General features: G+C 71.4%; 36 protein-coding genes (1 of these 36 running past the window's edge). 21 read left to right on the top strand and 15 right to left on the bottom strand.

Annotation, left to right across the window (positions count from 1 at the left end; translation table 11 throughout):
* Window position 1: 1 nt before the first annotated feature.
* From V7793_RS01005 to V7793_RS00995, 3 genes are read left to right on the top strand one after another with little or no spacing between them, the layout of a single operon-like run.
* The gene (locus V7793_RS01005) at window positions 2-2,998 is read left to right on the top strand and encodes a lantibiotic dehydratase (RefSeq protein ID WP_335580921.1); all 2,997 of its coding nucleotides are present in this window, start codon (window positions 2-4) and stop codon (window positions 2,996-2,998) included.
* On the top strand, window positions 2,995-3,924 hold the full coding sequence (locus V7793_RS01000) for a phytanoyl-CoA dioxygenase family protein (RefSeq protein WP_335580920.1): 930 nt from the start codon (window positions 2,995-2,997) through the stop codon (window positions 3,922-3,924). Before V7793_RS01005 ends, V7793_RS01000 begins: the two co-directional genes overlap by 4 nt.
* Window positions 3,925-3,948: 24 nt before the next feature.
* Window positions 3,949-4,806: a phytanoyl-CoA dioxygenase family protein gene (locus V7793_RS00995; RefSeq protein ID WP_335580919.1), complete on the top strand. Its 858-nt coding sequence runs from the start codon at window positions 3,949-3,951 to the stop codon at window positions 4,804-4,806.
* An 80-nt stretch (window positions 4,807-4,886) separates the two neighbouring features.
* Here V7793_RS00995 and V7793_RS00990 read toward each other — a convergent pair whose 3' ends face one another.
* Window positions 4,887-5,582: an SDR family oxidoreductase gene (locus tag V7793_RS00990; RefSeq protein ID WP_335580918.1), complete on the bottom strand. Its 696-nt coding sequence runs from the start codon at window positions 5,580-5,582 to the stop codon at window positions 4,887-4,889.
* A gap of 135 nt (window positions 5,583-5,717) precedes the next feature.
* On the opposite strand from V7793_RS00990, the gene V7793_RS00985 reads away from it, so the two are divergent.
* Window positions 5,718-6,674, top strand: a complete 957-nt coding sequence (locus V7793_RS00985) for a LysR family transcriptional regulator (RefSeq protein ID WP_335580926.1) — start codon at window positions 5,718-5,720, stop codon at window positions 6,672-6,674.
* Here V7793_RS00985 and V7793_RS00980 read toward each other — a convergent pair.
* The 3 genes from V7793_RS00980 to V7793_RS00970 form a co-directional block, all read right to left on the bottom strand.
* Window positions 6,601-8,184, bottom strand: a complete 1,584-nt coding sequence (locus V7793_RS00980; RefSeq protein ID WP_335580917.1) for a TROVE domain-containing protein — start codon at window positions 8,182-8,184, stop codon at window positions 6,601-6,603. The two genes, V7793_RS00985 and V7793_RS00980, sit on opposite strands and share 74 nt — an antisense overlap.
* Window positions 8,185-8,687: 503 nt before the next feature.
* Window positions 8,688-9,977 carry an MFS transporter gene (locus tag V7793_RS00975; protein ID WP_335580916.1) on the bottom strand — a complete coding sequence of 430 codons (1,290 nt, stop codon included), beginning with the start codon at window positions 9,975-9,977 and terminating at the stop codon, window positions 8,688-8,690.
* On the bottom strand, window positions 9,974-10,579 hold the full coding sequence (locus V7793_RS00970) for an ArsR/SmtB family transcription factor (protein ID WP_335580915.1): 606 nt from the start codon (window positions 10,577-10,579) through the stop codon (window positions 9,974-9,976). The genes V7793_RS00975 and V7793_RS00970 overlap by 4 nt, the downstream gene beginning before the upstream one ends.
* A gap of 246 nt (window positions 10,580-10,825) precedes the next feature.
* On the opposite strand from V7793_RS00970, the gene V7793_RS00965 reads away from it, so the two are divergent.
* Window positions 10,826-11,344 carry a hypothetical protein gene (locus tag V7793_RS00965; RefSeq protein ID WP_335580914.1) on the top strand — a complete coding sequence of 173 codons (519 nt, stop codon included), beginning with the start codon at window positions 10,826-10,828 and terminating at the stop codon, window positions 11,342-11,344.
* Between the two features lie 108 nt (window positions 11,345-11,452).
* Window positions 11,453-12,262 (top strand): hypothetical protein, encoded by an 810-nt coding sequence (locus V7793_RS00960; protein ID WP_335580913.1) that lies wholly within the window; start codon window positions 11,453-11,455, stop codon window positions 12,260-12,262.
* 44 nt (window positions 12,263-12,306) lie between these two features.
* On the opposite strand, the gene V7793_RS00955 is transcribed toward V7793_RS00960, so the two are convergent.
* The 4 genes from V7793_RS00955 to V7793_RS00940 all read right to left on the bottom strand — a co-directional run bounded on the left by V7793_RS00955 (window position 12,307) and on the right by V7793_RS00940 (window position 15,115).
* Window positions 12,307-12,627, bottom strand: a complete 321-nt coding sequence (locus V7793_RS00955) for a hypothetical protein (RefSeq protein WP_335580925.1) — start codon at window positions 12,625-12,627, stop codon at window positions 12,307-12,309.
* Between the two features lie 168 nt (window positions 12,628-12,795).
* Window positions 12,796-13,707, bottom strand: coding sequence for a lysozyme (locus tag V7793_RS00950; RefSeq protein WP_335580912.1), 912 nt, complete (start codon window positions 13,705-13,707; stop codon window positions 12,796-12,798).
* A gap of 238 nt (window positions 13,708-13,945) precedes the next feature.
* Window positions 13,946-14,197: a hypothetical protein gene (locus V7793_RS00945; protein WP_335580911.1), complete on the bottom strand. Its 252-nt coding sequence runs from the start codon at window positions 14,195-14,197 to the stop codon at window positions 13,946-13,948.
* Window positions 14,198-14,299: 102 nt separating this feature from the next.
* Window positions 14,300-15,115, bottom strand: a complete 816-nt coding sequence (locus V7793_RS00940) for a DUF899 domain-containing protein (RefSeq protein WP_335580910.1) — start codon at window positions 15,113-15,115, stop codon at window positions 14,300-14,302.
* A gap of 214 nt (window positions 15,116-15,329) precedes the next feature.
* On the opposite strand from V7793_RS00940, the gene V7793_RS00935 reads away from it, so the two are divergent.
* From V7793_RS00935 to lepB, 6 genes are all read left to right on the top strand, one after another.
* On the top strand, window positions 15,330-15,968 hold the full coding sequence (locus V7793_RS00935; protein ID WP_335580924.1) for a DNA alkylation repair protein: 639 nt from the start codon (window positions 15,330-15,332) through the stop codon (window positions 15,966-15,968).
* A 164-nt stretch (window positions 15,969-16,132) separates the two neighbouring features.
* Window positions 16,133-16,681 carry a hypothetical protein gene (locus V7793_RS00930; protein WP_335580909.1) on the top strand — a complete coding sequence of 183 codons (549 nt, stop codon included), beginning with the start codon at window positions 16,133-16,135 and terminating at the stop codon, window positions 16,679-16,681.
* Between the two features lie 318 nt (window positions 16,682-16,999).
* Window positions 17,000-17,749, top strand: a complete 750-nt coding sequence (locus tag V7793_RS00925; protein ID WP_335580908.1) for a 2OG-Fe(II)-dependent halogenase WelO5 family protein — start codon at window positions 17,000-17,002, stop codon at window positions 17,747-17,749.
* A 2-nt stretch (window positions 17,750-17,751) separates the two neighbouring features.
* Complete coding sequence (locus V7793_RS00920; protein ID WP_335580907.1) at window positions 17,752-18,606, top strand: tRNA-dependent cyclodipeptide synthase; 855 nt, start codon at window positions 17,752-17,754, stop codon at window positions 18,604-18,606.
* 34 nt (window positions 18,607-18,640) lie between these two features.
* On the top strand, window positions 18,641-20,194 hold the full coding sequence (locus V7793_RS00915) for an MFS transporter (protein WP_335580906.1): 1,554 nt from the start codon (window positions 18,641-18,643) through the stop codon (window positions 20,192-20,194).
* 157 nt (window positions 20,195-20,351) lie between these two features.
* Window positions 20,352-21,257: a signal peptidase I gene (gene lepB, locus V7793_RS00910; RefSeq protein ID WP_335580905.1), complete on the top strand. Its 906-nt coding sequence runs from the start codon at window positions 20,352-20,354 to the stop codon at window positions 21,255-21,257.
* Between the two features lie 53 nt (window positions 21,258-21,310).
* Here the strand turns inward: lepB and V7793_RS00905 are convergent, their stop codons facing one another.
* Window positions 21,311-21,922, bottom strand: coding sequence for a GNAT family N-acetyltransferase (locus V7793_RS00905; protein WP_335580904.1), 612 nt, complete (start codon window positions 21,920-21,922; stop codon window positions 21,311-21,313).
* A 111-nt stretch (window positions 21,923-22,033) separates the two neighbouring features.
* The gene (locus V7793_RS00900; protein WP_335580903.1) at window positions 22,034-22,885 is read right to left on the bottom strand and encodes a LysR substrate-binding domain-containing protein; all 852 of its coding nucleotides are present in this window, start codon (window positions 22,883-22,885) and stop codon (window positions 22,034-22,036) included.
* Between the two features lie 82 nt (window positions 22,886-22,967).
* Between V7793_RS00900 and V7793_RS00895 the strand changes: the two genes are divergently transcribed.
* The 3 genes from V7793_RS00895 (at window position 22,968) to V7793_RS00885 (ending at window position 25,353) form a co-directional block, all read left to right on the top strand.
* A complete protein-coding gene (locus tag V7793_RS00895) occupies window positions 22,968-23,867 on the top strand; it encodes an MBL fold metallo-hydrolase (RefSeq protein ID WP_335580902.1) in 900 nt (299 codons plus the stop codon).
* A 293-nt stretch (window positions 23,868-24,160) separates the two neighbouring features.
* Window positions 24,161-24,361, top strand: coding sequence for an SCO3870 family protein (locus tag V7793_RS00890; RefSeq protein ID WP_335580901.1), 201 nt, complete (start codon window positions 24,161-24,163; stop codon window positions 24,359-24,361).
* Between the two features lie 590 nt (window positions 24,362-24,951).
* Entirely contained in the window at window positions 24,952-25,353 is a 402-nt protein-coding gene (locus V7793_RS00885; protein WP_168094439.1) for a hypothetical protein, read from the top strand.
* Between the two features lie 245 nt (window positions 25,354-25,598).
* On the opposite strand, the gene V7793_RS00880 is transcribed toward V7793_RS00885, so the two are convergent.
* On the bottom strand, window positions 25,599-25,940 hold the full coding sequence (locus V7793_RS00880) for a hypothetical protein (protein ID WP_335580900.1): 342 nt from the start codon (window positions 25,938-25,940) through the stop codon (window positions 25,599-25,601).
* A 427-nt stretch (window positions 25,941-26,367) separates the two neighbouring features.
* Between V7793_RS00880 and V7793_RS00875 the strand changes: the two genes are divergently transcribed.
* Window positions 26,368-27,474, top strand: a complete 1,107-nt coding sequence (locus V7793_RS00875; protein WP_335580899.1) for a serine hydrolase domain-containing protein — start codon at window positions 26,368-26,370, stop codon at window positions 27,472-27,474.
* Between the two features lie 124 nt (window positions 27,475-27,598).
* On the opposite strand, the gene V7793_RS00870 is transcribed toward V7793_RS00875, so the two are convergent.
* On the bottom strand, window positions 27,599-28,729 hold the full coding sequence (locus V7793_RS00870) for a TetR family transcriptional regulator (RefSeq protein WP_335580898.1): 1,131 nt from the start codon (window positions 28,727-28,729) through the stop codon (window positions 27,599-27,601).
* 102 nt (window positions 28,730-28,831) lie between these two features.
* On the opposite strand from V7793_RS00870, the gene V7793_RS00865 reads away from it, so the two are divergent.
* From V7793_RS00865 to V7793_RS00845, 5 genes are all read left to right on the top strand, one after another.
* The gene (locus V7793_RS00865; RefSeq protein WP_335580897.1) at window positions 28,832-29,791 is read left to right on the top strand and encodes an ATP-binding cassette domain-containing protein; all 960 of its coding nucleotides are present in this window, start codon (window positions 28,832-28,834) and stop codon (window positions 29,789-29,791) included.
* Window positions 29,788-30,594: an ABC transporter permease gene (locus V7793_RS00860; protein WP_335580896.1), complete on the top strand. Its 807-nt coding sequence runs from the start codon at window positions 29,788-29,790 to the stop codon at window positions 30,592-30,594. The genes V7793_RS00865 and V7793_RS00860 overlap by 4 nt, the downstream gene beginning before the upstream one ends.
* A 53-nt stretch (window positions 30,595-30,647) precedes the next feature.
* The gene (locus V7793_RS00855; RefSeq protein WP_335580895.1) at window positions 30,648-31,274 is read left to right on the top strand and encodes a transcriptional regulator; all 627 of its coding nucleotides are present in this window, start codon (window positions 30,648-30,650) and stop codon (window positions 31,272-31,274) included.
* Window positions 31,271-32,881, top strand: a complete 1,611-nt coding sequence (locus tag V7793_RS00850) for a pyruvate, phosphate dikinase (protein ID WP_335580894.1) — start codon at window positions 31,271-31,273, stop codon at window positions 32,879-32,881. Before V7793_RS00855 ends, V7793_RS00850 begins: the two co-directional genes overlap by 4 nt.
* Before the next feature lie 94 nt (window positions 32,882-32,975).
* Window positions 32,976-33,563 carry a histidine phosphatase family protein gene (locus tag V7793_RS00845; RefSeq protein WP_335580893.1) on the top strand — a complete coding sequence of 196 codons (588 nt, stop codon included), beginning with the start codon at window positions 32,976-32,978 and terminating at the stop codon, window positions 33,561-33,563.
* A 68-nt stretch (window positions 33,564-33,631) separates the two neighbouring features.
* Here V7793_RS00845 and V7793_RS00840 read toward each other — a convergent pair whose 3' ends face one another.
* The 3 genes from V7793_RS00840 to V7793_RS00830 all read right to left on the bottom strand — a co-directional run.
* Window positions 33,632-34,705: a tryptophan dimethylallyltransferase family protein gene (locus V7793_RS00840; protein WP_335580892.1), complete on the bottom strand. Its 1,074-nt coding sequence runs from the start codon at window positions 34,703-34,705 to the stop codon at window positions 33,632-33,634.
* 186 nt (window positions 34,706-34,891) lie between these two features.
* Window positions 34,892-35,110 (bottom strand): MbtH family protein, encoded by a 219-nt coding sequence (locus V7793_RS00835; protein ID WP_335580891.1) that lies wholly within the window; start codon window positions 35,108-35,110, stop codon window positions 34,892-34,894.
* Window positions 35,110-41,860 carry the 3' portion of a non-ribosomal peptide synthase/polyketide synthase gene (locus tag V7793_RS00830; RefSeq protein ID WP_335580890.1) on the bottom strand. 17,276 nt of this gene lie beyond the right edge of the window, so 6,751 of the gene's 24,027 nt are visible here — the last part of the coding sequence; its start codon lies beyond the right edge, outside the window — the gene reads right to left on this strand; its stop codon occupies window positions 35,110-35,112. Before V7793_RS00830 ends, V7793_RS00835 begins: the two co-directional genes overlap by 1 nt.

Here is a 41,860-nt window from a genome sequence, read left to right as displayed (position 1 = left end):
GCTGCTGCGCTACGTCACACGCATGAGCACGCGCCCCACCCCGTTCGGGGCGTTCGCGGGTGTCTCCGTCGGCCGCTTCGCCGACAGCAGCACCGAGCGCTTGGGCTCCACCGCGCTCGCCGCCGTCCGCACCCGCGCCGACTTCGGCTGGCTGCTCGGCGTCATCGAACGGATCGAACAGGACGAGACGCTGCGCGCCGCCCTGCCCGTCCACGTCAACCGCGCCTGCCACGTCGTGGACGACCGGCTCGTCCTGCCGCAGGCCGACGTCTACGGGCGGCGCGACGTCCGGCGGGCCACGGTCCGGGTCTCCCGGCCGGTCGCCGCCGTCCTCGGCCACGCGACGGAACCGATCGCTTTCGGGGACCTGCACGCCAAGCTCGCCGCCGAGTTCCCCCAGGCCGGTCCGCAACGGATCGCCGCCCTCCTCGGCAAGCTCTGGGACAGCCACTTCCTCGTGGGCGCCCTCCGCCCGTCGCCCACCGACCCCGACCCCACCCGCTCCGTGCGCGACGCGGTCGACCGCCTCCCCGGCGGCGCATCGTTCACCGCGGCCCTGGACGACGTCCTCGCCCGCACCGCCGGCCTCGACCGCGCCGCGCCCGCGGACGCCGACGACGCGCTGCGTGCCCTCCACCGCAGCCAGCACGCGCTGTGCACCACCACGCCCGCCGCACAGGCCGACGCACGTCTTGCCACCGTCGGCCGCACCCTGCACCGGGACGTGGCCCGGGCCGCCGCCGACGCCGCGGAGGTCCTGCTGCGCCTGGGCCGGTTCCCGCACGGCCACAACCACCTGTCGGCCTACCGGGACGCCTTCCTGGAGCGGTACGGCATCGGGGCCCGGGTGCCCGTGGAGGAGTTGCTGTCGCCCGAAACCGGGCTCGGGCCACCCGCCACCTACACCGAACCGCGCCCCGTGCGACCCCCCGGTCCCCCGTCCCCCTCCCGTGAACAGGAGCGCGACGACATCCTGCTGCGGGTCGTCAGCGGCGCCCTCAACTCCGGGGAGACGGAGGTCGAGCTGACCGACGACCTGCTCACCCGGCTCACCCGCTGGACACCCGCCGACTCGCCCGCCCCGTCCGCCCTCGACGTGTTCCTCCAACTGCACGCCCGCAGCCGGGAGCACCTCGACCGCGGCGACTGGCGGGCCGTCCTCGGCGTCACCCCGCTGGCCCCGGGCGGCCGCTCCCTCAGCCGCTTCCACGACCTGCTGGACGAGGCCGAACTCTCGGCCCTGCGGGAGCTCTACGAGGCCGAGGCGCGCGCCGAGGGGGCCCTGCCGGTCGAGCTCAGCTACCTGCCCAGCGCGGGCCGGGCGGCGAACGTCGCCCTCCACCCGGTCGTCCGGCCCTATGAGATCGCCGTCAACGTGGCGCCGTCCGTGCCCGCCGACCGCGTGCTGCCGCTGTCCGACCTGACGGTGGGGGTCGAGGGCGGGCGGTTCGTCGTCCGCTCCCGGCGGCTGGGCCGTCGGCTGGCCGTCGGGCAGAGCCACATGCTGACCACCATGCAGGCGCCGAACGTCTGCCGGTTCCTGCTCGAAATCGCGGAGGACGCCCGCCCCCTGCCGTCCGTCTTCCACTGGGGAGGCGTCGGCAAGGCCCCGTTCCTGCCGCGCCTGGTCCGGGACCGGATCGTGCTGAGCCCCGCCCAGTGGAACGTCACCGGCACCACGGTGGTCCCGGAGGGCCCGGGCAGCGCGGACGAGCGCTGGTTCCGCGGCGTCCGGCGCTGGCGCCGGGAGTGGCGCGTGCCGCGCCACGTGTACCTCGTCGAATTCGACAACCGCCTGCTCCTGGACCTGGAACACCCCGCCTTCGTCGCCGAACTGGCCGCCCAGCTGCACCGGGCCCGGGAACAGGGACGGCAAAGGGTCGTCGTCCAGGAGATGCTGCCCGACTTCGATCACCAGTGGCTGCGGGACGAGGCCGGGGCGCCCTACCTCTCCGAGGTCGTCGTCCCGGTGGTGACGACGGGCAGCCTCCGCACCGGAAACGCGCCGACGGAGGCGACGGCCCCCGGCCGGGGCCCGGACCGCCGGTCCGACCGGGTCCTCGCACCGGCGGACCGCCGGTGCCTGCCCGGCGGCGACTGGGCGTACCTCAAGCTCTACGGCACGCCGGAGCAGCTCGAACGCGTGGCGTCCGGCCGTGTCCCCGGCCTCGTCCGGAATCTCCAGGACGATGGCCTGCTGGACCGCTGGTTCTGGATTCGCTACGCCGATCCGGACCACCACCTGCGCCTGCGGCTGCGTGGCGCCGGCCCGGAGGCGGGAGAAGGCGTGCTGACCCGGGCCCTGCGCTGGGCCCGCGAGGCGGCCGGCGCCGAGGGGCTCTCCGCCGTCACGGTCGACACCTACCGGCCGGAGACCGAACGGTACGGCGGTCCGGCCGCGCTCACCGCCATGGAGCGCGCGTTCGGCGCCGACAGCACGGTCTGCGCCGCCGTACTCGGCGACGCGCGGGCCGCGGAACCCGGCTCGGGCCGCCTCATGGAGGCCGCCTTCACCCTGGACCGCTTCTTCGCCCACTGGGGGCTCGACCCCGCCGAACGGCTCTCCCTGGCAGCCGACCTGAGCGAGGGCCACCGCGCGGACGACACCGTCCGCAGCCTCGTCCGCCGGCTCGGCCTGCGGATCGCCGCCGCGGACCGGCCCGCGCCCCCCGAGCCCCGGGACGATGCCCGGCCGCCGGACCTCCTCCGCCCGTACGCCGACCTGCTCCCCGCAGCCGCCGGCACGGTGGACAGGCTGCACCGGGCCGGGGACCTGTGGCGGCCCCCGCGTGAGATCCACGCGAGCCTCGCGCACATGCACGCCAACCGGCTCTTCGGCATCGCCCGCGAATGGGAGAACCGGATGTACACGCTGTGGATGCAGGCGCTGCGCGCGGCGGCCCACCGGAGAGCGGCGGCGGACGAACCGGCAGGGACGGCACGGGACAAGAGGCCGGCCGGGACGGCACGGGACGAGAGGAGTGCGGAAAGCCTGTGATCACCCACCTGCTCGACCGTCCCGAGGACGTCGCACGAGCTGTCGAGGCCTTCCGGGAAGACGGTTACGTCGTGCTCGACGGCCTGTTCACCGAACAGGACGTGGCCTGCTTCCGGAGGCTGCGCGAACGGGCCGTCGCCGACACCCGGTTCACCGACGGCACCGACGACCGGCCGCTCTTCGTCACCAACCTGGTGGAGCGCTATCCCCGGGAGATCTGGCCGGCGGTCAGCCGGCCCCGGCTGGTGCGGTTCGCGGAAGCCGTCATGGGCCCCCGGGTCCAGCTCGACAGCACCGTGCTGTTCGGGGCCCCGGCGATGGAGACCGAACTCCGCGGCCTGCCGGTGCACTGGCACCGCGACCGCTTCGGCTCCTTCCCACAGGGCGGCTACGCCCACCCCCTGCTGATCATCTGCTTCCTCTATCTCCAGCCCATGACGGACGACGCGGGCCCCCTCCGCGTCGTCCCCGGCTCCCACCGCCGCGCCGTGACGATCGCCCCCGACGCGCTGGACCGGCCCCACCCCGAGGAGCGGCTGCTGGCGACCCGGCCGGGCCACCTCGTCGTCATCCACCACAATCTGCTGCACTCCGGCTCGCACAGCGTCCTGGTGGAGGAGCGGCAGTTCCTCGGCATCGGATTCAACACCTCCGCGATGCGCCAGGACGACACCTTCACCGGCCCCAACTGCACCGCCCTCGCCCGCACCGCGCGCCGCACCGGCGACCGGCGGGCCCTGCGCCTGCTGGGCCGCGACGACACCGTCAACCTGCGCCAGAACGCGGGCTTCACCTCACCCGAGGACTCCGTCTGGGCGCGCTGGGCGGACGAGGACGACCACGCGCTGAACCCGGCGGAGGACAAGGCCGTCCGCACCGCCCGGGCCGCGTTGCTCCCCGGCAGCCCCCAAGGACCGGCGGCGTAAGCCGGGAAGGAAGGAAGATCCCCCATGCGACTCTCCCGGGAGCAGGTCGAGCACTACCGCAACTTCGGCTACGTCGTGCTGCCGCGGCTCCTGAACGACGACGAGACCGGACGCCTGACGGAGGAGGTCCGGCGGGCCCACACCGATGCCTTCGCCACCGACGAGCGGACCGACGGGGGCGGGATCCCCGGCCGCTACCTGCCCATGATGACGCCGGACCGGACGCCGCTCAGCCTCTCCCTGCTGGAGGACCCCCGGTTCCTCGGCACGGCCGGGCAACTCGTCGGGAACGTGCTGCCGACCTTCGCGGAAAGCGTCCTCTTCTACCAGGAGGCCCCGCTGCACAAGGACGCGGTCCCCGGGATGTCCGGCATCAAGCTCATCATGTACCTGGAGCACGTGACGGGCGACACCGGTGCGCTTCGGGTGCTGCCCGGCTCCCACCACGCCGGCTACAGCGCCGTACTGGCCGAATGGCACCGCGAGTCCGGTGTCTGGGCGGGTGAGTGGGACGGCAAGCGCCTGCGCCGCCAGCTCGCCGGGCTCCCCCTCCAAGTGCTGGAGACCCGGCCGGGCGACGTCGTGGCCTTCGACTGGCACCTCTGGCACGCGACACTCGGCGGAATCGACCGCCACCAGTGGACGGTCAGCTACGTCAGGGACCCGGAGACCCCGGAGGAGACCGAGCGCTTCCGTCGGCAGATGGCGGCCGTCGACGAATCCGGGCTGGACCTCCCGTACGACCCGGCAAGGTACCCGCGCTACGCACCGGCCTGGCTGACCACGGGCCTCGGGGACGAACGGCACGACCGGACCATCGGACGCATGCGGGAGCTGGGCATGGTCGCAGTGGAGCAGGAGGGGGCACCTTCCGCGCACTGAAGCGGACGACGGGCCAGCTGGTCCTGACTGCACCGGGCGGGCGCCGTCGTACCGGCCGGCCGGGGGATCGGCGCTCGGCACTACCAGGGCACGTCATGCCCCTGGTAGTCGAGGAAGTGGAGGCCAGGTACCCCCCGGCGGCTCTCGATCGTCTCCGCCACCCCGGGAACGCTCTCCTCCACGCCGAGATCGGCGTCCGGTCCACCGAGTCCGGTGCGCACCCAGCCCGGGTCCATGAGCAGCAGTGTCCGCTTGTCCTCGGCGTAGCGGGCGGCGTAGCTGCGCATCAGCTGGTTCAGTGCGGACTTGCTGGCTCGGTACAGGTCCTGCCCACCCTCCGTGTTCAGAGCGATGCTGCCCTGGTCGGAGGACATGACGCCGATGGTCCCGGTCGGCGCGACCAGCGGGCGGAGGGACTCCACGACGCGCATCGGGCTGAGCGCGTTGGTGATCATGACCTCGGTGAACATGTCCGTCGGCACCTCGCCGATCGGGATGTCGCCGCGCGTGATGGCGGCGTTGACGAAGAGCAGGTCGAGGGTGCGCCGCGCCAGTCGGTCGCCCAGGGCCGATATCTGCTCCGGCTCGGTCATCTCCAGCGACTCGACGGTCAGCCGCCCTCCGGAGGCCTCGGCCAGGTCGTGGAGGCCGGTGCGCCGGTTGCCGCGGACCGTGCCGATGACGTCCCAGCCGCGGCGGACGTACTCGGCGGCGAGACCGAGGCCCAGGGTCCGGGAGGCCCCGACGATGAGAGCGGTCTTCCGGGTGTCGGTCATGTGATTCCTATCGTGGGTCAGGGGGTTCAGGACCGTCGGAGTACCGGTGACGATCACTCATGATTCGAGTCTCCGAGTGATCCGGCCGGGCGTCCAATACCCTTCCGACGCGATTGATACCGTCAGGGCATGGATCTGGATTTAGATCTGCGGAAGCTCCGCTATTTCGTCGCGGTGGCCGAGCACCGGCACTTCGGCCGGGCGGCACAGGCGCTGTTCATCGCGCAGCCGGTCCTCAGCCGGCAGATCCGCGCGTTCGAGCAGGAGCTGGGATGCCGGCTCTTCACACGAACCACGCGCAGCGTTGAACTGACCCCCGCCGGGCAGCAGTTGCACGACGAAGCGCGAAGGATCACCACGGTGGTGGCCGCGGCGCTGCGGCGCGTGCACGAGGCCGAGCAGGGCGCGCAGCGGCTCGTCATCGCCTTCTCCCCCGGCCTGCACGTGTCGGAGGCGATCCGGGCGTTCACGGCGAGCCACCCGAAGGTCGGGATCGATGTCTTCCCGCTGCGCTGGTGGGAGCAGGACGCGCCGCTTCGCGACGGCCGGGCGCACGTCGGATACCTCCGGCACCCCTTCGACGACTCGGGGCTGCGCACCGTTCCCATCGGTCACGAGACCAAGGTCGTGTGCCTGCCCGTGACGCATCCACTGGCCGGGCGGCGCACACTCACGTCGGCCGATCTCGACGGTGAGCCGATCCTCGACGTCAGGACGCGGCGGACGTCCTCACTGGAGGAGAAGTTCGAGCTCATCGCCTCCGGGCAGGGCATCGCACTCGTCCCCGTCAGCGTCGCGGGCTCGTACTCGCGGCCTGACCTGGTCCACCTGCCCGTCACCGATGCCCTGCCCGTCGAGACCTGCCTGGCGGTGCCGGAGAGCAACTGCTCAGGCCCCGCACGGGACTTCCTGGACATCGCCACCGCCACCCTGCGCGACGACTCCGGCGACGAGACCGGGGACGCGGGCCCGGCGCGCCCGACGGCAACGGCAGCGGCAGCAGGGACAGCGGCTGCGCTCAGTCCTCCCAGGGCCAGCGTGCGTCCCGGCCGTCTTCCAGCAGCGGCACCATCCGGAATGCCGCGTCGGTGAGCCCGCCGAAGGTGTGCCGGTCGGCGGATCCCGACGGGCCGTGACCGGGCCGGTAGCCGGCCAGGTTCCAGGTGTAGACCGGAATGTGGGCCGGGACCTGCTCGGTCGGGTGGCCCGCGTGGTGGTAGGCGGCCTGTTCGTCGGTGACGATCAGGACGCGGTCGTGACCGCGGTAGTGCCGGCGCACCGCCTCGGTGGTGTCGGTGCCGCCGAGGCTCCCGAAGCGCTCAAGGACCTTGAGGACCGACTCGCCCTGACGGTAGGCCACGGGCGCGCTGGTGGTGCCGAACTCGACGAGATCGGCATCGGCCGCGCGCATCGCCACAGCCGTGCCGAAGATGGCCGCGGCGTCCGCGCGGTTGAGCTGGGAACGGTCGGACAGCGGTGACCACATGGAGCCGGAGCGGTCGACCAGGACCAGGGTCCGGCCGGGCAGCCGGGGCACGTTCTCCAGCGAGTGGCCCAGGGCCCGCTCCAGCGGGTAGGCCCAGCGCAGCGAGGGCGCGTGCTGGTAGGCGGCCAGGTACCGGAAGGGGAACTGCTGGGACCGCGCGACCTCTTCCGGGTCGGCGATCCGCGCCGCCACCTGCTGGGCGACCTCGTCGGACACTCCGGCCTCGTCGAAGTTCCGCAGGTTGCGGACGAGGGCCATCGTGCCCATGGACGGAATGACGGCCTCCCACGCCGCCGCGTCCATCGGGCCCTGCAGCCAGCCGGCCAGCGCTTCCCAGGTCATGCCCGCTGCGGCGAGCCGCTCGGCGCCGCCGGGACCGGTGGCCACAGCCCGCCGCTCCTCCACGGGCACGGCCATCAGTGCCCGGTGCGCGGTCAGGGTGTGGTCCGAGACGGGCGGAGTGGCGGTGTCGGGGTTGTGGCGGCGGTCCAGGGCGTACTGGAACAGCGCGCCCTGCCACGGCTTGTCCGGGTCGGGCGTGGGGTGGACGAGGTTGAGTACGTCGCCGAAGCGGTAACCCCTGGAGGCGGTGTCGTACTTCAGGAGGTTGCGGCCGGTGTACAGGCGCTTGACCGCGTCGGCGATGCCTCGCTTGACGGGCTTCGGGACGGTCCGGCCGTAGGCGGAGGTCCAGTAGGCCAGCATCTCGCCGGGCTCGTCCGCGCGGCGCAGTACGGAGTCGAGGACCTGGCGATTGGTGGGGCCGTCGGTGGCGCCGGCGTCGAGACGTGCCTTGACGTACTCGGCGGCGCCGACCAGGGAGGCGGTGCGCATGCGGCCGTCGCCGCGCAGCCACCGGAGGAGACCGGCGGTCCAGGCCGGATCCTCGACGGCGAGCTTGCGTACGAGCGCCGCGAACCTGTCGTCACGACCGGTTCCGCTCTCATGGTAGGTCTGCTGGGAGACGAAGTTGGCAACCGCGAGCAGGAACAGCTCGGAGCGCGCGTCCCGGGCGTGCCCCTTGCCGCCGAGGTGTGTGCGGGTGCGCCGTCCGGTCGTGGTCACGGGCGAGACGGGCCCGGCCGCCTTGGAAGCACGGGTGTTGAAGCGTGCCATGTGAATTCCCCCGAATTCGTCGGGGAAGCACGGCACGGGGCGTCCGAGATCACGAGGTCGGCGACGGTACAGACAGCTGCTCTTCCTGGCTGAGCTACACCAGCCCGTGGCTGGGGCGGGATTCGAACCCGCGACCGGCTGTTCCAGAAGTAACCGTCACCTGCGCACCGGACGCCCCGGTGCCGCGCCTCCCGAGTTCAAAGTGGCCACGGCATGGGATTCGATCACAACGAAGTAGCCGTGGCCCGCGCACCGGGAGGTGCTGAAGCTTGGCGTCCAGAGTTCAAAGCGGCGGAACCGACAAGGTGCTCTGCCCCTGAGCTACGCCGGCCTGTGTGCCGGCGGCGGGATTCGAACCCGCGCCCTCCCGATGAGGAATCGAAGTAGGTCCCGCCTTCGCACCTGGACACCGATCACTCTAGGAGTACGGACGTCCAAGGCGCCAAGGGTTTTTGGGGCCGGGTGCGCGCTGTCCCCGCAGGCGCATGAACTGGTACCGCCTTTCACACTCTCTGGTAAGTGACGTCCGAGGCACCGACCGCGCCGGACGTCGGCAGGTCCCGGGTCCGCCCTATGGGGGAGAAGAGCAGGAGCAGCCCGGCGAGAGGGACGCCTGCTGTGGTGATCCACATGGCTGCGTGGAGCCCGAGGGCTTCGCCGAGCGTTCCGCCGAGCAGTGCTCCCAGCGGGATGGTTCCGTAGTTGAGGAATGCCGTGGTCGCGGTGAGGCGGCCGAGGAGCTCCGGCGGGCAGTAGCGCTGTTGGAAGCTTGCCTTGATGACGTTGCCTGCCACGACACCGGCGGAGACGCAGAAGCCGCCGGCTATGCAGAGCAGGACTCCGGCTCCGTCCGTGGTCAGTGGGATGAGCAGGGCGCATACGGGCAGCCCCAGTTCGAAGAGCAGCGTCGCACGGGCTGTGCCGACCCGGCCTGCGGTCCTGCGTGCGGCGAGGGCTCCGGCGACGCCCCCTGTACCGGCGGCCGCAATGATCGCGCCGACGGGGCCGGGGTCCAGTCCGACGGTTCGGACCAGGAAGACCACCAGGATCGACTGGTATCCCATGAGGGCCAGGTTGGAGGTGGCTCCGAAGAGCGTCAGGGTGCGGAGCCAGGGGTCATGTGCGACCAGCCGCAGGCCCTCGCCGATGTCACTGACCAGAGTTCCGGAGTGACGAGCGGTTCTGGTGGGGCGCGCCTCGCGATGGCGGATGCCCGACAGGCAGAGGAGGGATACGAGGAACGTCGCGGCGTTGGCGAACATCGCGTTGACCGCACCGGTGAATTGCGCGATCAGGCCGCCCGAGCTGATCCCGGCGATCTGTGCGGCGGCTGCGCTGCCGTGCAGCTTGGCGTTGCCTTCCGGCTGGTCGTCGGGTTCGAGAATGCTGGGGAGGTAGGCGCTGTATGCGGTCTGGAAGAACACTGCGGCCGTGCCCGTCAGGAGGGCGACCGCCAGCAGCAGACCCATGCTCAGCTGTCCGGCCCTAGCGGCGAGCGGGACGCCCGCGAACAGGACGAAGGAGATCGCGGCGGCTGCCAGCATGATCGGCCTGCGTCGGCTCCGGTCCACCCAGGCGCCCACCGGGAGGCCGATGATCAGCCAAGGGATCCAGGTGGCCGCGGTCAGCAGGCCGACCGTGAACGTGTCGGCGTGCAGGTGGGTGACGGCGATCAGCGGCATCGCCACGCCGGTGACGGACGCGCCGAACTTGCCGGCGGTCTCACCGCACCACAGCAGACGGAAGTCCCGGTGACGCCGCAGGAGGCCGCCGCGGCGTATGCGCCCGTTCATGCGATGCCGCGTCTCTTGCGGGGGAAGGACTGCAGCTGCACGACGACGGGGAGCGCGCCGGGCGCCGGTTCGGTATCCGGGGCGGGCGTGTGGCGGGCGATGACGGCCATCAGTTCCGCGTTGAGCGCCGCCAGCTGATCCGGGGTCATCCGCAGATCGCGCCAGTCCGAGACCGTTCCGGCGTCCCGCCACGAGTCGTCCCAGTCCTCGTTGAGGTAGGTCGTCACCCTGCCGAAGTACTGGTGCACCAGCTCGTGCAAGTAGACCGACAGCGCACCACGGCTGCCGGGGTCGTCACGGAAATCGGCGGTGCGCAGCTCGTTCGTGCCGCCGGCCTTTCTCCACCAGCGCTCCCTCTTCGTGCCCCGCCCGGCCTCTTCCTCGATGAAGCCGTGCTCTGCGAGATGGCGCAGATGCCAGCTGACGGTGCCGGTATTCTCCCCGAGCCGCTCGGAGAGCCCGGTGGCGGTGGCGGGGCCGTCCAGACTCAGCAGTTCGAAGATCTGCATCCGCAGTGGATGCGCCAGCCCGCGCAGGCTGCGTGCATCGATGCGGCGTGGGGGCTTGGGGGGTTGCGCTGCGCGCTGGGGTTCATCGGCCATGCCGACATCGTAAGTTGCAGAGGATTCTCTGCATAGAGTTCTCTGCAGAGGAAGCTCTGCAGAGCTCCGGAAGAACAATGCCCGCCGTGACGCGCAGTCTTGACGGTGGGTCAGTCGACCCGGGGTGCCACCCCGGTCCACACTCGAACATATGTCACCTTTCATGATGAAACGATTCCCCTTTGTACAGTCTCTTCTTGGCGCGCCCACGCCCAAATCGGATCAGGCACACACAGAGGAGCAGATATGCGTACATGGAGGACGGCGGTCGCCGCCGCGTCGATGGCGGCCCTGACGTTCATCGGCGGCACCTCACCCGCCGGGGCGAGAGGAGCGGCCGATGACCCGTCCGCCCCGGCCACCGTGCCGGGGGGACGCGACGCCGACAGCGGCAGCGTCGATGCCGGCAAGGCCGGTTCGGATGCCGACGCGTCCTCGGCGATCCGATGTCAGGGCCAGGTGCAGCGCCCGCACAACTCCACCCATGTGCCCGGCACCATCAACGTCGTCGTGACGGTCTCGTGCTCGGCACCGGTGCCGGAGATCACCACCCGCGCGGCCCTGTACAAGAACGGGCAGCTCGTCAATCAGTCGACGTTCAGGACGCAGAGGAACACCCGCAGCGCCCAGAACAACGCGGCCGTGAGGTGCAGCCCCGGCAAGTACCGGGGCTGGATGTACTTCAAGGTCATCTTCCCGCCCGGCTACCGCCCGCCGACCGCCTCCGCCAACGCTCTCGGCCAGGAGGTCGCCCTGAACTGCTGAAGCCGCTGAAGCTGCTTAATCGGCGGAATCGGCCGAACCCACTAACCCGCGGCCGCCGGAAGGGCGGCACCGTGTTGTCAAGTGGCGCCGCCGGGGAAGGATCACGGTGTGCGCCCCACCCCTGCCCGGATCCTGCGTCGGCGAGTGGCACAGCTCGACGCGGCCGCGGACCTGACCGAGGACACGGACGCCCGGCTGCGCCACTTCACCTCCGTCATGACGGCGTGGACCGAGCCTGAAATGACGGCCCTGACGGAGGGACCGGCCATCCTGGCGCCGTCCGAAGTGGAGGAAGCGGACGAGACGGCCGACAGCTGCCTGCTGCTGGGCCGGCTCGCCCGGGACGAGGAGTGCCTCGTCCGGGGGCCGCTCGACCGGGCGCGACAGCACTGGATCGGCACCGGCCCTCACGAGCTGATGCCCCACCGGCGGCCCGCCCCGGACCGGGAGCACTTCACCGCGCCCGGCGGTGATTCCGGTCCGCCCAGCACGAAGCCGTTCCACCTGGGGCTCTACACGTCCACGGCGCGGCGTGACGGGCCGGGCATGTGGCGGATGTTCCTCGACCTGGGATCGAGTCTCCACCCCCGGCCCTGGCAGACCTGGGAGCTACCGGTCGCCGCCCCGGCCGCGGACGTTCTCTGCATCGGCGGCGCCGGCGACTGGGCGGCGTTCGTCGGACGCTATCCGCTGGTCCGCGGCGACGACGTCTACCCCGACTGGGCGAAGATCGCCCGGGACTTCGCCGGGGTGCACATGACCCTGCGCGCGATCGTCGCGGCCCAGGGGTTCCGTATCCCGGTGACGGACGGCCTGGCCGCCGCGCCCTTCTGGGACATCGAATCAGTGCTGTGGCTGCGCTGGTCCTTCTCCACCCCGCGCCTGGTGGAGATCACACCGCCCGACGCCCGGCCGTGACCACTGCGACAGGAGCCGGCTCGGCCTCGCCCCGGCCTCGCGTCCTACGCGGTGCCGGGCCCGTCGAGGAAGCGGAGCAGTACGGCGGCCTCCGCGCGGAGCCGCGCGGCACGGTCCGCATGCGCGGGCGCGGTCAACTGCGCTGCGACTTCAAGTCGCTCGGCGGCCTCGGCGCGTACGACATCGACCATGCCGCGCTCGCTCAGTTCACGCCGCGGCGCTTCGGTGGCGCCGGCACCGACCGGCGAGTGCTCAAGAGCCACGCCGCGGAGCTCGGCTTCGTCCACAGGCACCGCCTCAGCGTTGTCCAGCGCGGCAAGTGTCGCGCGCAGGGCACTCACCGCGGCCTTGTCTCGGGCGCGCATCGCTTCCGGCAGTGCTTGACGCATACGAAGACGTACAGACATACCGATGACCCTATGGACCTATGCCTGGGCCCACAACGCGATATACGTGCAGCCGCTGATGAGTGAAGGGCGGCGGACCTTGGCACGCCGGTGCCGTGGCCCGCCGTCCTTCACCTCGTGGCCCGGTCAGTCGTAGGCGAGCGCCTCGAGCCTGTTGTACGAGCCGTTGAAGCGGTCGTGGTCGCCGACGGTGGGGCCGGTGTTCGTGTGCTGCCAGAAGGTGTAGAAGCCCCAGCCGTTCGGCAGCTCGCCGGAGGAGGAGCCGTAGCGCGGCACCCACAGCGGGTTGTACTTGCCGAATCCGCCGTAGTTGCCGGTGCACTTCTTCCACCACGTCGTAGAGGTGTAGATCACCGCGTCGCGCCCGGTGTGGTCGCGGTAGGCGTCCAGGAAGTCATCGATCCAGTCGATCATCCGGCCCGTGCTCAGGCCGTAGCAGGTGCTGCCGTAGGGGTTGTACTCCATGTCGAGCACGCCCGGCAGCGTCCAGCCGTCGTCCGTCCAGCCGCCGCCGTGGCGGACGAAGTAGTCGGCCTGTGCACCGCCGCTGGAGTTGTTCGGCAGCGCGAAGTGGTACGCACCCCGGATCATGCCCGCGTCGTACGAGCCGTTGTACTGCTGGGCGAAGTGGGGGTTGGTGTAGCTGGTGCCCTCGGTCGCCTTGGCGTAGGCGAATCTGACGCCGCTGTTCCAGAGCTTGGACCAGGCGACGTTGCCGTTGTGGCTGCTGACGTCCACACCGTTGACCGTGGCGCTCACCGCGGCGCTCGCCGAGGGGTCCGCCGGGGGGAGGTCGGGCTCCGAGGGGTCGGGCAGCGAGGAGCCCTTGGCGGCCAGGCCGCGCTCACCCTCGTGAGCGCGGATGGTCGAGCCCATCCAGTCCTGCTCGGGGTGGGTCGGCCGGACGTCGATTCCGGCGTCCGCGGCGGCGGTTCCGGGAAGAGTGACGAGCAAGGTGAGGACGGTCAGCAGGGAGAGGAGGATGGCCGCCGCTGTGGGGGGATGCGGGCGGCCCGGGCCGGAGTGGTGCTCGGGCATGAGGTGCCTCCGAGGCCATGGTGGGGGGAGAGTGCGGGGAATTCAATGGTCACCGCATTGGTATGACCATCCCTTCTTCGACGATGTCCTCGCCCGGAAACTCTCTGCCGGAGTTCGGTCCGGCCACGAGGACCGCCTCCTCCGGCACTCGGGTGCACGTTGTACTGCCACTCTCACATCCGGACGGAGGCCGAACAGTTTCCCTGCGCCATGTGGGTGACGCGGGCGGAGAACGGGCTCAGCAGTTCTCAGTGATCACGTCTTGCAGGGTCGAGAGGGAATTGTTGTCGTCGGCCACCTTGGTGCGGAGGCTCTCCAGAGTCTGCTTGAGGGCCTGGATCTCCTTCTCAGGTGGATCCGGCTGCGCCTGGAGGCTCGCGATCTTGTCTTCGAGCTCACCGATCCGCTCTTCGGTACGGCGGATTTCCTTCTCAAGTTCCTTTGCCAGACGCTTCATCATCTGGCAGGGCGATTCGTCGGCGGGAGACATCTCCATCACTCCTCATCGGTTCAGTCGGAGAAGGCCGGAGAATCGCAGGCTACGTCCGTGCGCAAGGCACGGCACCCTGGTGCCGTCCGACGGAGTTCCGGCTCAGTGGTGGTGGCCGTGCCGGCCGAGGGTTTCCACGGGGGTCGCGCCGGGGCGGGTCCATTGCGGCACGGGGCGGCTGGTCGGGCCCCAGGTGGCGCGGCCGGCGGCGTCCGAGCGCCAGTACCAGCAGGCCTGGCGGCCCTCGGCCGGGTACCCTTCGCGAACGTCGCCGATCACCGGCCAGCCCTCGGGATTGTCCTCCCACGCCTCGCCCCGGCCGTAGGGCGTCATGTCGAGCAGGCCGAGAGACCCGTTGACGCGCTCGTTGCCACGGCCCGTCGTGGAATAGGTGAGGAACACCCGGTCGCCGTCGCGCAGGAAGGAGACGAGGTATCCCATCTCTCCGCCGACCGGTGCCTCCACGTCCCGCACCGAGTACCAGGGCTGGGTGTAACCCATGAACTCGACGTAGGCAGCCACCTCCTCCCACGGGCCCGTGGTCAGGACGGCGAACGAGACACCCCGGGCGTTGAGGTAGACCGCGTCCTTCACATGCCAGGCCGTGGTGGTGCAGCCCTCGCACTGCCCTTGGTGCGGCGCGCCGTCGTACCACATGTGCTGGTAGACCACGAGTTCGTCGCGCCCCTGGAACAGGTCCAGGAACGGGACCGGCCCGCCGGATCCGACGACCTCGACCGTCCCGTCGAGCTCCACCATCGGCAGCCGCCGCCTGGCCGCGGCGATCGCATCGCCCTCATGGGTGTGCGCCTTCTCGCGGACCAGCAGCTCCTCGCGCGCCGCCTGCCAGGTGGCCAGGTCGACGACCGGCGGCTTGCCGGGGAGGTCACTGCTCGCACTGCCGAGCGTGGTCGTCATGGCGTCCTCCGTGGTGTCTCGTGCCAGGCAGCGTCGTACCACGTCCTACGGGACTCACCACGACAGACTCGCGTCCCGGAGCGGAACTCATCACGGCGGATGGTGCACCCGGCCGAGCCGGCGTGTGCGGCAGGAGGGCGGCTCCCGCCGTAGGCTGGATCTCACGCGTGATCGACAGGAGGCTGACGTGGCCGAGACGTCGCTGGCCGAGGTGATGGGCGAGCTGGCCGGGCTCGAGGACCCGAAGACACGCAAGGTGAACGAGAAGCACGGCGACGATCATGGTGTGAACCTCGGCAAGTTGCGCGCGCTCGCGAAGCGGCTCAAGACGCAGCAGGACCTCGCGCGTCGGCTCTGGGAGACGGGTGACACGGCGGCAAGGCTGCTGGCGATCCTGATCTCCCGCCCGAAGGCTTTCGAACGCGACGAGCTGGACGTGATGTTGCGCGAGGCGCGCACGCCCAAGGTGCACGACTGGCTCGTGAACTATGTGGTGAAGAAGAACCCGCACGCGGAGGAGCTGCGCCTGGCCTGGTCCGCCGATCCGGATCCGGTGGTCGCAAGTGCCGGCTGGGCGCTGACCACCGAACGCGTGGCGAAGAATCCCGGGGGCCTCGACCTCGCAGGCCTGCTCGACGTCATCGAGGCGGAGATGAAAGGCGCCCCGGAGCGGCTGCAGTGGGCGATGAACCACTGCCTTGCTCAGATAGGGATCGAGCACGCCGAGCACCGCGCCCGTGCGATCGACATCGGCGAGCGCCTGGAAGTGCTCAAGGACTACCCGACTTCCCCGGGCTGCACGTCTCCGTTCGCGCCCGTCTGGATCACCGAGATGGTGCGCCGGCAGCAGTAGGCAGGGTTCGCGCTCATCGGCGACGGCCACCCGAGCAGGACATCGGGCACCGCAACGCCGCGCCCGGCACTGCCCCGTGGCGCGTTCAGGCCCTCTGGCGTACCTGGGTGCGTCGCCCCACCCTGAGGACAGAGCTCCGTCGGTCGGGACATCCGGGAGGGCACATGCTGTACGTCTTCGGTTTCGAGCGCATCGGCGTGGTCGCGAGCGACATGTACTTCGTGGATCCCGACCCCATCCCGGGGCAGGAGGGCGCCGAACGGGGAGTGCGCCTGGAAGTACGCGTCCTGCGGCGCGGAGACCTGCCGGGAGGCATCTACGCGTCGCGACCCATCGTGGTCGACCGCCCGGTGTGGCGTGCCGACCTCCTGGAGTCCGTGGCGGGCCCGTCCGGCAGCCTGGACCGGGCGCACCACCACCCGAGGTTCGACGGCTGGGAGCCCGGCGGGCGCGTCTTCGTCGAGGAACTCTCCGCCGCACCGCTCGACTGGGTGGCCGGCAGGCTGGCGGACCTCGGCACCCTCCTGGCCGAGGCCGGCGTCCCGGCCTCCGAGGCGGGCCCGGACGACGCCGCCGACCTGCGCAACGCCGTCCCGGACATCATGGCGGCCGTACGGAGGCTGCTCGACGGGGTGGCCAAGGGGGAGTTGGGCCGTCCGCCCGCCGGCCTGGCCGAGGAGGACATCGCGAACGCCCGCGTCAGCTGGCTGTGACGGCCTGCCCGGGCGTGGCCGGGCGGAGTGTGCATGGGGTGTGAACGCACAGGCGCGCGCCCATGGCGGACATCCGGGGTGCGCCCCCTCCCCCGCGACGGAGGCGCCACGCTGTCGTCTCCGCCGTCGGGAGGAACGGCCGGTGCGCCCGCCTCATCCAAGGGTGCACCTACGAATCGATACACAGCATGAGGATCCGGTAATTATCGGTCGCGATGATGGCATTACCTGCAAAACGCCCCTGCGCCTCACTGTCGGGCACTCGGGCCGCACACACGGGGGACCATCATCAACGTCAAGCGCACCACCGCATGCCAGTTGTCCCAGGAGGACATCCTCTCGGTTGTCCACGGCACCACGCTGGCCGTCCACGTCCCGGGATTCGTCCACCCCGAGGCGCTCGCCTCGGCGCGGCGGCAGCTCTTCGACCACCCCGACCGGGGCAGTCTGAGCCAGGCCGCGGAGTTCAAACGCATCGGATTCGCCTACTCCGAGATCAGCGACAGCGCCTCACGCGATCGCTACCACGCCGAGGCGCGCACCAACATCCAGCGGATGCGCGACCTGTTCGCGCCCTACGCCTCACCCAGTGACGTCCTGCGGCTGCTGCTGGAGGAGACCTGGGCCGCCGGGGCCGGCTTGATGCACGTCGAAGGCCGCAAGGCGTTCATCGGCATCTGCCGCTACCAGGACAAGAACGTCGACCTCAATCCGCACACCGACGCCCTCGAGCGGAACCTGCCCGCCGAGCACGCGCGCCGCCTCGAAGCACAGCTCTCGATCAACATCTACATCAACATCCCGCGCACCGGCGGCGAGCTGGAGCTGTGGGGGACCGAGCCCGGCGAGGACGCCTACCACCACCTCATGGACGGGCGGACCTGGGGCATCGACCGCGAGAAGATCGGCCCGCCCGTGGAGGTCGTCAAGCCGGCCCCGGGCGACCTGCTCCTGCTCAACCCGCGTCAGATCCACGCCGTGCGCCCGTCAGGGGACGAGCCCCGCATCACTCTGGGGCACTTCCTCGGCTACTACGGCACCGACCTCCCGCTCGAACTGTGGAGCTGACGGTGAACAACGACGTCAAAAGCATCGGCCATGACATCGAGGAAACCGTCGAGGAAGTCGTCGGCGCCAACGGCACCGACCACACGGCCGGAATCAACAGCCTCAACGGCCTCAACGGCCTCAACGGAAACGGCCGCACAGGCCTCGCCCAGCACTCCTATGTCCTGGACGGTCGCAGCAAGGCGAGTTTCGGGGAAAGGGCCAAGTCACTCCCTCTCGCCGGGAAACGGGCCGTCCTGCTGGTGAGCGTAGGACAGCGCTACCACGAGGGCGATAAACTCCGCGCCACAGTGGAACTCATCCAACGCAGCGAGTTTCAGCAGCTGACCATTGCCGTGGCTGATACTCTGCAGCGCACCAACTATCTCGGGTTTTCCCGGCAGGACGCTTACGACCGCGCACTCAGGGCGGGGGACGAGTGGCTGCAGCGCAACGAGGAGACACTCGCAGGGCTCTCCGCGATCAGCGATGTCCTCCGCTGGGACGAGGCGCTGCGCGACCCGGTCTACCCGCAGTTCCGCAAGCACATCGAGGACGCCTACGAGCACGACCCGCACTACCAGCAGGCCCTGCTCCGCACCATCGGAAAGTTCCTCGACCGTCTCACCGCCCGCGACCCGGAAGCGGATATCGCCGCGGCGTCCCGGAATTGCCTGTCCTACCTCATCGAGGAATGCCCCGTCATCATGCCGACCTGGGCACACCGCGGATACGACTATGTGATTTATCCGCAGCCCATGACGGTGGCCATGGCGGAGACCCGCCGGCTGTTCGTCGAGGACGCGTACCCCGGCAAGGCGGAATGGCTCTCCCTGAAGTTCAAAAAGCGGGCCGCCACCGTCCAGGACATCATCTGAACCGCCCTTCGACCCGGTGTAGGGGAACATCACCGTGACAGCATCGACCGACCGCAAGTGGTGGGCATTCACCGGTGTCAGCCTCATCAGTTTCCTCGGCTGCATCGACCTCACCATCGTCAATACCGCCGCCCCGCAGATCCAGGCCGATCTCGGCGCCTCCGTGACCGACCTCCAGCTCATCGTCAACATGTTCATCGTCGCCCTGTCGATGTTCATGGTGACGATGGGGCGGCTGGCTGACACCTACGGCCGGCGTCGCGTCCTCTACACCGGAACCGTCGTCTTCGCCCTGGCCTCCCTCGGCGCCGGACTCGCCCCGGGCACCGGCTGGCTCATCGCCTTCCGGTTCCTCCAAGGCGCCGCGGGAGCCGTCCTCTACACCTCCACGGGCGCCATCGTCCAGAACGCCTTCCCCCGGTCGCAGCGCGGCCGCGCCATCGGCGCCCTCTACGGCGTCAACGGCCTGGGCCTGGCCATCGGTCCGCTGCTCGGCGGAGTCATCGTCTCCGCCGTCGGCTGGCACTGGGTGTTCTGGCTCAACGTCCCCCTCACCGCCGTCGCCCTGGTCCTGTGCTCCTTCAGCGTCAAGGAGTCCCGCGACCAGGGCGCCCCCGGTCTGGACTGGCCCGGGCTCGTCCTCATCAGCCTGGGCATCCCCGCCGTGGTCCTCGCCTTCACGCTCGGCGACCACTGGGGCTGGTCCAGCGCACCCACCCTGGGCCTGCTGGCCTTCGCGGCCGCCTCGCTCGTCGCCTTCCACGCCGTCGAACGCCGCGCGACCGACCCCATCATCGACTTCCGGCTCTTCCGCCACCGCGCCTTCCTCGGCGCCATCGTCTCCGACTTCGCCCTGGCCTGCTTCTACGCCACCGTGCTGTTCCTGCTGCCCCTCTACCTCAGCGGCGTACGGAGCTACGACGGTTACGCCACCGGTGCACTGCTGCTGTCGTGCACCGCCGTCATGGCGGCGCTCTCCCCCGGCGTCGGCCGGCTGACCGACCGCTACGGCCCCAGGAAGCTCCTCGCCGCCGGCTTCGCCGCGTTCACCGTCTCGGCCCTGATGCTCGCGCGCATCGCCCCTGACACCTCCACCGGATACCTCGTCCTCGCGCTGGTGGCCATGGGCCTCGGCTGGGCCTTCATCCTCGGCCCCGCCACCGTCTCCGCACTGTCCGCCGTACCCGAGCGGCAGGCGGGACTCGCCGTCGGATCCTCCTGGACCTTCCACAACCTCGGCGGAGCCATCGGACTGGCCGCCGCCATCAACCTCTACCGCCTTCAGGGCGAACGCACCCTGAACGCCGAACTCGCCGAGCACCACGCACCCACCGGCCCCTGGACGCAGTCCGTGGTCGGTGAACCGGAGCACGCCACGGCGCTGCTCCGGCAGCACACCTCCCTCAGCGGTCCGGAAGTCGACGAGGTGTACGGCCAGGTCTTCTCCCATGGCATGCAGACCGCGATGTGGATGGTGGCCGGCACCTCCCTGGCCGCTCTCGCCGTCCTCGGCCTGCTCGGCCTGTCGGCACGCCGGTCCCCGGCCACCGCCTGCGAGGTGGCGGCCGACAACGAACTCGCCCGGTAGGGCGGGTACGCGACCGACCGGGGCGGTTCGCACGGTCTCCGGAACGACCGTCACCCCTCCTCGCATAAGGTGACATCACCGGACACCCCGCTCGACCAGCAGGATCCGGGACCCGCACCGCGGACGGAGCGGGCAGTGGCCGGAGCGAGGAGGGGACGTGGGCGACGTGGGGGATGCGGGAGACGTGGCGGTCGGCGCGCGGCCGGAGCAGGACGGCCCGGGTGAGGGGCCCGAGGAGTCGGCGGGGAGGACGAGGAGAGGGAGACGGACCGGGAGGTCCGCGAAGGCGCAGCGGTCGTTCTGGAAGGAACTGCCCCTGCTCATCGTGGTCGCGCTGGTGCTGGCGCTGCTGATCAAGACGTTCCTGGTGCAGGCGTTCTCGATCCCCTCGAACTCGATGCAGAACACCCTGCAGCCGGGTGACCGGGTCCTGGTCGACAAGCTGACCCCGTGGTTCGGGTCGAAGCCCGAGCGCGGCGAGGTCGTCGTCTTCCACGACCCGGGGCAGTGGATGAGGGACCATCCGACGCCCGAGCCCAACGTGGTGCAAAGGGCGCTGAGCTTCATCGGGCTGGTGCCGTCCGCCGGCGAGAAGGACCTGATCAAGCGGGTCGTGGGCGTCGGCGGCGACACCGTCGAGTGCAAGGGCACCGGCCCGCTGAAGGTCAACGGCAAGCCGCTGGACGAGCCTTACGTCTTCCCCGGCAACACCCCGTGCGGCATAAATCCGGAGGCCGAGTTCAAGGTCACGGTGCCCGAGGACCGGCTGTGGGTGATGGGCGACCACCGGCAGGACTCGCAGGACTCCCTCTACCACCACAACGAGGACGGCACGGGTTTCGTCCCCGTGGACGACGTGGTGGGCCGCGCCATCGTCATCGCCTGGCCCGTCGACCGCTGGGCCACCCTGCCCGTCCCCGCCACGTTCGACCAGAAGGGCATCGGCAAGGCGGCGGCCGTCGCCGCCCCCACTGCGGTGGCCTTCGCCGGCGCCGTCCCCCTGGTCCTGGTGCGCCGGCGTCTGCTCTCCCGCCGCAAGGCCGACGGCACGGTACGGAACTGACCGGCTCACCGGCTTACCGGCCTGTCGACGTACCGGCCAACCGGCCAACCGACTTACCCGGACTGGTGAACGTCTCCACGGGCCTCCCGCCACATCGACCAGAGGGTCGGCCCGCCTCCGGGTACGTGGATCTCGTCCCGCACGGTGAACCCGAATCGCTCGTAGAAGCCGATGTTGGATTGCTTCGACGATTCGAGGTGGGCCGGCAGTCCGGCCGCGTCCGCCTTCGCCAGGCCCGAACGCAGCAGGGCGGCGCCGTGGCCGTTGCCCTGGGCCGCCGGGTCGGCGCCGAGCACCGCCAAGTACCAGTGCGGTTCCCGGGGAGTCGCCTTGCCCACCAGTTCCAGCATCTCTCCCAGCCGGGCCACGTGCTCGCCCAGCAGCCCGTTGATGCGGGCCAGCGTCTCCTCGTCCGGGTGCTGCTCGGCCGTGCCGGGCGGTGTCCAGAAGGCCGCCGCCGCGCCGGTGTGTTCACAGTGACCGAGAGGGCCGTACTTGTGCGTGAGCATGACGTCGAACCACTGGGCGAGGCGGTCCTCACGCCCCTCTTCGTCAGGGAAGAGCCACAGCATCATCGGGTCGTCCCCGAAAGCGCGGGCCAGGATGCGCGTGGTCTCAGGAGCGTCGGCGCTCTCGATCGGCTTGGGTGTGTTCAGTGACTGCATGCGGCCAACGTAGGTCCCGAGATCTTTCCAGCACATCGGTCGTTCTACCGATGCCCCTGTCCCGGGCCCCGGGGGCCTGATGCATGCTGACCGCCCCTGACGTGCTCCCGGCTACCGGTAGGCGGCCGTCGCGATCCGGACGAACGGCTGGATCAGCGGGTTCGTGTCGCCCTCGTTCCACGCCGCCACCACGCGGCTCGGCGCCATGTCGACCAGCGGTACCACGGTCAGTTCCACGGGCGGGTTGTGCCCGAGCGGGATCATCCCGACCGTGGAGTTCCAGAGCACGGCCTGCAGGCACTCCTGGACGGCACGCACCACCGGTCCCTCGCGCGGCTCGCCGCCGTTCCAGTACGCCTGCCAGATCGGATCGGTGCCGTCCGAGAACCGGAACCAGCGCCGGTCGGCGAGGTCGGCGAGCTCCAGGCGGTCGTGGCGGGCGGCCAGCGGATCGTCGGCGCGCAGCACGGCGCCCACCGGGTCAGTACGCAGCCGATGCACCGTCAGTCCGGTTTCGTCGAACGGTGCGCGGGTCAGGGCGATGTCGACCAGTCCGGCGCGCAGGCCGCAGGTCGGATCGGTCAGGTCGGCCTCGCGGATGCGGACCTCGACGCCCGGGTGCCGCCGGCGGTAGGCGGTGGCCAGCCGCATCGCTCCCCGGTCGGAGCTGTCGCCGAGGATTCCGACGGTGATGGTCGCGGCGCCGGCCGCCGCGGCCACGCGTACGCGTATCCGGTCGGCCTGGCCGAGGAGGGTGCGCGCCTCGTCCAGCAGCGCCGTCCCGGCCGGAGTGAGCGTGACACCCGCGGAGGAGCGGAGCAGCAGGACGGCTCCGACGCCGGCCTCCAGTTGTTTGATCGCTCGGCTCAGTGGCGGCTGGCTCATGTGCAGCCGGGCGGCGGCCCGGCCGAAGTGGAGTTCCTCGGCGACGGCCACGAAATAGCGCAGCGTGCGTAGCTCCATGACCGGCGACGATACCCGTACGGTATGGACCGCACGCAGCCGGTCCTGGACGGTCGCGGTTGCGGGGCGTTGGACTCGGAACATGACTGACGAACCGATGCCCGACCCCGCCGTGCACGTCGCCGGTACCCAGGAGATCGCCCCCGATCTGCTGGTGATCCCGAACCGACGGGTCGGGCTGGTACCCAACATCGGCGTCATCGGCGGTACGCAGGCTGTCCTGGTCGTGGAGACGGGCATGGGAACCGCCAACGCCGAGCAGATCCTCGCCTTCGCGTCCGAGGTGGCGCAGGGACGGCGGCTGTACCTGACCACGACGCACTTCCACCCGGAGCACGCCTTTGGCGCGCACGCATTCGCCGGCCGGGCCACGTACCTGGTCAACCGTGCCCAGGCGGACGACTTGAAGAGGAAGGGGCCGGGTTACCTGGAGATGTTCCGGGGCCTCGGCGGGCCGGTCGCCCGGCGCCTCGACGGCGTCACGGTGCCCACGCCCGACGTGGTCCACGACAACGGGTACGACCTGGACCTCGGCGGCCGGACCGTACGGCTGCGGCCCACCGGCCCGGCCCACACCAAGGGCGACCAGGTCGTCGAGGTGCCGGACGCCGGGGTGCTGTTCACCGGAGACCTCGCCGAGACCGGGCAGTTCGCCATCTTCCCGTGGTTCCCGCCGTACGACACGGACGTCTCCGGCGTGCGCTGGCTGGCAGTGATGGAACGGCTGGCGGCCGCCGCTACCGGATCCCAGGTGATCGTGCCCGGTCACGGAGACCCAGGCGGGCCGCAGGTGCTCGCCGACGTCCGCGACTACCTGCGCGAACTGCGCGACGAGACCTGGCGGCGGCGCGACTCGGCGATGAGCGAGGACGGCATCGTCGCCGAGGTCCGTGCGCTGCTGGTCGAGCGCCACCCGGAGTGGGCCGGTCAGGAGTGGATCGAGCGAGGTGTGGGGTGCCTGTGCACCGAACACCCCCTATGACCATGGCACTTCTTGGGTCAGCGGGCTCTACACCGCTTCCCCGGACCGGGCTCTCGACGTGATCCTCCGCGCCGCCGGACCGATCACCGACGTCGCTCCCCGCGACCGGCGGTTCATCCGTACTCCTGAGCCGCGGCACGAGTCCTGGCGGGGAGGCCCCCTGCGGACACGAACCGGGGCGCACCGGCGTCGATTCCGGCTCTGAAACGTCACGCCAGGCACCTGAGGGGCGTTGACGGCGCACACGTAGAGTGGGCGGTGACCAGGCCGTTTCACCGTTGGGAGGACATGGAATGAAACAAGTCCCGTTCGGCGCCCTGTCCGCTGGGCTCGCAGTGCTCGGTACCGCCCTTGTGGCTTTCGCGTTTCAGTTGCGCGCGGACGGCTACGAGCAGTACGTCCAGGACGTGGCTTACGTGGCCGGCACGGCGTACTTCACCGCGATCATGACTGTGGTGACGTGGTTCCGCGCTGACCGACCGCACTCGAGCTGAGCCGTTCGGCCATGGCGCGGGGCGCCATGGCAGGGTCTGTCTGGTGGGTCCTGTCACTCGGCTCACCGGGCACGCCCTGGAGTGGGACATACGTCATCGAGGCCGCCGGCACGACGACGGGTCGGATGGTCGTACGGGCTGTACCGACCAGGCAGCCGAGCACCGCAATCACGTGATGCACGAGTTGAGCCGACAGGCGTTGCCGGCGATGGAGACGTCCTGCTCCGAAGTGCACGACATCGTAGGACCGTTCAGTTCCGTCCTGCCGGCTCATCAAGCCCCGTCCTTCTGACGGCACTTCCTTCCGTAGGGCTCAGTTCTCACCGAAGCGCATGAATCCGTACGGCTCTTGAGAACAGCGACCGGTCTCCGCCGATCCGCTCCTCCAATACGAAAAGAGCTCAGGTGGCGCATTACTGACGGTTTCCCGGGAGCTCCTCCCCCTCCCCGCCCACCCGGTTTGTACACTTGCCGACCAGCTGCAGTCGCACCCGCCCGAGGACGGACCGACGGCTCCTCTGAATTGGCGTCAACAGCCCCTGCTCCACTAGACTTTGCGCACACACCAGCAAAAAGGAGTGGCGCCGTCTATGGGCACCAAATTCATTGAGGTAGACGAATCCCACAAGGGTCAGCCCAACGTGGAAGAAGGGGTAAAGACGATCGAGGTCGGTGGTCAGACGATCACGACGCCGATTTATGTCCAGCGGATCGACTTCGACGATCTCGCCCCCGAGGTGACCGACAATCTGACCACGGTCAAGTTCGCCGTAACGGTGACCGAGGAAATGGAGGACCTCACGGGGGAGGTGGACGAAGATGGTTCCCCGGTGACGGAAATCAAGGAAATCCAGGTGCCCAAGTGGCTCGAGGTTGACCTGGGCCCCGAATCCCTCAAGCAGTACGAAGAGGTCATGGCCCCCTTCTACGCCGCCGCCCGCGAAACCGAGGCACCGCTCGTGCCCGCGCCCCGCAAGCGCCGGAAGAAGTGATCTCGCGCCCCTCTCCTGTCGCCGGGAGAGGGGCTTCGTTGTGCGGGCCCGATCGCCGCGGCGACCCGGCAGCACCCCGGCAATCACGAAGTCGTCCGTCCCGATCACGGCCGACTCCTCCCGGTCAACGGGAACCGCAAAGGGCCGGACCCGCCAAAACCGCACGCCGGGACGGCGTGCGGTTGGCGATCATTGCTCGGTCGTGCGGGGTGGGCCGCCGCGGCGGGCGTGTTCCGCTGAGGGGATCAGTAGAACATGAACGTCGGGCGCAGGCCGTTGGCGTGCTCCTGGGTGATGAGCTCACCGGCGCCGATTCCCGCGCCGTTGGCCGCGTTGGCCACGTCGTACGGCGAGCCGTAGTTGCCCATCCAGTGCCAGGTCTTGACGGCGACCTTCGCGTTGGTGCACTTCCTGAGCGCGATGCCTTCCTCAGCGGTGAGCACGGCGTCCTTGGCCGGCGTGTCGCAAACCGCTCGCGGGACCTTGGGCGTGTTCGGCTGCGGGCCGTCCGCGGCCGCCGCCGGGGCTGCCAGGCCGATCAGCAGGGCTATGGGGGCTACTGCGAGGGCGTAGGTTCGACGGTTCATGGTGACCTCCACGAGGGGATCAGATGTTCGACAGAGCGGACACCTGGACCCACGACCCTACGGTGGCCTGGTCGCCCCCGCACATCGAGTACGCCGTTCGGGTGACGGCCGCCATGTTGAGCGGCCGAAAGGGTCGACCCCAGCGGCACCCGCCGTGCCAGGCAGCGTCGGTGCGGGACGGAGCTGGTCGTCCGGCCCCGTCCCCATCCCCATCCCGTCGGTCGGCACCGGGGGGTAGCCCCACCTCGGCCTGGGCGGGTAGCGGGATCGTCCCAGGTGGTTGCATCCGGAAATGTTGGGCCCGGCACATATCCAGCACGTGGATCGCCGGTTTCCCAATGTCTTCCGTAGGAGTTGGCTCGTGCGTGAGCAGGCGTGGCAGAGGTTTCGTTCGTCCGGGCAGCGGCGGGGTGGCCGGCGTAGAGCCGTGCCGGCCGCGGTCGCGGTGGTCGTCGGCGCCATGGCGGTAGGTGCCCTGGCGCCGCCCGCGGCGTCTGCCACCGCCAAGCCGGACACCGTTCAGCAGGGACTGAACGCGCTGGTGCGCTCCGACGGCCTGCCCGCCGCGCTGGCGAGCATCCGGGACCGTGAAGGCCGCACCCGTACCTACACCGCAGGGGTCGGCGACCTGGCCACCGGTTCGGAGGTGCCCCGGGACGGGCAGGTGCGGATCGGCAGCAACACCAAGGCGTTCACCGCCGTCGTCGTGCTGCAACTGGTCGGTGAGGGGAAGATCCGCCTCGACGCACCGGTCGACACCTACCTGCCGGACCTCGTCCGCGGGGAGGGCATCGACGGATCCCGCATCACCGTCCGCCAGCTCCTGCAGCACACCAGCGGGCTTCCCAACTACGTCCAGTACCTCGGCGACGATGTCCGGCATTACGAGCCTCGCGACCTCCTCGACATCGCCCTCCAGCACAAGGCCCGCTTCGATCCCGGGAAGAAGTGGGAGTACAGCAACACCAACTACGTGCTGGCCGGCCTGATCGTCCAGAAGGTCACGCGCCGCCCTCTCGCCGAGGAGATCGACCAGCGCATCATCAAGCGCATCGGGCTGCGCCACACCTACTTCCCGGCCCCCGGTGACGCGACCATCCGCGAACCGCATCCCAAGGGCTACTACCAGGAATCAGCAGGGGCGCCTTTGCTCGACGGCACGGAACTGGACCCCTCCTGGGGCTGGGCGGCAGGGCAGATGATCTCCACCAACTCCGATCTCAACCGGTTCTACACCGCGCTCCTCGGCGGCCGCCTCCTCCCGGAGGCCCAGCTCGCCCAGATGCGCACCACCGTCCCCGCCGGAGAACCCTTCGCCTCCGGCGCCCGCTACGGACTGGGGCTCGTCAGCACGCCGCTGTCGTGCCGCCCCGGCGTGTACTGGGGCCACGGCGGCAGCACGACGGGATACGAGACCCGGGGCGGCGCCACCGACGACGGCCGCGCTGCCAACGTCGCGGTGACCTTGCAGCCGACCGACAAGGAAGCCATGAAGCGCGTGGAGAGCCTCGTGGACACGGCCCTGTGCCGCTGAACCGGAGGGGGCCGCAGGGGCAGGGCCCGCCCGGACCGCGTTCGCAGCGAAGCGCTCAGGCGTTCTCGATCCAGTTGGAAGCGACGTCGCCGATCAGGGCACCGGCACCCGGGGGCGCCCGCCGTCACCTCTCCCCCGCCGCCCTCCCCGGATTCACTCCACCGCGCTGCCGCCCACCCTCCTGCGCACCGCGCCCCGCCACCGCATACCCCGCCCCACGCCCCTCCGCCCGGGCCACGATCAGGCCCTCGTGCGTCCGGATCGCGACCTCGGCGGAGTCGTCGGCCGGGTCGCAGCCGATGGCTGCGGGCACCGCGCCCGTCTCGTCGAGGACGACGCGTGGGTGCGGCAGGTCCCCGGGGGCGAAGACCCGCCGTAGGCAGGCGATGAGGTCGATGATCCTCAGCCGGGCCAGGCGGCCGGTCTCGGCGGGGTCGTCGGTCACGACGGCGAACGTCAGCCGGTCGCCCGGCCGTGCCGAGCGCATCGCGTCCTCGGCCGCGGACAGGCGTCCGGCACCGAGCACGACGACCACGCCGTCGTCGTCGAGGCCGATACGGCGGCCGGTGATCTCGTCGTGGAGGTCGCGAGGGGCCGCCCAGGCGTCTCGCGCGGGCCGGGCCGGGGGGACGTAGGGAAGGTGGGGCGCGTCCGCGTCGTCGAGGAGGGGGAGGCCGGCGAGGTGCTCGGCGGCGCGGGCCAGGTCGAAGGGGTCACCGGCGCCGGGGGCGTTCTCGGCGAGGCCCGCCGCGCCGTGGAGCAGGGTGAGGGTGAGCTCGGCCCGTCGTACCGTCCCCGTGCGCAGCGCGGTGCGCGGTTCGAGGGCCTGGGCGAGCAGCAGGGCTTCGAACCGGAGGAGTTCGGCCAGGGCCGCCCGGGCCGGTTCGGTGTCGAGGACTCCGGTCAGCGAGCGCAGCCGGAGGTGACCGCTGCCCGGTGTGTCGGCGGCGAAGGGCAGTCGTTCGAGCCAGATGCGGGCGAAGGCGCCCAGTGCCTGCGCGGCGGTGCCGGGTGATGCGAGGGGCGGTTCGGCCGCGGTCCGGGCCTGCTCGGCGGCCGCGGCGAGTACCGCGAGGTAGAGCGCGCGCTTGCCGGTGAAGTTGGAGTAGACAGCGCCTCGGGTCAGTTCGGCGCGCTCGGCGATCCGGTCGACCTTGGCCTCGGCGTATCCGTGTTCGGCGAACTCCTCTCGGGCCGCGGCCAGCACGGCCGCGCGGGTCCGCTCCTGCTGCTGTGCCCGGGTCAACCTCGCCATTCCATGGCCCCTTCCGCTCCCGCCGTGTCATGATACAGATGGCATCCAGATGATGGCGTCATCGGAATGTCATGAGCATCTGAAGCGAGGTGTGGCGTGGGCGTGGATGACAAAGGTTTCGAGGTCGACGGGCTGGTCAAGAAGTTCGGCCGGACGACCGCGGTCGACGGGGTCGGCCTCTCGGCTCCCCGGGGGCAGGTGCTGGGGCTGCTGGGGCCCAACGGCGCCGGGAAGACGACCGTCGTTCGCGTGCTGGCGACCCTGCTGCGCCCCGACGCGGGCGAAGCGCGCGTGGCCGGGATCGACGTACGGCGGGATCCGGGGCAGGTCCGCCGGCGCATCGCGCTGTCGGGGCAGCACACGAGCGTCGACGACGAGCTGTCAGGGCGCTCCAACCTGGTCATGATCGGCCGGCTGCTCGACCTCCGGCGGGAGGACGCCCGCCGGAGGGCCGGCGAGCTGCTGTCCCGCTTCGGCCTCGACGACGCGGCCGACCGGCCCGTCGCCACCTACTCGGGTGGGATGCGGCGCCGGCTCGACCTGGCCGCCGCCCTGGTGGGGCGGCCCGAGGTCGTGTTCCTCGACGAGCCGTCGGCCGGGCTGGACCCCGGCAAGCGCGACGAGCTGTGGCAGATGATCCGCGGGCTCACCCAGGACGGCGTCACGGTGCTGCTGACGACGCAGTACCTGGAGGAGGCCGACGTCCTCGCCGACGAGATCACCGTCATCGACCACGGACGGGTGATCGCGTCCGGCACCCCCGCCGCTCTCAAGCGCGAGGTCGGCGGGCACACGATCGTGCTCCGGCCGGCCGACGCCGCCGACCTCGGCCCCGCCGCGGCGATCGTCGCCCGGGTCGCGGGGCGGGAACCCGACCGCTCACGCCGCCACGAACTCATCGTGCCGGTCGCCGGTGACGCGGAGTTCTTCGAAATCACCGCCCGGCTCCGGGGGCAGGGCATCGGCCTCAGCGAGCTCGCGTTCCGCCTGCCCAGCCTCGACGAGGTCTTCCTGTCCCTGACCGGGGCGTCCACCGCCGGCACCGAGGACGCCGCAGCATGACCACAATCCTGCCGCAGGCCCCCGGGGAAACCGGGCCCCGTCCCTTCGCCACCCTCCGGCACAGTGCGGTGCTCGCCCGGCGCAGCCTGGTGAAGACCACCCGCAACCCGGGCCCGGTCATGAACGGCATCGTCACCCCGGCGCTGTTCATGGTCCTGTTCCTCTACCTGTTCGGCCGCCCGGTCGCCGGGACCACCGCCGACTACCTGCAGTACCTCTTCCCCGGGATCCTCGTGATGGGCGCCGGGCTGGCCGGCATGATCTCCACCGGGTCGGCCATCAACCTCGATCTGAAGAACGGCGTCACCGACCGGTTCCGCAGCCTGCCGATCAGCCGTACGGCGCCGCTGCTCGGCTCCGTGATGGCCGACATCCTCCGCTATCTGATCGCCGTGGCGGTGCTGTTCGGCATCGGCGCGGCGCTCGGGTTCCGCATCCGGGGAGGCTTCCTCGACGCGCTGGGGGCGGCCGGGCTCGCGATCCTCTTCGGGTTCTGCCTCAGCTGGGTCACGGTGTTCATCGGGGTCCTCGTCAAGAGTGCCGAGGCCGTGCTGTCGTTCAGCTTCATCGCCTTCCTGCCGCTCCAGCTGGGCAGCAGCCTGGCCGCCCCGAGCGACACCCTGCCCGGATGGCTCCGGGCATGGGCGGACGTCAACCCCGTCACGCACGTCATGGACGCCTGCCGCGCCCTGCTGAACGGGACGCCGGTCACCAACAGCGTCGGCCTCACCCTGCTGTGGTCGGCCGGCTTGTTCCTCGTCTTCTGCCCGCTCGCGGTCCGCGCCTTCGGCCGCCAGGAGTGACGGTGCCGTCCCGCCACGCCCTTTCCGCACACCGCATACCAGAAGGACACGACGTGAACCGGCCTCACACCCACGCCACGGACACGAACCTGTTGGTGCTGCACGCCCTGCGCTGTGCCGGCGCCGCCAGCCTCACCCGCCTCCATCTGGTCACGGGCCTCGACGAGTCCGACGTCGAGTCCGAGCTCATCGACCTCGGCGCCGCCGGCCTCGTCACGCGCATGTCCGGCGGCCTGCCCTGCTGGGGCCTCACGGACGCCGGCCGCGTCGCCGACGCCGAGCGGATCACCGGTGAGCTGGAGTCCGCCGGTGCCCGCAGGGCCGTGACGGCGGCCTACGACCGGTTCCTCGTGCTCAACCCGGAGCTGCTCGACCTGTGCACCGCATGGCAGCTCCGCAACGTCGACGACGTGCTGAGCACCAACGACCACAGCGACTCCGCCTACGACGCCCAGGTCCTCGAACAGTTCGCCGACCTCGACCGGCGCGTCACCCCCGTGTGCGCCGAACTGGCCGCGGCCCTCCCCCGGTTCGGCCGGTACCGCGTCCGCCTCGCCGAAGCCCTCCACCGCGCCGCCTCCGGTCATCTGGAGTACGTGACCGACAGCACCGCGTCGTACCACACCGTGTGGGCGGAGCTGCACGAAGACCAGCTCGCCACCCTCGGGATCCAACGATGACGAGGAAGACGCAATGGATCCGCACGATCTCCGCCGAGGCCGAGGGGACGGCGGAGACGCTGGGCGGCAAGGCGCACGGCCTGGTCCTGCTGCACCGCCTCGGGCTGCGGGTGCCGGCCGGGTTCGTCGTCACCACCGACGCCTGCCGTGCCTTCCTCCGTGAAGGACGCCGTCCCGACGGGCTCGACGACGAGCTCGCGGCGGCCGTCGCCGGCCTGGAACGCTCCACCGGGCGTGCCTTCGGCGGGCCGCACAGGCCGCTGGCGGTGTCGGTGCGCTCCGGGGCAGGCGTCTCGATGCCCGGCATGATGAGCACGATCCTCAACCTCGGCCTCACGACCGGGGCCACCGAGGGCCTGGCCGCCGAGACTGGCGACCGGCCGTTCGCCCTGAACTCACGGCTGCGCTTCCTGTCGAGCTTCGCCTCCGCGGTCACGACTGCTGACGTGGACGGCGCGGCGGCTGCTCACGCCGGAGATACCGCCGCCGCGATGAAGGCGGTCGAGGATCTCGTACGGGAACGTTGCGACCGGCCGGTTCCGGACGACGTGACCCACCAGCTGGAGTGGGCGGTGGAGGCCGTCTTCTCGTCGTGGGACACGCCCCGCGCCCGCACGTACCGCACGCTGAACCGCATCCCGCACGACCTCGGCACGGCGGTCATCGTCCAGCGGATGGTGTTCGGGAACCGCGACGCCCGCAGCGGCACCGGAGTCGCCTTCAGCCGCGACCCCAACACCGGGGGGAACGTCCCGTACGGCGAGGTCCTGTTCGGCCACCAGGGAGAGGACGTCGTCTCGGGCAGGTCGACGACCCGGCCGCTGGGCGAGCTCGCCGAGCGGGAGCCGGGCGTGTGGGCGGAGCTGCTCGGCGCGCTGCGCCGGATCGAGGGGCACTACCGCGACGCCTGCTACGTCGAGTTCACCTTCGAGGCCGGGGAGCTGTGGATCCTGCAGGTCCGGCCGGGCCGGTTCGTCGGCGCCGCCGCCGTCCGCGTGGCCGCCGAACTCGTCGACGAGCAGGTCATCGAACGTCACGAGGCGTTGCTCAGGGTTTCGCCGCAGCACCTGCGGCTTGTCCGTACGCCGCGCATCACGCCGTCCGAGGGGACCGACGTCCTCGCCCGGGGGCTCGGCGCCTGTCCCGGCGTCGCCGTGGGGCACGTGGCGACCACGGCGGAAGGGGCCGTGCGCATGGCCCGGGACGCCCCGGTCGTGCTGGTACGGCCGGAGACCTCTCCGAACGACATGCACGGCCTCGCCGCCGCCGCCGGGATCGTCACCGCGCGGGGCGGGCCGGCCAGCCACGCCGCGGTCGTCGCGCGCGCCATGGGCAAGCCCGCGGTGGTGGGCGTCAGCGGCCTCACCGTCGACGCCGGCGGCGGCTCCGTGACGGTCGGCGGCCGCACCGTCGGCGAGGGCACCCTCGTCACCATCGACGGGACCAGCGGCGAGGTCGCCCTCGGCACCCCCTGCGTCGTCGCGAACGCGGCCGACGAGCACCTCGACCGGCTGCTCGCCTGGGCGGACGACGTCTCGGGCGACCACTCCGCGCGCGACGAGGCCGAGCGCCTCGACGCGGCCCACACCGCCCTGCGGCACCGCTGACCCGGCGCCCGGCGCGGCACCCGACACGGGGTCCCCGCCCTCACAGCACCGCGCGAATCATTGATCACGAGCCCGACCTGCAAGGAGATCGGCCATGGCAACTCGGCATGTGTACCTGGTACGGCACGGAGCGGCGGACCCGTTCGGTGAACTGACCGACGTCGGGCGGCAGCAGTCGGACCTGGTCGGGCAGCGCCTGGCCGGCCTTCCGATCGATGTGGTGTGGCACTCGCCCCTGCCCAGGGCGGTGCGGTCCGCGGGCATCATCGGCACCCATCTGCCGAAGGCTGATGTGCTGGAGGCGCCCGAACTGATCGACCACGTCCCCCACGTACCGGAGCAGGCGCCGCCGGCCTGGGCGCCGTTCTTCGACGGGTACGGCGCCCAGGAGGCCGAGGAGGCCGAGCGCCGTTCCTCCGCCCTGACCGCCAGGTTCGCGCGCCCCGCCGCCACCGAGGCGCATGAGGTCCTGGTCACCCACGCCTATCAGGTGGCCTGGCTGGTCCGGGACGCCCTCGGCGCGCCCCCGGTGCGCTGGCTGGGCCTGAACTGCGGGAACACGGCGCTGACGGTGATCGAGTACCGCGACGGTTCGGAGCCGACGGTGCTGCTCTACAACGACATGGGGCACCTGCCTGCCGATCTGCGGTGGACGGGGTTCGGGGCCGGCGTGCGGCCGTGAGGCCGTGATGCGGGCGGCCGGCGGTTGCCGGTGGCGGGTCCGCCGGTGCCGCCGTCACCGCCGGTCGGTCACGCCCGTCCGCTTCCCGCCGCGGTCCAGGCGGCCGGGCCCTCGGTACGGTCGCTTCGTCCCGCGCCGAACAGGGGCGGGTTGACGTCGTGCATCTGCGGCGAGAGGTAGATCTTCCGCCGTAGGCCGGATCCTCCCGGCCGCCAGGAGACGTAGTTGTGGACTCCGGTGCCCGCGTCGAGCGGACGGTGGGCCACATCGGCCAGGAGCCGTTCGTAGCGCTGCACGGCGCCGGGCTGCGCGGCGAGGAACCGGCACATCCGGTCCCGGATGAGGGCGTCGTTCGGGGCGTAGGTCCACAGGGGCACGTAGAGCGTGGCCCGGGTCCGGTCCACGCCGCCCGCGCCGGCCAGGGACACGCAGGTCACGGCGGGCTGGGTGCTGAAGTCCGGCCGCTCGCCGGCGAGCCGGCACAGCGACCGGACCTCGTCGGACCGGAAGCCCGGGTGGCCGGCGAGGGTCGCGGCCATCTCGTCGGCACTGCCCGCGAAGTGCCGGGCATAGACCTTCACCCGGGCGGTGGCGTCGTCGGCCAGGTCCAGGGAGAGCAGGAAGGGCACGCCCCGGCCTCTCTCGTCCGGGCGGGCCCCGAACACCGGCCTCCGTGCGGACAGCCCGAGGCGTTCGAGCGCCGCGTCGAGGAGGTCGGAGTTCCGCAACGGGCCCTCGACGTCGAGGTAGAACCAGACCTTGAACCGGACCGGGCCGTCCCGGCGGGCCTCGGCGCCGTACATCGCGACGTGCGGACAGGCCGCGTCGTCGGGCAGCAGCACCTCGGCCACGGCCGACCACCGCTCGGCGTCGACGCCGTACCGCTCGACGAGCGTCGACATCACCTTCCGTGCCGCCGCCGGGTCCTTGGCCGGCACCCCGGGCGCCATGGGCTCGACGGCGAACTGAAGTGCGGGGTGGGCGCCGTCGAGTTCGGCGGCGAACTCGATCGGCGACCCGTCGGGAGAGACGTCGGACAGGGGAAGCTCGCCGGCGGCCGCCGTGCCCCAGCACTGGGTCATGGTGTGGAAGGCCGCCACGAGGCCGGCCCCGCCGGGGCCCAGACCCAGGGTCCGGGCCATGCGTTCCAGCGTCGCCGCACCGGCCCGTCGGACCGGTATCAGATCGTTGACCACAATTCTTCCTTCAGCTGGGTCGGTTCACGGATCGGAGGCCGGCCGCACCGGCGCCGCACGGGCCCGGTGCCGTCGCCACGGCGCGCCTCGGTGAGCAGCCAGGATGCGGTTCTCAGCCCGGACGGCCGGGGGTCACGCCTGCTCGGGCCGCATGGCCTCCACGAGGCTGCGCGGCCGCATGTCGGCCCAGTGCTCCTCGATGTACTCCAGGCACGCCTGGTGCGTGTCGGAGGGGTGGGCGACGTCCCATCCCTCCGGTACGTCGATGGCGGCCGGCCACATCGAGTACTGGCCCTCGTCGTTGACCAGGACGGTGAAGGTGCCCTCGGTGTCGTCGAACGGGTTGCCCATCAGTTCTCCTCCTCAGGAGTGGTGGCCGGGTCGGCTGTGGTGGCCGGGCCCGGGATGACGGACCGCAGGTGCTCTTCGAGGATCGGGGCGATCAACGCGAGCGACGGCGGTGTCGTGATCCGGCTGTGGCTGGTCGGGACCGGGTGGTAGGTGATCGTCCCGGCGACGAGGTCCCGCCAGGACTCCGGGTCGAGCACCCGCTCGGGTTCCTCCGCCGCCCCGAAGATCAGCATGTCCGCGTCGACGCGCTCGGGGCGGTACTTGGCGGCGAGGGAGACGTTGCGGTGCAGGATCTCCATCAGCAGGCCGAACTCGTCCTCCTTGATGTTGCCCAGCACCGTGCTCGTGGTCCGGGCCAGCTCGGAGAACTGCGCGAACGTGAGCTTGCGGTCGGGCAGTGCGGAGACGTCGACGCCCAGCACCTCCAGGATGCCCGCGTACACCACGGCGGTGGCCTCGACCATCTGCTGCTGCTCCCGCTCGGTGAGGGGCCTGGCCGGTTCGGAGTCGAGCGCCACGATCAGGCCGACTTGCTGGCCGGCGCGCTCCAGCCGGGCCGCCATCGCCTGGGCGACGACGCCGCCGAAGGACTGCCCGAGCAGGTAGTACGGGCCTTCCGGCTGCACCTGCCGCATCTCCGCGATGCAGGCGTCCGCGACCTCCTCAAGGGTCTCCGGCAGCCCGCCCGGGCTGCTCAGACCGGGCGACTGCAGGCCGTACACCGGGAAGTCGGGGCTGAGGTACAGCAGCAGGTCGGCGTAGCCCCAGCAGATCGCCGCGCCGGGGTGCACGCAGAAGAGCGGCGGCAGGGTTCCCTGCGTCCGCAGCGGCAGCAGGATGCCGAAGGCGTCGTGGCCACCGCCCGTGCCGAGCTGCCCGGCCACCTGGGCGACGGTGGGGCCGCCGAAGAAGTTCCGGATGGGCACTTCCACGCCGAGCACTTCGGTGATCCGGGCGATGACCTTGTTGGCGAGCAGCGAGTGGCCGCCGAGGTCGAAGAAGTTGTCGTCCACGCCGACCTGCGGGAGCCCTAGGACCTCGGCGAACAGCGCGCACAGGATCTCCTCCTGCGGGGTGCGCGGCCCGTGGCCGCCCGCCCCGGCGAACTCCGGCTCCGGCAGCGCCCGCCGGTCGGCCTTCCCGCTCGGCGACAGCGGGAAGTCCGGCACCGGCACGATCGCCGCCGGCACCAGGTGGGCGGGCAGTGTCCGGCGCAGGCCCTCCCGTACGGCCGCCACGTCGAACGCGCCCTCGCCCCCGGCGGGCACCACGTACCCGATGAGCGCGGGCTCGCCCTGCCGGTCCGCCCGGGCCACCACCACCGCCCGGGCCACGTCGGGCCGTTCGGTCAGCGCCGCCTCGACCTCGCCCGGTTCCACGCGGAAGCCCCGGATCTTCACCTGATCGTCGTAGCGGCCCGCGAACTCCAGCTCGCCCTGGTAGGTCCAGCGGCCCAGGTCACCGGTGCGGTACATGCGTTCGCCGGGCGGGCCGTAGGGGTCGGCGACGAAGCGGCTCGCGGTGAGGCCCGGGCGGTGCAGGTAACCGCGGCCGATGCCGGGACCGGCGACGTACAGCTCGCCGTCGGTGCCCGGCGGCAGCATCTTGAGCCGCTCGTCGAGCACATAGACGCGGACCTGCGGGTTCGGCCGTCCGATGGTGACCGGCCCGGCGCCCAGGGGCTCGGTCATGGTGCAGGCGATGGTGGTCTCGGTCTGCCCGTAGACGTTCATCATCCGGCGGCCGCCGTGCGACCACCGCTCCGCGAGGCCGGGGGTGCACTCCTCTCCCCCGACGATGACGCCGCGCAGCCCCGTCAGCCGGGCCGGCGCGTCCGGCGGCATGGACGCCAGGACCGAAGGGACCGTCATGAAGTGCGTGATCCGTGCCGCGTCCAGCTCCCGGGCCAGCGGTTCGCCGGAGGTCAGCTCCGGGCCGGGGAGGACCAGCTCCGCCCCGGCGGCGAAGGTGACGAGGAGGTCGAAGACGGAGATGTCGAAGCCGGGCGAGGCCAGTTGCAGCACCCGGTCCCCCTCGGCGAGCCGCCACCGGTCCCGCCAGAACGCGACGGAGTCCGCCAGGCCGCCGTGCGTGACGACCGCGCCCTTCGGCTCCCCGGTGGATCCCGACGTGTGGATGACGTACGCGGGATGCTCCAGCCGTACCGCCGCCGTGCGCTCCCGGTCCGTCAGCCCGGTGTCCGGCAGCCGGCGCCAGGCCGCGACGGTGTCCGGGTCGTCGACGTCGACGACCTCCACGCCGGATCCCACCCGCGCGGCGCCGGTGGCGTCGGTGATCACCAGTAGCGGCGCGGAGCCGCCGATCAGGCGCTTCACCCGCTCGTCCGGGGAGGCCGGGTCGATCGGCAGGTACGCCGCACCGGACTTGGCGACGGCGACGATGCTCGCGACCTGCCGGGCGCTGCGCGGCAGCAGCACGGCGACGACGTCCTCCGGGCCGGCACCGCGCCCGGCGAGCGACCGCGCCATGCGGTTCGTCTCGGCGTCCAGCTCGGCGTACGTCCACCGGGTGGTGCCGTCGCCGACCGCGACGGCGGACGGGTGGGCGGCGGCCCACGTCCGCAGCAGCTCGGGCAGCGTGCCGGGGGCGGGCTCCGGGCGGTCCGGCTCCGGGAGGGAGCGGGACCCGGGCCGTACGGCGTTTCCTGCGGGTTTCACGTCTGTGCCTCCGATCGGCTCATCGGGACTGACGACGATCTCGCGTAGGAGGCGCGCCAGCTCGTCGAGCAGGCTGTCGATGGTGTCCGCGTCGTAGAGGTCGGTGGCGTACTCCGCCGCGATGTTGATACCGCCGGCGCCGCCGGTCCCGTCGTAGGTCTCCGTGACGTTGACCGTGAGGTCGACCCGGGACACCCCGGATGCCACCAGGCCGGGGTACGGCCGCGCGGTCACGCCCGGCAGCGCGAGGCCGGCGCCGGGGTTGTTCTGCACCGCCAGGTGCACCTGGTACAGGGGGTGGTGGGCGGTGGAGCGCTGCGGGTTGAGCTTCTCCACCAGGTGGTCGAACGGGACGTCCTGGTGGGAGTAGGCCGCGAGGCTGACCTCCCGCACCCGTGCGAGCAGCTCCGTGAAGCTCGGGCGCCCGGAGGTGTCGATCCGCAGCACCAGGGTGTTGACGAAGAACCCGACCAGGTCGTCGAGTGCGGCGTCGGTCCGTCCGGCGATCGGCATGCCGACCGGGATGTCCGTCCCCGCGCCCCGGCGGGTGAGCAGCGCACCGAACGCCGCCTGGAACACCATGGACAGCGTCGAGCCGCCGTCCTTGGCCACCGCGAGCAGGTCCCGGTGGAGCGCGGCGCCGAGGTCCGTGGACCTCATCTCGCCGCGATGGCCGGCGACCGCGGGACGGGGATGGTCGGTGGGCAGGGTGACCACGGCGGGCAGGCCGGCCAACTGTCCTGTCCAGTACTCCAGCTGCTGGTCCAGCAGCCCGTTCTCGTCGAGCAGCCGCCGCTGCCAGAGCGTGTAGTCGGCGTACTGGACGGGCAGCGGCGACCACGACGGCGCCTGCCCGCGGCACCGGTCGCCGTAGGCCGTCGCAATGTCCTGGGCCAGTGGCCGCAAGGACCAGCCGTCGGCGGCGATGTGGTGCAGGACCAGCACCAGCGCCCACTCATCGGATCCGAGAGCGAACAACTCCGCCCGCAACGGAATCTCGCGGGACAGGTCGAAGGGATGGCGTGCGGCCTCTCCCATCAGGCCTTCGACCTCGTTCTCCGTCGTCTCACGCACGGTGAGACCGACCTCGGCACCGTCGAGTACACGCTGGTACGGGGTGCCGGCGTGTTCGGCGAACACCGTCCGCAGCGCCTCGTGCCGGCCCACCACATCGGTGAGCGCAGCCCGCAGGGCCGCCACGTCCAACCGGCCGGACAGGCGCAGCGCGAGAGGCGAGTTGTACGTCGCCGACGGGCCTTCGAGTTTGTGCAGGAACCACAAGCGCTGCTGCCCGAACGACAACGGAACCAGCTCCGGCCGCTCCACCGCCGTCACCGCGGGCCGTACGGAGGTGGTGTCCTCGGTCTGGGCGCGTTCGACCCACGCGGCCAGCTCGGCGACCGTCGGCGCCGCGAAGACGACCCGCAGCGGCACCTCGACGCCCAGCACGGCACGGATACGGCTGGTCAACCGGGTGGCGAGCAGGGAATGCCCGCCGAGGTCGAAGAAGCCGTCCTCCACCCCGGCCCGGGAGATGCCGAGGATCTCGGCGAAGAGCGCGCACAGGATCTCCTCCTGCGGGGTGCGCGGATCACGGCCCCCGGCCGAGCGGATCTCCGGCTCCGGCAGTGCCCGGCGGTCGAGCTTGCCGTTCGGGGTCAGCGGCATCCGCTCGACGGCGGTGATGGTCGCCGGGACCATGTAGTCGGGCAGCAGCTCCTTGAGCGTCGTCCGCAGGCCGGACACCAGCGCACCGGCCGAGCGGGCGACCGCGGGCACGTTCGACGTCACCGGGACCGGCCGGCCCCGGTAGAGGTCCGTCAGCGGGGCGGCGTCGTCGGCGCCCGGCAGCACGACGAACTCGAACCAGCCGCTCCGGCGCGGCGACCAGGTCATCACCACGCCATGGCCGGCCTGCCGCGCCCAGGACCGCACCGCCTGCGGATCCATACGGTCCGCGCCCGACGCGCCCACCGCATCCACCGCATCCACCGCGTCCGGGCCGTCGAGGGCGGCCAGCGCGGTCACGCCGCCGGCCAGGCGGTCGTTGGGGACGTCGACGACCCGGACCGGCGAACCGGCCGTGCCGTCGGCTCCCACCGCTCGCTCGAGGTCGTCCAGGCCGGTGACGTCGCGGCCCCAGACCAGGACCGGGGTGTCCGCGAGCGAGCGGGCCGGGCCGCCCTTGTGCAGGACGACTTCGTACCGGTAGCCGGTGAGTTCGTTGTGGGCCGCGCCGTCCTTCAGCCGTATCTCCGCGCCGGACGCGCCACAGGCGCCGGCGACGGCGGTGAAGAACTCGGGGGCCAGGAGCAGCTCCTTCTCCGTGACCACCGCCTGCTCGACCGTGGAGCGTCGCGTACCGGGGTCGCGGTGGTGGTGTACGGCGGCGTGCAGCATGCGCAGCAGCCCGTGGTGGCGCACATCGCCGAGGACCACGCGGCCGCCGTCGGCCACCAGGTCCCACACCTTCCCCAGGACGTCCCGGAGGTAGTCCGCGGAGGGGAAGTACTGCACGACCGAGTTGATCACGACCGTGTCGAAGTGCCCGGCGGGCAGCCCGGAGAGGTCGTGGGCCGGTTGGCAGCTCAGCCGTACGTGATCCCATCCCCGTCCGGTCACGAAGTGACGTAGCCGGTCGATCGCGATCGCCGAGAAGTCGGTGCCCCAGTACTCGTCGGCGGTCTCGGCCAGGGGCACGGCCAGCAGCCCGGAGCCCACGCCGATCTCCAGGATCCGCCGGGGCCCGAACCGCAGGACCTGGCCCACGGCTGCGTCCCGCCACTCCCGCATCTCGCTCACGGGGATGGGCTCGCCGGTGAACGAGCTGTTCCAGCCCACGAAGTCCTCGCCCGGCGCGCTCAGATCGCCGTACACCGAGTGGTACACGTCCTGCCACTCGCTGATCTGCGCCTCGGCTGCCCCGGCCGCTTCGGCCGGTTCGTCCGAGGCGCCGGCGAGGACCACGTAGGCGGCCAGTGACGACGTCCCGCCGTCACCACGAGCCACCACCGCCGCCTCGCGCACCTCCGCCCGGGCTTCCAGCACACGCCGGATCTCGCCGGGTTCCACGCGGAACCCGCGGATCTTCACCTGCTCGTCGGACCGGCCCAGGTACTCCAGCTCGCCGTCCGCCTTCCACCGCACCAGGTCACCGGTCCGGTACATCCGCGCACCGGGCCCGGCGAACGGATCGGCGACGAAACGCGACGCCGTCAGTCCGGCCCGGCCCAGATAGCCTCGGGCGACCCCCTCACCGCTGACGTACAGCTCGCCCGGCACCCCCGCGGGAACCAGCCGCAGCGCCTCGTCCAGCACGTACAGGTTCGTGTTCACGGCAGGGCGGCCGATCGTCACGGGCGGCTCGCCGAGGCGGCCGGTCTGGCTGGCGACGACGGTGCACTCCGTGGGCCCGTACGCGTTGACCATCCGCCGCCCCGGCGCCCATGCCCGGACCAGTTCGGGCGAGCACTCCTCCGCGCCGACGACGAGCGTCCGGAAACCGGTCAGCCCGGTGGGCGCCGCAGGGGGCAGCGTCGCCAGCACCGACGGCGGGATCAGCGCGTGGGACACGGCGTACTCGGCGAGCGCCGTGGCGAGCTCGGCTCCGACCAGGCGCTCGGGCGAGGCGACGACCAGGGCGGCGCCGGCGTCCAGGGCCCACACGAGCTCCAGGACCGACGCGTCGAAGGCGGGCGAGGAGAGCTGGAGGACCCGGCTGCCGGGGCCCGCCGGGCACCGCTCGCGCAGCGTCGCCGCCAGACCCGCCAGACCGCGGTGCGTCACCACCACGCCCTTGGGCACCCCGGTCGACCCCGACGTGTAGATCACGTACGCCGGGTGATCCACGGTGGCCGCCGGGTGACCGGACGGGACACGCTCGGCCGGGTCGCCCGGGGCCGCGGCGTCCTGAGCCGGGGCGTCCTGAGCCGGGGCGTTCTCGGGAGACCACTCGCCGATGTCGCCGGACACCTCGACCGTGTCGAACCCGCTCGCCGTCGCGGCCCGCTGCTCGTCGACGACGATCACTCGGGGCCGGGCGTCGGCGAGCACGTGGTCGATGCGTCGTTGC

Origin of the sequence: Streptomyces sp. KLMMK (assembly GCF_036961605.1) — a bacterium.
GTDB classification, from domain to species: domain Bacteria; phylum Actinomycetota; class Actinomycetes; order Streptomycetales; family Streptomycetaceae; genus Streptomyces; species Streptomyces telluris.
Note: the sequence above shows the minus strand (reverse complement) of the source record. Positions and strands in the feature narration are given on the sequence as shown.

Bases quoted from the DNA above. Each gene is read 5' to 3' on its own strand.
- V7793_RS00995 (WP_335580919.1), top strand. From the start codon at position 3,949: ATGCGACTCTCCCGGGAGCAGGTCGAGCACTACCGCAACTTCGGCTAC.
- V7793_RS00990 (WP_335580918.1), bottom strand. From the start codon at position 5,582: ATGACCGACACCCGGAAGACCGCTCTCATCGTCGGGGCCTCCCGGACC.
- V7793_RS00980 (WP_335580917.1), bottom strand. From the start codon at position 8,184: ATGGCACGCTTCAACACCCGTGCTTCCAAGGCGGCCGGGCCCGTCTCG.
- V7793_RS00975 (WP_335580916.1), bottom strand. From the start codon at position 9,977: ATGAACGGGCGCATACGCCGCGGCGGCCTCCTGCGGCGTCACCGGGAC.
- V7793_RS00970 (WP_335580915.1), bottom strand. From the start codon at position 10,579: ATGGCCGATGAACCCCAGCGCGCAGCGCAACCCCCCAAGCCCCCACGC.
- V7793_RS00965 (WP_335580914.1), top strand. From the start codon at position 10,826: ATGCGTACATGGAGGACGGCGGTCGCCGCCGCGTCGATGGCGGCCCTG.
- V7793_RS00955 (WP_335580925.1), bottom strand. From the start codon at position 12,627: ATGCGCGCCCGAGACAAGGCCGCGGTGAGTGCCCTGCGCGCGACACTT.
- V7793_RS00950 (WP_335580912.1), bottom strand. From the start codon at position 13,707: ATGCCCGAGCACCACTCCGGCCCGGGCCGCCCGCATCCCCCCACAGCG.
- V7793_RS00945 (WP_335580911.1), bottom strand. From the start codon at position 14,197: ATGTCTCCCGCCGACGAATCGCCCTGCCAGATGATGAAGCGTCTGGCA.
- V7793_RS00940 (WP_335580910.1), bottom strand. From the start codon at position 15,115: ATGACGACCACGCTCGGCAGTGCGAGCAGTGACCTCCCCGGCAAGCCG.
- V7793_RS00935 (WP_335580924.1), top strand. From the start codon at position 15,330: ATGGGCGAGCTGGCCGGGCTCGAGGACCCGAAGACACGCAAGGTGAAC.
- V7793_RS00930 (WP_335580909.1), top strand. From the start codon at position 16,133: ATGCTGTACGTCTTCGGTTTCGAGCGCATCGGCGTGGTCGCGAGCGAC.
- V7793_RS00905 (WP_335580904.1), bottom strand. From the start codon at position 21,922: ATGCAGTCACTGAACACACCCAAGCCGATCGAGAGCGCCGACGCTCCT.
- V7793_RS00900 (WP_335580903.1), bottom strand. From the start codon at position 22,885: ATGGAGCTACGCACGCTGCGCTATTTCGTGGCCGTCGCCGAGGAACTC.
- V7793_RS00895 (WP_335580902.1), top strand. From the start codon at position 22,968: ATGACTGACGAACCGATGCCCGACCCCGCCGTGCACGTCGCCGGTACC.
- V7793_RS00890 (WP_335580901.1), top strand. From the start codon at position 24,161: ATGAAACAAGTCCCGTTCGGCGCCCTGTCCGCTGGGCTCGCAGTGCTC.
- V7793_RS00885 (WP_168094439.1), top strand. From the start codon at position 24,952: ATGGGCACCAAATTCATTGAGGTAGACGAATCCCACAAGGGTCAGCCC.
- V7793_RS00880 (WP_335580900.1), bottom strand. From the start codon at position 25,940: ATGAACCGTCGAACCTACGCCCTCGCAGTAGCCCCCATAGCCCTGCTG.
- V7793_RS00870 (WP_335580898.1), bottom strand. From the start codon at position 28,729: ATGGCGAGGTTGACCCGGGCACAGCAGCAGGAGCGGACCCGCGCGGCC.
- V7793_RS00860 (WP_335580896.1), top strand. From the start codon at position 29,788: ATGACCACAATCCTGCCGCAGGCCCCCGGGGAAACCGGGCCCCGTCCC.
- V7793_RS00850 (WP_335580894.1), top strand. From the start codon at position 31,271: ATGACGAGGAAGACGCAATGGATCCGCACGATCTCCGCCGAGGCCGAG.
- V7793_RS00845 (WP_335580893.1), top strand. From the start codon at position 32,976: ATGGCAACTCGGCATGTGTACCTGGTACGGCACGGAGCGGCGGACCCG.
- V7793_RS00840 (WP_335580892.1), bottom strand. From the start codon at position 34,705: ATGGCCCGGACCCTGGGTCTGGGCCCCGGCGGGGCCGGCCTCGTGGCG.
- V7793_RS00835 (WP_335580891.1), bottom strand. From the start codon at position 35,110: ATGGGCAACCCGTTCGACGACACCGAGGGCACCTTCACCGTCCTGGTC.